We start from the raw sequence: 55,992 nt of genomic DNA on the forward strand, positions 1-55,992 counted from the left end.
TCGAGGAAGATAACCTTCTCGTCGGAGAAGTCGTGCAGTCCGTCGCGATCGAACACGACGACCTTGAGAAGCCCCGGCATCCGGTCCCTGACAGAAAGGTACTTGTCGAGCTGCTCGTCATTCTCGACGAAGAGGAAGCGGCTGTCGGAATCGTTGATCAGATAGCTGAGCTGGCTCGCCGAATCGGTGGTGTAGACGCCCGACGATATGCCGCCCACCGACTGGATGCCGAGATCGCAATAGATCCACTCCTTCTTGTCTTCCGAGAGGATCGAGACGACTTCGCCGCGCTTCAGTCCGAGCGAGAGGAGCCCGAGACCGATCAGCCGTGCATGGTCGTGGAAGTCGCTCCACGAATAGGACAGCCAGATGCCGTAATCCTTCTCGCGATGCGCGATCTTGGGGCCGAGTTCCATGCAGCGCTGGCGGAAAAGCTTCACGAGCGTGTCGCAGCCATCGAAATAGAACGGCCCTTTCGCCAGGTCCTGATTGAAGCTGAACCCCTTCACGGTCTGCTGCGGCGGCAGTTTTTCGACGAGAGTCATGTCGGTTTCCTCCCCTTGGGGACCTCGGCACGTTCATCGCCCCCTCCACCGCCTCCGGCGGTCCCCCTCCCCCGCTTCGCAGGGGAGGATCGGAGGTCGCGGACGGACTCGACGGAGGATCCTCCCCCGTTTACGGGAGACGTGGCCCGAAGGGCCGGAGAGCGCGCAAGATTCACTGCCATACCCTCCCTCATCGCCATGTCTTCTTCTGCTTCCAGCGCTTCTGGCCGCGCTGGATTTCCTCCTGCACGCCGAGATAGAATTCCTGCACGTCCTTCGACTGCAGCAGGCGATCCGCGGCGTCGGCCATGACGATGCGGCCGAGCTCCATCACATAGCCGTAGTCGGCGACCTCGAGCGCGACCTTGGCGTTCTGCTCGACCAGCATCATCGTCACGCCCTGCTCGCGGTTGAGCCGGCGGATGATCTGAAAGATTTCCTTCACGAGCAGCGGCGAGAGGCCGAGGCTCGGCTCGTCGAGCAGCATGAGCTTCGGCTTCGCCATCAGCCCCCGCCCGATCGCCAGCATCTGCTGCTGGCCGCCCGAAAGCGTACCCGCCGCCTGGCGCCGCCGTTCGGCGAGGATCGGAAAATAGGAGAAGACCATCTCCTCGTCGCGCCTGATCCCCTCGGCGTCGGAGCGGGTGAAGGCGCCCATCTTGAGGTTTTCCTCCACCGTAAGCAGCGGAAAGACCTCGCGCCCTTCCGGCACATGCACGATGCCGGCACGTACGACCTTGTCGGGATTGGCTCCGGCGATATTCTCCCCGCCATGGAGGATCTGCCCCTTTTCCGGATCCATGACGCCGGAGATCGTCTTCAGGAGCGTCGTCTTGCCGGCGCCGTTTGCGCCCAGAACACTGACGATCTGGCCCTCGCGCACCTCCAGGCTGACGCCCCGGATCGCCATGATCGGACCGTAGTAGCTCTCCAGGTTCCTGACCGCCAGGACGACCCTGGGCTGGGCCGGTGCCGCGCGCAAAGCCATGTCGATGACGCTCATGCCAGCACCTCCTCCTTCTCGTCGGCGACGCCGATATAGGCCTCCACCACCTTCGGATCGTTCTGCACCTCGTGCGGCGTGCCGAGCGACAGCATCTTGCCGTCGGCAAGCGCCAGCACGCGGTCGGAGACGGACGAGACGAGATGCATGTCGTGCTCGACCATCAGCACGGTGATGCCCATCTGTTTCTTGATGTCCTCGATCCAGTAGGCGACATCCTGCGTCTCTTCCACCGAAAGGCCGGAAGCTGGCTCGTCGAGCAGCAAAAGCCGCGGCTCTATCGCCAGCGCCCGGCCCATCTCGACCACCTTGCGCACGCCATAGGGCAGGCCGGCGATGTACTTGTCGCGATAGGCCTGCAGGTCGAGGAAATCGATCACCTTCTCGATCGCCTCGCGATGCCGCCGCTCCTGCGCGCGCACGAAGGGCGTGAAGGCGAGCTCGGACCACATGTTGCCCTTGCGGTGACGGTGCCGGCCGACCAGCAGGTTCTGCATCACGGTGGCCTGGTCGAACAGCTCGATGTTCTGGAAGGTACGCGCGATCCCGAGTCGGGCGATCTCGTGCGGCGCCTTGTCGAGAATGGACCTGCCGTCGAAGCGGATGTCGCCCTCGGCAGGGTCGTAGATGCGCGAGATCAGGTTGAACAAGGTCGACTTGCCGGCGCCGTTCGGCCCGACGAGCGCGAATACCTCGCCCTCCTCCACGTTGAACGACACCTTGTTGACCGCGACCACGCCGCCGAAACGAAGCGTCACATTGTCGATCTCCAGGAGGCTCATCGCATGCGCTCCGTCTTGAGATAGCTCTTCTGGCGGCGGAACATGTCGCGGCGATAGAACGGGAAGAGCTCGAAATAGGTGCGTATCTTGAGCCAGCGCCCGTAGATGCCCATCGGCTCGAACAGGATGAACAGGATCAGGATCAGGCCGAACACGGCCGATTCCAGCCCCGGTATCGCGATCGAGCCGCCGCCGACGAACTGCCCGAGGAAGTCGCGGGTGATGGAGATGCCTTGCGGCAGCAGCGCCACCACGGCGGCGCCGAAGAATGCGCCGTGGATGGAGCCGAGCCCTCCGATCACGATCGCCAGCAGGAGCTGGATCGAGATGATGATGTTGAAGGTCTCGTTGTTGAAGATGCCGGCGAAATGCCCCATCAGCGCGCCGGCAAGCCCGGTTATGCCCGCCGAGATGCCGAAGGCGGTCGCCTTGGTGCGAGCGACGTTGACGCCCATCGCCTGCGCCGAAACCTCGCTGTCCCGCACCGCCGCAAACGAGCGCCCGAGCGGCGTGCGCTGCATGTTGCGGTAGAGATAGATCACCGCCAGCGCCACCGCGAGCACCAGATAGTAGAGCCGGCCGGGCATACCGTAACGGTCGAAGCTCACGCCGAAGATTTCGATCGAGGGCGGCATCAGCCCGTTGACGCCATTGGTCAGCGGCTCGGCAAGCACGATGAAATCGTCGGTCAGGATCGAGATCGCCAGCGTGCCGATCGCCAGATAGATGCCGTGCAGCTTCGTCATCGGCATCGCGATCAGCGCGCCCGCTACCCCCGCGATCAACCCCGCGAGCGGGAAGGCGATGATGAATGGCAGGCCGAGATTGAGCTGCAGCAGCGCGTTGGCGTAGCAGCCGACGGCGAGGAAGGCCGCGTGGCCGAGGCTTGCCTGGCCGGTCTGGCCGACCAGCACCATCAGCCCCATGCAGGCGATCGCCCAGATCAGCAGGTTGGTCATCTCGCCGATCGCGAAGGTGCCCAGCAGGAACGGCAGGGCCAGCGCCACGACGAGAAGCAGCACGTACCATCCCGCCTGCACCCTGTGACGGAAGAGGTTGATGTCGGCGTCGTAGGAGGTCTTGAAGACTGTCCGCATCGCTTCCTCACACCTTCTTCTGATGGATCTGGGCAAGAATGCCGTGCGGTCGGAAAACCAGGATCAGGAAGAGCAGCAGATAGGGCATGATCTGCGAGTAGCCGGCGGCGATGTAGCGCGAGGCGAAGGGCTCGATCAGCCCGACGATCACTCCGCCCAGCAACGCGCCCGGCAGGCTGCCGAAGCCGCCGATCACGGCGGCCGCGAACGCCTTGATGCCCAGCAGGCCGATCGAAGGATCGATCGATCCCTTGGAGGCGAAGAGAATACCGGCCACCGCCGCCACCATGCCGGCCAGCGCCCAGATCAGCGAATGGATCCGCTTGACCGGGATGCCCATGTAATAGGCCGCGAGCTGGTTCTGCGAGGAGGCCTGCATCGCCACGCCTAGCTTGGTGCGGTTGAAGTAGAAATAGAGCACCACGGTGAGGATGACGGTGACGAGGATCACCACCACTTCGTCGAGCCCCAGCACCAGCCCGCCCAGGCGGATGTCGCGGCCGGCCATCGGCGATTGCAGCGAGATCGGCTGATGACCCCAGATCAGTCCGGCGACGAAGCGCAGGACGAAGCCGAGCGCGATGGTAAGGATGACGATGGCGACCTGCGACTGCCCGAACATGCGGCGCAGGACGACGAGATCGAGCGCATAGCCGAACGCTCCCATGATCGCGATGGCGATCGGCACCGATATCCAGAAGGGCAGGCCCATGAATTCGGGATTGGTCAGCCCCAGGCAGATGAATGCGCCGAGCATCATGAAATCGCCCTGCGCGAAATTCACCGCCTCGGTCGCCTTGTAGATGAGCACGAAGCCCATCGCGATCAGGCCGTAGACACAGCCATTCGCAAGGCCGCTGACGATCAGCTGCAATACGTCCAAGACGCGTTCCTCCTCCACTATGCGGCGCGTTTTTGCCGCGCCGTTCTTGTCTATCGCCGCGGCCTCCTCCTCAGGCCGCGTGCCCGCGCTAGTCGGGCGAGATGAATACCTTTCCGTTGAGCTTGGCGAGTTCTCCCGGTACCCGCGAAACGGCCTCGGAAAGCGGAACCACCGCCGTCACGTCGGTGGCCCAGCGGCCGTCGGCGAAACGCTTCTGTGCTTCCATGACGACGTGCATCCTGCGCTCTGCCGGCGCCGTACGCAGCCACTCGGTGAGCCAGAATCCTTCGATCCTTTTGTGCATGAAGATGAGCTGGCCGGGTTCGGGAATGACCGTCTCCGCCGGATCGAGCCTGCCATAGACGATCCAGCGCGAGCGCTTGGGCATCGCGGCGAAGATCGTCGCGGCGAGCGGGCCGGTGACCGCATCGAGGAATATCCTCGGCTTTTCGGCGCGCAGAACCTCGCCGAGCTTTTCCTCGAAACCCGGCGCGTCGGCGTTGAGCACGTGCGCCGCGCCGAGCTTCTCCAGCATGCCGACCTGCTCGTCGCGGCGAACGATGACGATCGGGCGGAAGCCCGCGTCACGCGCGACGCCGATGATCAGCTTGCTGAGCTGGCTCGCGCCGGCGGTCAGGATGAAGGCCTTCTCCCCCTCGTCCTCGACGAGGCCGAACATGGCGAGCGCCGTCAGCGGATTGACGATCATAGCGGCCGCGTCCTCGTCGCGCACGCTGTCGATGACGGGTATGCAGGCGGCCGCCTCGGCGACCGCGTATTCCGCCCAGCTTCCCCAACCGCTCAGGCCGGTCGGAAAGGCGACGCGCTTGCCGACGAGCTTCTGCGCCGCCTCGCTCGAGCCGGCCGTCACCACCTCGCCGACACCCTCGAAGCCGGCCGGCTGGCCCTGGCGGCGCGGCTGCCCGTAAAGACCCTTGATGAACATCACGTCGGACGGGTTGATCGAGGCAAGCCGAACCTTGACGAGAACCTGGCTCTCGCCGGGCTGCGGAACGCCGATGCGTCCGCGCTCGACATAGGGCTCCATCGCTTCCAGCACCGTGCCTGAATGCTGCGAGGCGTAGCCGTCGTTCTTGAGCAGAAGGGCGTTCATCTCGGCTGGAAGGGTCATCGTCGGCACTTTCAGGGTTTGAGGATGAGCTTGCCGGTCGCACCGCGACCGAGCACGCGCGTCAGGACGGCGGAAGCTTCGGCGAGCGGGTAGACGCCCTCGATCACCGGCTTCACCTTGTCTTCCAGATACCAGCCGATGAGCTCCTTCATGTTATCGGCATAGGCCTCGGGCTCGTTGCGGGTGAACGCGCCCCAGAACACGCCGACCACGCTGTAGCCCTTGACCAGCGCCAGGTTGACCGGGAACTTCGGGATGGTGCCGGAGGCGAAGCCGATCACCAGGAGCCGTCCGCCCCAGCCCATCGACCGCGACAGCGCATCGAAGGCCTCGCCGCCGACCGGATCGAAGGCGGCGTCGACGCCCTTGCCGTCGGTGGCTTCCTTGAGCGCGTCCTTGAGGTTGTCGTAGCCGAGCGTGACGTCGGCGCCGGCCTCGGCGGCGATGCGGCGCTTCTCCTCGCTGGAGGCGACGCCGATCACCCTGGCGCCCATTGCCTTGCCGATCTGCACGGCGGCGACTCCGGTCGCACCCGACGCGCCGAGCACGCAGAGCGTCTCGTCCGCCTTCAATTGGCCGCGTTGCTTCAGCGCATAGTGCGAGGTGCCGTAGCCGCAGAGGAGCGCGCACGCATCCTCGCCGGATATCGCGTCCGGCAGCTTCATCACGGAGGCTTCCGGCGCCGCGACCTTCTCGGCATAGGCGCCGAGGGAAGACAGCGAGGCGACGCGATCGCCGACCTTGAGCTTCGTCACCTTGTCGCCCACGGCAACGACCCGGCCGGCAACCTCCATGCCGGGAACGAACGGCACCGGCGGCTTCATCTGGTAGAGCCCCTGGACCAGCAGCCCATCCGGATAGTTCACGCCGATCACCTCGGCCTCGATGACGACATCGCCACCCTCGGCCGACGGCTCGGGCCAGTCGGCATAGTCGAGCTTGTCGAGTGGCCCGAACTCCCTGGCGACGATTGCCTTCATGTCAGACCTGCTGCTGCGTGTATTTGCGCAGCTCGGCGCGGGCGACCTGGCGGCGATGGACGGCATCCGGACCATCGGCGAAGCGAAGGGTGCGCAGATTGGTCCAGGCACGCGCCAGCGACGTGTCCTGGCTGATGCCCTGCGCGCCGAAGAGCTGCACCGCCTCGTCGGTCACCTTGAGCGCCATGCGCGGCGCGACGACCTTGATCTGGCTGATCCAGGGGGCGGCGGCCTTCTTGTCACCCTGGTCCATCATCCAGGCTGCCTTCAGGCACAGCAGCCGCGCCATTTCGATCTCCATGCGGCACTCGGCGATGATGTCGAAATTGGCGCCGAGCTCGGCCAGCGGCTTGCCGAAAGCCTCGCGGCGCAGTGCCCTGCGGCACATCATCTCCAGAGCAGCCTCGGCCTGGCCGATGGCGCGCATGCAATGGTGAATGCGGCCCGGGCCGAGCCGTCCCTGCGCGATCTCGAAGCCGCTTCCCTCCTCGAGCAGGAGATTGCGCGCCGGCACGCGAACGTTCTCCATGCGGATGTGAAGATGGCCGTGTGGCGCATCGTCATGGCCGTATATGGTCATGGCGCGCAGCTTTGTGATGCCGGGCGTGTCGGCGGGCACGAGGATCATCGAATGCTGCCGGTGCTTGGGCCGGTCGTTCGAGGGCGTGCGCACCATGACGATGTAGATGGCGCAGCGCGGATCGCCGGTGCCCGATGCCCACCATTTCTCGCCATTGAGCACATAGTGGTCGCCGTCGCGCTCGCAGCGCATCGAGATGTTGGTCGCGTCGGAAGAGGCGACGTCAGGCTCGGTCATCAGATAGGCGGAGCGGATCTTGCCGTCGAGCAGCGGCTTCAGCCAGCGTTCCTTGTCCTCCGGCGCGCTGTAGCGCTCCAGAACCTCCATGTTGCCGGTATCCGGCGCGGAGCAGTTGAAGGTCTCGGCGCCCAGATGCGCCTTGCCCATCTCCTCGGCGAGATAGGCGTATTCCACCGTGGTGAGCCCGTAACCCTTGTCGGATGCGGTCAGCCAGAAGTTCCACAGGCCGCGTTCGCGCGCCTTCGCCTTCAGGCCTTCGAGAATCTCGGTCTGCCGCGGCGTATAGCTCCAGCGGTCGCCGTTCTTGCCTATCTCGGCGAGGAATTCCTCGTCCAGCGGCACGATCTCTTCCCGCACCATCCGTGCGACCTTCTCGTGAAGCGGCTTCACGCGCTCGGTCATCCCCAGGTTCATCTCCGAATTTTCCTTCGAGCTCACGCCGTGTTTTCCTCCTTGCCGCCAAGTCCTCGATAGGCGCAGGTCACAACCTGCCGCACAACGTCTTCCAGGTCCGCCCTGGTCTCGCCGGTCCGCGCAGAGTACCAGAATATCGGCGAGTTGAGTGTCATGAACATGAGCTGATTGGCAATGCTCAGATTCTCGAAGTCGAAATCGCCTTCTTCCCTGCCCTTGCGCAGGACATCGCGAAAGATGTTGCCGTACTCGGTGCGATAATTGATCAGATCGTTGAACACGCTGCGCTGCTCGGGCGTGGTCGCGCCACGAAGATGCATCTCGACGCCGAGCCAGACGGCCCGCTGGAACGGCTTCGTCGTGATCATCTGAAGAACATGGGCGAACGCCATCTTCTTCCATTTCACCGCCGCGCGGCCCGGCACGGCCAGCAGCGGTTCGAGGGCGGCGTAGTTCATGTCCATGCCGAACCGGAACACTTCGGCAAAGAGATCGGCCTTCGAGTGAAAATGGTGATAGATCCGGCCCTTCGTCGCGCCGAGGCTGCGGGCGACGTCATCGATCGAGGTGGCCGAATAGCCGCGTTCCATGAAGCATTGGGCCGCGGCGCTCAAAATGTCAGCGCGCGAATTGTCCAGCATCTGCTCGCGGACGCCCAGCGTCGACAATGAACGCTTCCTCCCTTTCCGCTTCCCGACAGCGCCTGTTCGGCGTTTTTCCGCACGGGCCTTTACGCGTGCCGAAATGATGAACATACTACCCAGTATGTTGTCAACGCGGCATCTCGATTTCTTCGAGACGGGCGTGAAGGGAGGAAGGATGAGCTATCTGGAGGAACTGTTCTCGGTGAAGGGCAAGCTTGCGCTGGTGACCGGCGCGGCGACCGGCATCGGACGCATGGCGGCCACCGGCCTGGCGCAGGGCGGCGCGCATGTGCTCATCGCCTCGCGCAAGGGCGAGGATTGCGCCCGAACCGCCGAGGAACTCAACGCGTTGGGAGCGCCCGGCAGGGCCGAGGGCTTCGCCGGCGACGTGAGCACCGAGGAAGGGATTGCCGCCCTCGTGGCCGAGGTGGTCAAGCGCACGGACCGTCTGCACGTCCTGATCAACAATGCCGGCGTCTCGTGGGGAGCCGAGCTGGAATCCTTCCCCTACCATGCCTGGGCAAAGGTGCTGAACGTCAACGTCACCGGCCTCTTCCATCTCACCCGGGAACTGCTGCCGCTGCTGGACAAGGCGGCGAGCGACGATGACCCGGCCCGGGTCATCAATCTCGGTTCGGTGATGGGAAGTCAGCCGATGGCGGACGGCGCCTATTCCTACACCGCTTCGAAGGCGGCCGTTCATCATCTCACCCGCACGCTGGCGGGCGAGCTCGCCGACCGGCGGATTACCGTCAACGCATTCGCGCCCGGTCCCTTCCAGAGCCGGATGACGGCCTTCGCGACCGCCACCGAGGAACAGGCCCAGACCGTCGGCGATCGCGTTCCCATCGGGCGTATCGGCGCACCGGATGACATAGCGGGCGCAACGCTGTATCTGTGCAGCAAGGCTGGAAGCTACGTGACCGGGGCCATCCTGCCCCTGGACGGCGGCCAGTCGGTGCAGCACGGAATGAGACTTTTCAAATAAACGGTGTAGGCGAAGATGGACGGAAGCGCACTTGAGCCAGTATCTCTCGACACGGTGCTGGCCGCTGTCGGCAAGGAAATCGGTGTCTCTCCGTGGCGGGTCGTCACGCAGGAGATGATAGACAAGTTCGCGGATGCGACCGACGATCATCAGTACATCCATGTCGATCCCGTCCGCGCCGCCGAGACACCCTTCGGCGGCACCATCGCGCACGGCTTCCTGACCCTGTCGCTGCTTTCCACCCTCGCCTATGAAACGGTGCGGCCGCTGGAAGGCGCCAATATGGGCGTCAATTACGGTTTCGACACCGTACGTTTCGCCGCCCCGGTGAAATCGGGCGCGCGGGTGCGCGGCCGCTTCAAGCTCGCCGACGTCAATGTGCGGCCGTCCGGCTGGGTGCAGATCGCCTATGACGTGACGATCGAGGTGGAAGGCTCGAAGAAACCTGCCGTCAGCGCCCGCTGGCTTACCCTCGCCGTTCTGGAACCCAGGGAAGAGACTGCATGACGGATGCGAACGCGCTCGACGAGGCGGCACTCGCTCCTTATCTGGAAGAGCACGTTCCGGGCTTTCGCGGCCTGAAAGCCATCCGGAAATTCAATTCGGGGCAATCCAACCCGACCTATCTGCTCGAAGCAGCCAGCGGCCGCTATGTGCTGAGGGCGAAACCGCCGGGCGAGCTCCTCAAATCGGCCCATCAGGTCGATCGTGAATTCCGCGTCATGACGGCATTGAGGAAAACGGCGGTGCCGGTTCCCGAGATGCTGCACCTGGCATCGGAGGATTCGCCGATCGGCCGCATGTTCTACGTCATGGCCTTCGTCGACGGCCGTATCTTCTGGGATCCGGCCCTGCCTGAACTCGCCTCCAACGAGGAGCGCGCCGCCGTCAGCGACGCCATGAACCGGGTTCTGGCCGCACTCCACGACGTCAACGTCGAAGCCGCCGGCCTGTCGGATTTCGGCAAGCCCGGCAGCTATTTCGAGCGGCAGCTTTCGCGCTGGACCAGCCAGTACCGGGCTTCCGAAACCGAGAAGCTGCCGGACATGGATCGGCTGATCGAATGGCTGGAGAAGCACCTCGTCGCCGACGACGGCCTCGTCTCGCTGGTGCATGGCGACTACCGCCTGGACAACATGATCTTCGCGGCTGATCGCGCTGAAGTCGCCGCGGTGCTGGACTGGGAGCTCTCCACGCTCGGTCATCCTTATGCCGATATTGCCTATCAGTGCATGCAGTGGCGGCTGCCGCACAAATCGGGCTTCCGCGGCCTGGCGGGGATCGACCGCAAGGCGCTGGGCCTGCCGACCGAGGAGGAATATATCGTTACATATTGTCAGCGGCGCGGCATCGACGGGATAGACAATTGGGTGTTCTATCTCGCCTTCTCCTTCTTCCGCCTGGCGGCCATCTGCCAGGGCGTCTACAAGCGGGCGCTCGACGGCAATGCCTCCAATCCGGAGAAGGCCAGGACCTATGGAGAGGCGGTGAAGCTGCTTTCGGGACTGGCGGCGCGTTTGATCGATGAGGGAAGGTAAGGAATGAAACGTTTCGAGGGACGCACCGTGATTGTTACCGGCGCGACCGGCGGTTTCGGCCGCCGCACCGCCGAGAGATTCGCAGGGGAAGGTGCCCGCCTCGTCCTTTCGGACATCAACGCCGAAGCGCTGGAGGGCATGGCATCGACCCTCGATGCGGAAACCGCGACGCTCGCCGGCGACATTGCCGAGGAAAGCCTTTCCGAGAGCCTCGTCGCCCTCGCCCTCGACCGCTTCAAGTCCCTCGATATCGCCGTCAACAATGCCGGCATCGCCCAGAATTTCGTGAAGCTGCACCTTATCCCCTCCGACGAGGCGCGTCGCATCGTAGACGTCGATCTGATGGGCATGTTCTATGCGCTGAAGCATCAATTGCCGGCGATGGAGAAGCGGTTCCGCGAGAAGGGCGCGCGCGGCGCGATCGTCAACATCGCCTCTGTCGCCGGGCTCGCCGGAGCGCCGAGGCTGTCGATCTACTCTGCCGCGAAGCACGGCGTCGTCGGCCTCACGCGTTCCGCCGCCGCCGAATACGCGACCAAGGGCATCCGCGTGAACGCGATCTGCCCCTCCTTCGCACGCACGCCGATGGTCACCGACATGCTGGAAATGTCGCTGGCGGACAGCGCCGCGGTCGAAGCCGACCTGACCCGGGGCGTGCCGATGAAGCGGCTGGCGGAGGTCGACGAGATCGTCGAGGTCGTGCTGTTCGCGGCCGACCCGAAGAACTCCTTCATGACCGGCCAGACGCTCGCCGCCGACGGCGGCATCATGGCGATCTGACCGGCTTCAGCCGATCTCCGAAATCAGATTCGAAAGCTCGGCCAGTCCGGAGAGCTTGCGGAAGCGTGGATGCGCCTCCGGCTCGTCGACATGCTCGAAAACCCATGTGAGGTCGTGGGGAATATAGACGCCCCAGCTTCCCGCCTCGATTGCCGGAACGACATCCGACTTCAGCGAATTGCCGACCATCATGCTCGCTGCGGGACCGTCGCCGTGACGGCTGAATATCCGCTCGTAGGTCGCGCGGTTTTTGTCGCTGACGATCTCGACGGCATCGAAGAAATCACCAAGGCCCGATTGCGCCAGCTTGCGCTCCTGGTCGAACAGGTCGCCCTTGGTGATCACCACCAGCCGGTAGGAGCCGGCCAGCGCCTCCAGCGTCTCCTGCACCTGCGGCAGTGTCTCGACGGGATGGCGCAGCATCTCGCGCCCGGCATCCAGGATTTGCGCGATCGTCTCCGCGGGGACGCGGCCTTCGGTCACCTCGATCGCGGTTTCGATCATCGAAAGCGTGAAGCCCTTTATGCCGAAGCCGTAATGGGCGAGATTCCGCTTCTCGGCCTCGAGAAGGCGCTCGCGGAGGTGATCGGCCTCGGCATGCTCGCTCAGCATTTCGGCGAACCTGGCCTCGGTCCAGCGAAAGAACTGCTCGTTCTGCCACAGCGTGTCGTCGGCATCGAGGCCGATCGTGGTGATTGTGCCCGGCATCGTCCTTGACCTTTGGTCGTGCTCGGATGTCTCGCTAGGACGGTTCGGGCGCGGGCGCAAGTCCCGCCGCATGCCGCCGATCCGTGAGAAAGCCGCCCGCGCTGCCGGTCTCCCAGCTCCTGTCAGGGCTGACCCGCGTCGCGCGTCGCTTCCGTCAGGAAGGCAAAGGCATAGTCGGAGAAGGAGCGCCAGCACTCTACGTGGAACTCGTGCTCCGCCTTGCGCCATAGCACGATCTCGATCTTGCCGAGCACCGTGCGCGAACAGGCCCCAACCGGAAACGCCGCCAGCGAAAGATCCCCCGGGCATCCGGCGTTGAGCGCCGCCTCCGCGCCCTCTCCCGCAACGACGATGCCGACATTGCGATGCGAGACGTCGACGGCGGAATGGAACTGCTTGACGCCTTGCAGCGCCGAAGCGAGGTTGCCGGCGCCGTCGAGGACGAGCCATTCGTCCGGGCCGAGCCAAAGCACCGCGCGGCCCGCTTTTTCCGCCGAACTCTTCGGTTTTCCCGGCAGGGTGACGCCGAGCGCCTTCGACAGCGCGGAAACGCTCGCCTCCGGCGCACGCAGCGAAAGCCGCGAGAGCGGTCCGGAGGGCCGGACCGTAACCCAGGGCATGACCGTTTCACTGCCCTCGAGCGCCGGGCGCCGCGATAGGTTGATCTGCTCGGAAAGTCTGCGCGCCGCCCTAGCCATTCAAGCGCTCCCCCTTCTCGTCGAAGAACACCGTGCCGGTGACCTCGACCTCTATCGTTGCATCGGGCATCGGCACCCACAGCGTCTCGCCGATGCGCTCGCGGCCGCGCTCGACCAGGGCGAGCGCGATCGAGTGCCCGCAATTCTCCGACCAGTAGGACGAGGTGACGTGGCCGATCATCTTCATCGGGATCGGCTGCCTGGGATCTGCAACGATCTGCGCGCCTTCCTCCAGCACGAGCTTCGGGTCGCGCGTCCTCAATCCCACCAGTTGCTTTCGGTCGGGCATCCCCAGATCCGGCCGCGCAAGACCTCGAATGCCGACGAAATCGGCCTTCTTCTTGCCCACGGCCCAGTCGAGCCCGGCGTCGTTCGGCGTCACCGTGCCGTCCGTGTCCTGCCCGACGATGATGTAGCCCTTCTCAGCGCGCAGCACATGCATGGCCTCCGTGCCGTAGGCGCAGGCGCCGTGCTTTTCGCCCTCCGCCCAGACGGCTTCCCAGACGGCCTGCCCGTAATCCGCCGGTACGTTGATCTCGAAGCCACGCTCTCCCGTGAACGACATGCGGAAGAGCCGCGTCGGCACGCCGCAGATCCGGCCTTCGCGCACCGACATGTGCGGCATCGCCTCGTTGGAAAGGTCGATGCCTTCCACCAGCGGCGCGATGATGTCGCGAGACTTCGGCCCCTGTACGGCGATCACCGCCCACTGCTCGGAAATCGAGGTCAGATAGACCTTCAGATGCGGAAACTCGGTCTGGAGATAGTCCTCCATGTGGTTCATGACGCGGGCCGCGCCGCCCGTCGTCGTGGTGACGTGGAAGCGATCCTCGGCGAGGCGGCCGACGACGCCGTCGTCGTAGATGAAGCCGTCCTCGCGCAGCATGATGCCATAGCGGCAGCGGCCGGTGTCCAGCCGCTTCCACGGGTTGGTGTAGAGCAGTTCCATGAAGGCGGCAGCATCCGGCCCGACCACCTCGATCTTGCCGAGCGTGGAGGCATCGAAGATACCGGCGGCGTTGCGCACCGTGCGGCACTCGCGATCGACCGCGGCGTGCATGTCTTCGCCTGGACGCGGAAAATACCAGGCGCGCTTCCATTGGCCGACATCCTCGAAGACGGCGCCGTGCGTCTCGGCCCAGGGATGGATGGCGGTCCGTCGCGTCGGATCGAACAGCTCGCCCCGCGCATGATTGACGATCGCGCCGAAGGTGACCGGTGTGTAGGGCGCGCGGAACGTCGTCAGCCCGACCTCCGGGATCGGTTTGTCGAGCGTCTCGGCGGCGATCGCCAGCCCGTGGATGTTCGATGTCTTGCCCTGGTCCGTGGCCATGCCGTTGGTGGTGAAGCGCTTGACGTGCTCGATCGAGCGCATGCCCTCGCGCACGGCCTGCCTGATGTCCTTGGCGGTCACGTCGTTCTGGAAATCCACGAACGCCTTGACCTTGGCATCCAGGCCGGCTCCGGGTGCCGCGCCGATCATGCCGCCGGCCCAGCCTTCCGGCGTCTCGGCCTTCAGCTTGAAACCCTTCGAAACCTTGGCGCCGGCTTCCTTCGCCGCCTTCTCGCCGGCCGCGATCGCCTCGGCGATGGTATCGGCGAGATTGTCGGTGCCGTTGCAGGCCCCGACCGAGACGCAGTCCTGCGCATAATCCCCGGGCAGGAAACGCCGGGTCGCCTCGTCGAAGGCGACCTTGCCGCGCGACTGCGAGAAGAGATGCACCGACGGCGTCCAGCCCGCCGATGTCAGCAGCGCGTCCACCGGAATGGCGCGCGAGGCGCCGCCGTTCTTCGGCCGCACCACCATGGCGTTTATCCGCTGCCTGCCAGTCGCCGCGATCACCGCGCGCCCGGCATTGATCTCGATGCCGAGCGCCCTCGCCTCGTCGACCGCCGCGCCTTGCGGATTGTCGCGCAAGTCGACGATGGCGGCGATGTTCACGCCGGCCTTCTTGAAGTCGATCGCCGCGTGATAGGCGGAATCGTTCGCCGTGTAGACGCCGACATTGCGGCCGACGGCGACGCCGTAATGGTTGAAATAGGTCCGCGCCGCCGAGGCGAGCATGATCCCCGGCCGGTCGTTGTCCGCGAACACCATGTGCCGCTCGATCGCGCCGGTGGCGAGAACGACGCGTTTGGCGCGCACCTGCCAGAGCCGCTCGCGCGGCAGATCGGGCATGGGCTGCGGCAGGTGATCGCTGACCCGCTCGACGAGGCCGACGAAATTCTGCGCATAGTAGCCGAATGCCGTCGCGCGGGTGAGCACGCGCACGTTGTCCATCGCGGCAAGTCTCGCAGCGCTCGCCTGCGCCCAATCCCAGCCGGCCGCACCGCCGATCCGCGCACCCGTCTCGAAGCGCAGGGAACCGCCCAATTGCGCCTGCTCGTCGGCAATGATGACGCGCGCGCCGGCCTCGGCGGCCGCGAGTGCCGCCGCGATGCCGGCCGCGCCGCCGCCGAGCACGAGCACGTCGCAATGCGCGAAGCGCGCCGAATAGCGATCGGGATCGGGCAGGTCCGGCGCGACGCCCAGGCCGGCCGCGGCGCGGATGTTCGGTTCGTAGAACTGCTTCCACGCCGCCTTCGGCCACATGAACGTCTTGTAGTAGAAACCGGCGGAGAGGAAAGGCGAGGCAAGGTCGTTGACCGCGCCGACGTCGAATTTCAGCGACGGCCAGCGGTTCTGCGAAACGGCGTTGAGACCGTCATAGAGCTCCTGCACGGTGGCACGCACATTGGGCGTCCTGCGGGCGGCGTCGCGATGGATGCCGACCAGCGCGTTCGGCTCCTCCGCCCCTGCCGACAGGATGCCGCGCGGTCGGTGATATTTGAACGAGCGGCCGACGAGATGGATGCCGTTGGCAAGAAGGGCCGAGGCCAGCGTGTCGCCCTCGAGACCTGCAAGCCCTTCCCCGTCGAAGGAGAAGCGTGCGAGGCGAGCCTGCCCAAGACGGCCCTGGCCGGGGATGCGGAAAGATTCGTTCGTCATGCCGTTTCCACAAATATCGTCATCGCGGCTCTGCCCTCCCTTTCGCCGGCTTCCCCTTCCCGACGTTCTCCCGCGCGGATTTGCGCGGCAATCTGGCTTTCGGCTTCCCTAAATCCGGCTTCGGCTCGCCCGCTTTGTATGTCGTCACGAACTTGTCGGTGACGGTGTCGCGCACCGCGTTGAAGAAGCGGGCACAGCCATGAATATGGCGCCAGCGCTCGTAGACGAGCCCTTTCGGGTTCGAGCGGATGAAGAAATATCCCTCGAAATCCTCGTCGCTCATCGCCGTGATGTTCGACGGCCGGACGAGATGCGCCTCGCCCGCATGCCGGAATTCGAGTTCGGGACGCTCTTCCTCGCAATAGGGGCAACGTATCAGAAGCATGGCTAGATCTTCGTCTTGATGGCCGCGGTGGCCGGATCGCCGGTGTTGGGTGTGCCGGCCGGCTCGATGAGGAGGAGATGCGTTTCTTCCTCCGCATACGGACAGTGCTCGACGCCTTTCGGCACCACGTAGAGCTCGCCGGGACCCAGGACGACGTCGCCGTCGCGCATTCGGATCGTCAGCCTGCCCTTCAGCACCAGGAAGAAATCGTCCGTATCGGGATGCAAATGCCAGACGAACTCGCCCTTCACCTTGACGACGAGCAAATCGTTGCCGTTGTAGCCGCCGACGACCTTCGGCGACCAGAGCTCCGAGAAAAGCGCGAGCTTTTCCTCGAGATTGACGGGATTGGCGGTCAAAGCGGCCTCCTCAATGCGCGACCGCCGCGGCGGCGGCCTCGTCGATGAGCCGGCCGGTGCGGAAGCGCTCCAGCGTGAACGGCGCATTGATCGGATGCGGCTCGTCGCGCGCGATCGTGTGGGCGAAGACATGGCCCGAACCCGGCGTCGCCTTGAAACCGCCGGTACCCCAACCGCAATTCACGTAGAGGCCCTTCACCGGCGTCTTGGCGAGGATCGGCGAGCGGTCCGGCGTTACGTCGACGATCCCGCCCCAGCTTCGCAGCATCTTCATGCGGGTGAACATGGGGAACATCTCGCAGATCGCGTCGAGCGTGTGGTTGATGATGTGCAGCCCGCCGGTCTGCGAATAGGAGGTGTACTGGTCGGTACCGGCGCCGATGACGAGCTCGCCCTTGTCGGACTGCGAGATGTAGGCGTGCACCGTGTTCGACATGACCACGCAGGGAAAGGTCGGCTTGACCGGCTCGGAAACCAGCGCCTGGAGCGGATAGGATTCCAGCGGCATGCGCACGCCCGCCATATCCATGATCACCGAGGAATGACCGGCCGCCACGACACCGACCTTCCGCGCACCGATGAAGCCCCGCGTCGTCTCCACGCCGGTCACATGGCCTTCCGGCGCGCGGCGTATGCCTGTGACCTCGCAATTCTGGATGATGTGGACGCCGCGCGCCGAGGCGCCGCGCGCATAGCCCCAGGCGACCGCGTCATGACGCGCGGTGCCGCCGCGCCTCTGCAGCGCGGCCCCCATGATCGGATAGCGCGCGTTCGGCGAGATGTTGAGGGGCGGGCAGTAATCCTTCGCCTCCTCCGGCGTCAGCCACTCATTGTCGACGCCATTCAGCCGGTTGGCGTGGATGTGACGCTTGAAGACCTGCACGTCGTGGACGTTATGGGCGAGCATCATCACGCCGCGGGGCGAATACATGACGTTGTAGTTGAGATCCTGGCTCAGGCCGTCCCACAGCTTGACGGCGTGGTCGTAGATCCCCGCACTCTCGTCGTAGAGATAATTGGAGCGGATGATCGTCGTGTTGCGGCCGGTATTGCCGCCGCCGAGCCAGCCCTTCTCCAGCACCGCGACATTGGTGATGCCGTGTTCCTTCGCCAGATAGTAGGCCGTGGCAAGCCCGTGGCCGCCGGCGCCGATGATGATGACGTCATATTCCCGTCTCGGCTCGGGCGAAGCCCATTGTTCCTCCCAACCCTTGTGGCCGCGCATGGCCTCTCGGGCGATTGCGAAGACGGAATATTTGCGCATGCGTTGCCTCGGGATTCGGATGGCGCGGTCTGAAGCCTGTCAAACCCGAGTACCACTATCGAAAAGGCGCTTCCATCCTTGCGCTGTTTGCGACGGCGACTGCCGTTTTGCGCCAAGCCGGCAGTCCGGTTTCGGGTGGCTCACCGCCTCTCTTTCCTGCGAGATGCAGCGAACACCGCGAATGCGCGGCGAACCGCTGGAAAGAAGGAACCTCCCCATGGGCATGCTTGAAAACAAGATCGCGATCGTCACCGGCGCCAGCTCGGGTATAGGCCGCGCAACCGCTCTGCTGTTCGCCGAGGAAGGCGCGAGCGTCGTCGTCACCGCGAGGCGCGGCGGCGAGCTTCAGCAGCTCGTCGAGGAAATCGAGGATATTGGCGGACGTGCCGAGGCGCTGCCGGGCGACGTCCGCGACGAACGTCACGCCATCGATCTGGTCGAGCTCGCGGTGCGCCAGTTCGGCGGGCTCGATATAGCCTTCAACAATGCCGGCGCGGTCGGCACGATGGCTCCGCTGGAGGCTCTCGAAAGCGACGACTGGAAGGAGACGCTCGACGTCAACCTCACCAGCGCCTTCCTGCTCGCCAAGCATCAGATCCCGGCGATGCTCGAGCGCGGACGCGGCTCTCTGATCTTCACCTCCTCCTTCGTCGGCCACACGGTCGGCATGCCCGGCATGGCGGCCTATGCCGCGGCCAAGGCGGGTCTCGTCGGCCTGACCCAGGTGCTCGCCGCGGAATACGGACCGCGCGGCATAAGAGCGAACGCGCTTCTTCCCGGCGGGACCGAGACGCCGGCGGCAACGTTCAAGACGCCCGAGGAGCGCAGTTTCGTTGCCGGCCTGCACGCCCTGAAGCGCATCGCGGCGCCGGAGGAAATCGCCGCCTCGGCGCTTTATCTCGCCTCCGATGCATCGAGCTTCACCACGGGCCTGGCGCTGCTCGCCGACGGCGGTGTCTCCGTCAATCGTCTGTGAGCAGGAAGAACAGCGGAAGTCCGAGTATTGCCGGACGAATATTTGCGTCGGCCGTCTCGCGCTTTCCGCTCGACAAGTTATACTGGGTCTGCTATGAGCCGCCGCAATTCGTGGTGGGATCATCGCGGGGACGCGTGGGTATTGCGTCCAGGCTCTAGACAACAACCGGAAGACAGGAACGCACGTGCAGGTACTCGTCCGCGACAACAATGTTGACCAGGCGCTCCGCGCGCTCAAGAAGAAGATGCAGCGCGAAGGCATTTTCCGCGAAATGAAGATGCGCGGTCATTACGAGAAGCCGTCCGAGAAGCGTGCCCGCGAAAAGGCCGAGGCCGTTCGCCGCGCCCGCAAGCTGGCCCGCAAGCGCGCCCAGCGCGAAGGCCTCGTTGCCGGCGGCCGGGCAGCGCCTGCACGCTGACCGCCCATATTTCGTCCTTTTCCGGCGATACCGATTAAGGTGGGGCGATGAGAATCGCTGCCACCTTTTTTGCATTGATCCGTCGCGCAAAGGGGAGCCAGATCGGGGCACGCGACTTACCTGTAGCGCATGAGGGGAATTGACCCGATGAATGTAGTTTTGGGTGGCCGCGTTCTCGCAGCGAGGAACATCGTCGCGGCCTTTGCTTTGCTCGGACTGGCTGTACTCGCGGGATGCCAGACCGCCAGCGACCCGATTGCCGGCATCTCTACCGTCGACGCGGCGCAGGGCTCGCGCGAGAACATATCCTCCCTCACGGCGGTCATCGAACGCAGCCCCAACGATCCGGAAGCATACAATGTTCGTGGCTCCGCCTATGGCCGCGCCGGCAGGTACCAGGAAGCGTTGAAGGATTTCGAGGCGGCCATCCGGCTCAATCCGGGCTTCTATCAGGCCTATGCGAACCGCGCTCTCGTCTACCGCCAGATGGGCGATCAGCAGAACTCGCTGAACGACTACAGCCGCGCCATCCAGCTCAACCCCTCCTATGACGCCGCCTATATCGGTCGCGGAAATCTCTATCGCCTGGCCGGGCGCACCAACGAGGCCTTCAGCGATTTCGAGCGGGCGATCCAGCTCGATACCACCGATCCGCGCGCCTACTACAATCGCGGCCTGCTCTATCAGACGCGTGGGCAGCACGATTTCGCCATCGAGGATTTCGCCACGTCGATCTCGCTCGCGCCCAGCTCGGCGGAACCATATGCCGGTCGCGGCCTCTCCTATCTGGCGAAGAACGACGAGGAGAACGCGCTGACGGATTTCAACACGGCGCTCAAGCTCGACAAGAACAATGCCGAGGCATGGTCCTACCAGGCGCTCGTCTTCGAACGACGCGGCGACAATTCGCGCGCTTCCCGTTCCTATGCGGAGGCGGTCCGCCTCAACCCGAACTTGAAATCGGCGCAGGAAGGCCTGACACGCACGCGCGGCGCGTGAAATTCTCGGAACATTCCTCCCGGGGCTGGTGTTTGACCGCCAGATACCAAGGAGGACGAGATGAGAAGGATCATTTTCGCCGCCGCCGCGCTTGCCGCGGCTCTCACCACCGTGCCGGCCGCCGCGCAGGATCGCGTCGAGCTCGGCATGCTCAACTGCCTCGTTCAGGGTGGCGCCGGCTTCGTCGTCGGATCGTCGAAGGAACTGAGCTGCACTTTCACCTCGGCCGACCGCGCAAAGCCGCCTGAGCCCTATTTCGGCGTCGTCAACAAATTCGGCCTCGACGTGGGCGCGACCAACGACGCGGTCATGCAATGGGCGGTGCTCGCGCCCACTTCCAACGCCTACCAGCTAGGCGCGCTGACCGGCGACTATGTCGGCGCGAGCGCCGAAGCAACGGCCGCCGTCGGCGTCGGCGCCAATGTTCTCGTCGGCGGATCGGATCGCACATTCTCGCTGCAGCCGGTCAGCGTGCAAGCGCAGACGGGACTTAACCTCGCTCTCGGCGTGACCGAGTTCCAACTGCGTTCCGGAGTGAATTGAGGATCCGCCGTCAGGCGCGGAAAGCGCGTGCTCCTGGCGCATATGATCCGCGGCGATGGCACATTTTGCCGCGACGCCCGCCAGCAGATAGTCCGGTCATTCAACAGGCGTGTTCGGAAGCTGCCGGCGGACGGGTTGCGGCGTGCGGCGAACCGCGCAACCTCGCCGCAGGAACGCCATGCCGGACACGACAAGCCTCATCGCATTCGCCCTGATCGCGCTCGGCATGGTGCTCACGCCGGGGCCGAACATGATCTATCTGGTCTCCCGCTCGATCAGCCAGGGGCCGAAGGCGGGGCTGATTTCGCTGGGCGGCGTCGCGCTCGGCTTCGTCTTCTACATGCTTTGCGCCGCCTTCGGCATAACCGCGCTGGTCCTCGCCGTGCCCTACGCTTATGACGCGCTGCGCCTGGCCGGCGCGGCCTATCTCATGTGGCTTGCCTGGCAGGCGGTGAAGCCCGGCGGGCGTTCGCCCTTCCAGGTCAGGGAACTGCCCAGGGACCGGCCGCGAAAGCTCTTCATGATGGGCTTTCTCACCAACCTTCTGAATCCCAAGATAGCGATGGTCTATCTGTCGCTGCTGCCGCAATTCATCGATCCGGCGCATGGCAGCGTGCTGACGCAATCGCTCGCGCTCGGCATGACGCAGATCGTCATCAGCGTGACGGTCAACGCGATGATCGCGGTCACCGCCGGCTCGATCTCGCTGTTCCTCGCCCGCAACCCGGTCTGGCTGAGCCTTCAGCGCTGGCTCATGGGCACGGTTCTGGCAGGTCTGGCGATCCGGATGGCGACCGAGGCGCAGCGGTAGGAGACGATCTCTCAGGAAGCGAAAGGATTGACGATCCGAAGCTTCTCCTCGACGATCATTCCGTTCTGCATATCCTCGGACCACAATGTATCGCAGCCGGCAAGCAGCGCCGCGGCAACGATCATCGCATCGTATGTCGAGAAGCCGTGTCGTTGCGCCAGAAACATACCGCGGTCGTGAGTTTCGACGGTTAACGGTTGCACATTCAGCACCGCCTTCAATGTCTCCAGAAGCACGCGGATCTCTTCCCATGACAATCGCAGCTTCAGCCGACTGGCATTGGCGACTTCATTCAAGACCTGCACGCTGATCGTGCCGCCAGTCACCAGCAGCTTTTCGGCCCGGTTCGCGCGCCATGCATCTCCCGAGGCGAGGTAGAGCAGGACATTGCCGTCGAAAAAGCTAGCGCTCATTCAGTTCGTCGCGATCGAACTTGAAATCGGCCGGCAAGCGTCCTCGGAAAGCGCGCAATCGCTTTATCAATTCCTCGCGGCTCGGCTTTGTCGAGACTTCAAGCTCATGCCTGTCTCTCACCGACAGCTCGATTTCATCCCCTTCCTTTAGCTCCAGCGCATCCACGACCGCGGCCGGCAAGCGCACCGCCAGACTGTTGCCCCATTTCGAAACCCGCATATCGAGCCTCCATGATATACATTCTTTGAATGTATATCATCATAACGTCATCCGCCAAGAAAAAGGCCCGGCGCGATGGCCGGGCTGATTTCATTTGACGATGGAACGGCGTCGGATCAGTGGTCCATCGCCTTGACGATTTCCTCGGTCATCTTCTTGGCATCGCCGAGCAGCATCATGGTGCCGTCCTTGTAGAACAGCGTGTTGTCGATGCCGGCGTAGCCGGAGCCGAGCGAGCGTTTGACGAACAGGCAGGTGCGCGCCTTGTCGACGTCGAGGATCGGCATGCCGTAGATCGGCGACGACTTGTCGTCGCGCGCGGACGGGTTGGTGACGTCGTTGGCGCCGATGACATAGGCGACGTCGGCCTGGGCGAATTCCGAGTTGATGTCCTCGAGCTCGAACACCTCGTCATAAGGCACGTTCGCCTCGGCGAGCAGCACGTTCATGTGGCCGGGCATGCGGCCGGCGACGGGATGGATCGCGTATTTGACCTCCACGCCGGCGGCCTTGAGCTTGTCGGCCATCTCGCGGACCGCGTGCTGCGCCTGTGCGACCGCCATGCCGTAGCCCGGCACGATGATGACCTTCTGCGCGTTCATCATCAGATAGGCGGCATCGTCGGCCGAGCCCTGCTTGACCGTGCGCTCGATGCCGTCGTCGGAAGCAGCCGCCGTCTCTCCGCCGAAGCCGCCGAGAATGACGGACAGGAAGGAGCGGTTCATGCCCTTGCACATGATGTAGGACAGGATCGCACCCGACGAGCCGACCAGCGCGCCGGTGATGATCAGCGCCAGATTGCCGAGTGTGAAGCCCAGCGCGGCGGCCGCCCATCCCGAATAGGAATTGAGCATCGAGACGACCACCGGCATGTCGGCGCCACCGATCGGCACGATCAGCAGCACGCCGAGCACCAGCGAGGCAATGACGATCAGCCAGAACAGCGTGTAGCTCTGCGTCGTCACCAGAAGGATGATCAGCACGACCAGCGCGATGCCGAGCGCGGCGTTGATGAAATGGCGGGCCGGCAGCATGATCGGCTTGCCCGACATGCGGCCGTCGAGCTTGAGGAAGGCGATGACCGAGCCGGTGAAGGTGATGGCACCGATGGCGACGCCGAGGCTCATCTCGACCAGCGCCTGGCCGTGAATGGCGCCGACCGTGCCGATGCCGAAGCTTTCCGGCGCGTACATCGCCGCGGCCGCCACCATGACGGCCGCCATGCCGACAAGGCTGTGGAAGGCCGCCACGAGCTGCGGCATCGAGGTCATCGCGATGCGCCGCGCGATGACGGCGCCAATGCCGCCGCCGATCGCAAGACCGAGGACGATCAATCCGAAGCCGCCGAGCGACGGGGTCGCCAGCGCCAGCGTGGTCAGGATGGCAATACCCATGCCGACCATGCCGTAGATGTTGCCCTGACGGCTCGTCGTCGGGTGCGACAGACCGCGCAGCGCCAGGATGAACAGGATGCCGGAGACGAGATAGAGGAAGGAAGCGAGATTCGCGTTCATGACCGGCTCACTTGTCCTTCTTCTTGTACATGGCCAGCATGCGCTGGGTGACGAGGAAGCCGCCGAAGATGTTGACCGAGGCGAGCACCAGCGCGACGAAGCCGAAGCCGGTCGCCAGACCCGACGCCGAGATGCCCACGGCCAGCAGCGCGCCGACCACGATCACCGAGGAGATCGCGTTGGTGACGGCCATCAGCGGCGTGTGGAGCGCCGGCGTCACCGACCAGACCACGTAGTAGCCGACGAAGATCGCCAGCACGAAGATCGCGAAGCGGAAGACGAAGGGGTCGATCGCCCCGCCGGAAGCGGCGGTGGCCACGGCGCCCGCGGCCTCAGCCGCCTGGTCGGCCTTGAAATCCGTGAATGCGAGGCGAAGCGCGGCCGTCGCCTGTTCGAGCTGGTCGAGCGCCTGTTCCAATGCCGTCGGTTCCATCACGCACCTCCCTTGGATTTGCCGGGCTTGGTTGCCGCCGAGGCCGACTTCTTGCGCGCCGGCTTCTTCGGCGCGACGTCGAGGCCCGGCTCGGTGCCCTTGGCGGCCTTCGCGACTTCGGGCTCGGCGAGGGCGGCCGCGGCGCTCGCCGCGAAATTCGGATGCACCACCTTCCCGTCATGGGTCAGAAGCGTCGCCTTGACCAGCTCGTCCTCGGGATTGACGACAACGAGCTTCTTTTCCTTGTCGACCATGGTCTCGAGGAAGGCGAAGAGGTTCTTGGCGTAGAGCAGCGATGCCGAAGCGGCGACGCGGCCCGGCATGTTGAGATGACCGACGATCTTCACGTCGTTGGCGGTGGTGACAACCTTTCCGGCAACCGCGCCCTCGACATTGCCGCCGCGCTCCACGGCGAGATCGACGATGACCGAGCCGGGTTTCATCGCGGCCACCATCGCCGCCGAAATAAGCTTCGGGGCCGGACGACCGGGAATCAGCGCCGTGGTGATCACGATGTCCTGCTTGGCTATGTGCTCGGCCGTGAGCGCCGCCTGCTTGGCCTGGTATTCCTTGGACATCTCCTTGGCGTAACCGCCGGCGGTTTCAGCCGCCTTGAACTCCTCGTCCTCCACCGCGACGAACTTGGCGCCGAGCGAGGCGACCTGTTCCTTGGCGGCCGGGCGGACGTCGGTCGCCGTGACGACGGCGCCGAGCCTGCGCGCGGTCGCGATCGCCTGCAGGCCGGCAACGCCCGCGCCCATGACGAAGACCTTGGCGGCGGGCACCGTACCGGCGGCCGTCATCATCATCGGCAATGCCCGGTCGTATTCGGCGGCCGCGTCGATCACCGCCTGGTAGCCGGCGAGGTTCGCCTGGGACGACAGCACGTCCATCGACTGCGCACGGGTGATGCGCGGCATCAGCTCCATGGCGAAGGCGGAAACGCCGGCCTTCGCCATCGCCGCCACGGCGCCGTCGTTGCCGTAGGGGTCCATCGTCGCGATGACGGCAGCGCCCTTCCTGTAGGATTTGAGTTCCGCGTCGCCGGGGCGTCGCACCTTCAGGACGACATCGGCTTTCGATGCGTCGGCCCCCTTGCCGATGGTGGCGCCCATGGCGGCGAAATCGCCGTCGGGGATGCGCGACAGCGTGCCCGCGCCCTTCTCCACCACGACATCGAAGCCCAGGCCGACCAGCCTTTTGACCGTTTCCGGCGAAACCGCCACCCTGGTTTCCGTTACGTCAACCTCTTTAGGTACGAATACTGTCTGTCCCACCGGCAAAATCCCTTTCGGTTGGAACGTCCCCCGACATGAACGCAGCCCGCCAGGCGGGCCGGTCTAAAAAAAAATGCTTGACCTGCCCCGAGCCTAGCGGAGCAGAAACGCGCCGAGCGCGCAGATCAGGATAAACAGGATGGTGGCCGAGAAAAAGCCGGCGGCGGTGAAGAAGCCGAATGCCATCGCGATGAGCAAGGCCACGCAGAAGAGCGAGACGTATTTGGTCATCGAAAGGAACATCGAATAGGTCTTTTCGTGTTCCTTGTAGTCCATGTTGGCGCCGAGTTCGACGGGACCGGTCGGTGTATTGTCTGCCATCGTCATGTGCCCTCCGGGATTGCACTTGAGCGCCTGATAGCGAAAACGGCGCCCAAGGGCAATGGGAGGATTGTCGCGCCGGGGGCTTATTCCGCAGGCACGGGCCGCGGCGCGGACGCCCGAATGACGAGAACCGCAGCCACAAATCCTGCAAGCGCCGCCGTCAGGATAAACGTCGTCTCGTAGCCGTATCGCGCGATCACCGGCTGGCTGACCACCGGGGACAGGAACTGTCCGAGAAAGATGCAGGACACAAGCCCGCCCGACAGCCGGCCGCGCAATCGGGGCGGAGCCGCCGAGAGCAGCGTCGCGCTTAGATTGGGCATGATCAGGCCGAAACCCATTCCCGAAAGCACCATCGCGCCGGCCAGCAACATGAAGCTCGGCGCCATCCCCTGAAGGAAATATCCGCCTGCCATGATGGCGAAGCCGGCCGCGAAGACCGCCCATGCGGAAAACCGCGCGCGCAGACGGCCGTAGAGCATGGAAGCTGGAAAGACACCGACGATCGACGCGCTGAGCGCGACGGCGATCATCGTCGGCGTTCCGTGATGCGCCTGCGCGATGAAGAAGGGAGACTGCGTATGCATCACCAGTTGGATCAGCGGGCAGAGGACCGCCAGAGCGTAGACGGCGAGGACGGTGTCCCAGGCCGGCGCTTCGCTTCCGTCATCTCCGGTCGACGTCCGTACGTTTGCCGTGCGGGGCGCCCGAGGCAGGAACAGCCATAGCATCGGAATCAGCGGCGCGGCGATCAGATAGATCAGGAACGTACCGCGCCAGCTCATTTCGGCGAGCAGGCCGCCCGCGATCATCATCGACAGTGCGACGACCGAATTCGCGCTGACCTGTCTTCCCATCAACGCAGCGCGCTTCTTCGGCTCGAAATAATCGCCGACGAGCGAGGTGAACCCCGCCATCAGGAACGCCACCGAAAGCCCGAGCCCGGCACGTGTCAGAAGCAGCATGTCGAGACTGTTCGCGGCGAGGCCGAGGGAGCCGAACAGCACGAAGCCGACAAGGGCTGCAAAGACGATGGGCTTTCGCGCGAAACGATCCAGGAAATAGCCGGCGAACGGCGCGACGAGAGCGATGACCAGCGCCGGCATGGTCACGACCAGCCGCACCAGATGCTCGGCCCTGGGATCATCCGAGAAATAGGCCTGGATGGCCGGGAGAGCCGGCGCGACCACCGCGGTGGCGAAGACCACCAACGAGCCTGTCAGCACGAGCGTCGCCTCGGCGGCGCGCCCCGGGCCTCCCCGTTCGGCCGGGGCGGCGCGAGCCGCGGCAAGGTCATCGCGGACCTCGCCTCTCGAAGCATCGGTCATGCGGCCACACCGTATGTGCCTTCCGCTCGCGCCGGGCGCAGCACACCCGCCCACCAGTGGAGGTTGGCGATCAATCGTCCCATGGATTTGTGCGCTTCCTCCGGCTCGCGCAACTCGCCGTCCTTGGAGAAGCGCCCCCAGGCGTGAGCGAAACTGACGGTGTCGCGGATCGCCACCGCATGCAGCTCGGCGAAGACGAGCCGCAGCTGTTCCACCGCGCGCAGGCCGCCCGATATGCCGCCATAGGACACGAAGGCGAGCGGCTTCACCTGCCACTCGGCGCTGAAAGCGTCGATGAACGCCTTGAGCGGGGCGGGAAAGCTGTGATTGTATTCCGGCGTCGTGATGATGAAGGCATCGGCCTCGTCGAGCCGGGCACCTGCGGCGGCCAGCGACGGCTTGCCTTCCTTGCCGGTGCCGTGGAGGTCGAATTCGCCGGGATCGATGAGATCCAGCTCGAATTGTTCCCGTGTCCACACCTCGTTCGCGATCCAATCCACCACCCTGTCGCACAGGCGGCCTTCGCGCGTGCTGCCGTAGATGACGGCCAGTCTGAGCTTCTTTTCCATGCCTCAAGCTCCCTCGGGGCTGGCGACGAGCGTGTTCTGGCCCGCCACGATCTTCCAGCCGTCATATTCGCGCGCGATCACATAGCTGGGCGCGGCGGTGATTTCCTCGATTTCGTTGCCGTCGCGGTCCGTCGGCACCTGGAGCAGATTGACGACGCAGACATCCGGTCGGACCGCGATAACGTCGACGATGTCGTATCGGGCAAAGCTGCGCGCGTTGCGGATCATCATCGTTCGTGCAAGCCGCTCGATCTCCCGGCGACCGCGGGCGCGCAGGCCGATCGCGTTGGTCCAGGTCGCGTCCTCGCCGAGATTGCGCGCGAGCGCCGCCGCATCCTTCGCATTGAAGGCATCCTGCATCGCCTTGACCAGCGCGCGAACCGCCGCCTGTTGCTCGAAACTGGGATCCTGAACGAATCTCTGAACCGCCGTCGCCATCTTTCTCTCCTTGGTTTGCAATGGAACGGCACCCTTGCTACAACCTCAACTAAAGTTGAGGTCAATAGCGAAATGACGGAAAATTCAGGCTTTCGGCAAAAGCGCCCGATCCAGCGTGACCTGAGCGTCGGCGAGGTGGCGATGCGCAGCGGCGTCGCCGTTTCGGCGCTTCATTTCTACGAGCGGCAGGGGCTGATCCGAAGCTGGCGCAACAACGGCAACCAGCGCAGATATCCCCGCGAGGTGCTGCGTCGGGTGGCGGTTATCAAGATCGCCCAGCGAACCGGCATTCCGCTCGCGTCGATCAAGGAGGCGCTTTCGACGCTGCCCAACCAGCGCACGCCGACCGTCGAGGACTGGCGCAGGCTCTCCGCGCAATGGCGCGCCGAACTCGACGAGCGGATCGAGAAGCTCACGCAGCTTCGCGACAACCTGACGGGCTGTATCGGCTGCGGATGCCTCTCGATCAGGGATTGCCCGTTGCGCAACCCTCACGACGAGCTCGCCAGCGAGGGGCCCGGCGCGCGGCTCCTGGAACGGCACGAGTGACCAGACACCCCGTTCACGTGTGGACGACGAGCAACACCAAAACGTGAAATCCGACTGTTTCGGGAATTGTGATTTGCACTGCGGGGAATGGTTTATAATTATGGTTACGATCTGTAACCTTTCGTGAATGCGCTCCGCTTCGCGTTACTCCCCCGGAGCTCCATCAAATGACGGGACATATCAGGCGCTCGCTCGCCTATCTTTGCGCTTTTCTCTTTCTGCTGCGCGCATCGGCGGCAATGGCCGGAGACGGTCTGATCTGGGAATTCAACAAAGGCTCGGAAACGGCCTATACCGCCCGCCTCGGCAGCAAGGTGCAGGGCAGAATGGATCTGAGCGCCGGAACCGAGGTCGCCTTGGCGAATCCGGAACGCTCCGGCATGACCGGCAAGGTCGCCTTTTGGGGCGCTATCGATATACCGCCGCCGAGCAAGGACACCGGCGCGAAGATGCGGATAAGCTCGAGGTTCGACGGAATGGAGGGGCGGCGCTCGGTAACCGTCACACGCTCGCGCAGCAACGCCCTCCCCTCCGGACTGAAGTGCGATTTCGACCAGCTCTATGTCCTCGAATACGATCCCCTGGGCGACCGGCAGGTTCACGGCCGCACGACGCAAAGCGTCAAGCTCTCCTCGGCCAGGACGAATACGTCCGTCTTTGCCCGCGGCTCGGTTTCCGATCGTGACCCCGAATGGAAGGCCAGCCTCGGCGTCGAGCAGACGGTGCGCAAGAACATCAAGCTCCGCGCGACCGTGAGCGACCTGAACAGGGACGACCGCAAGGGCCGCCTCGAGGCCGGCTATACCTTCAAATGGTGACCGGCCTCCCGGCGGGGACGCATCCCGCGGGCAGTGACGCGGCTTCTATCCGGCCAGTTGCGGAAACAATCCCAGAAGCCCGACGATGATCAGGTAGATCGCGACGATGTAGTTGAGCAGGCGCGGCATGATGAGGATCACGATGCCGGCAATCAGCGAAATGAGGGGTGTCAGCGGCAAGTCGCCCATTCTGTTTCCTTTCGGCCAAGACTGGCTGCGGGGCCTGCTTGCGCTTCCTTCAATCCCTCACGCTCGATCGAACACAGGTTCGCTCGCAAGACCCGCATCGGCAAACTGTTTGCCGATGTCCTAAACGGCGCCGGCGCCGGAAGGCTCCATCGCGGCGCCGAAAAAACGCCGCCTGGGACGACCGCGGCGCTTCTGTTGCAAGCCGCCCTCAAGCGGCGGCGTTCATGTATTTCGCCGTCGGCAGGATCGTCAGCGGCGCGAGTTCACCTTCGCGCGGGCGCTCGAACATCAGACGCTGCTCCACTTTGGAGGACCAGAAGAAGGGAAAGCGCTGGAAGGAGCGTTCGCGGATCGCCGATACGTCCGCGCGATAGAGCTCCACTTTCGAATAGACGCCCGGATATGGGCGTGCCTCGCCGATCTTCTCGGAAAAATAGATGCGCTTGTAGAAAGCCGCATGATCGTCCCGCACGGTCGAGAGGCAGTAGGGCGCGTCAAAGAAGAAGCATGCCATGCCGGCAAGCCGCAAGGTGATGTAGGGAATTTGCGGATAGGCGCGCGACCACTCGGGATCCGCCGCGAATCGGCTCGGATCTATCAAGGTGTGGCCGGCATCGATCATCGGGTGCACGAGGTCGCCGAACGCCTGCGTCGACGGACCGGGACGGTTGCTGCGGTCGAGCACATGAATGCGTAGCGTGCTTACCAGATGCTGGTCGATATAGACGCCGAACCGGTAGACATTGTCCACTTCGTCCAGATCGTCATATATCGACCCGGCCCCGATCTCGGGAACTATGCCGTGCGTTCGGTAGGACTTGTAGCGCAGCTTGTAGATGTCTTCGAGATCTTCGCCGCTGTCCGTGCGCCGGTACTCGGTCCGCTCCAATATCGAAAAGATATTGTTCACGAAGCCCGAACGCTGCCCCGCCTCTTCACGAGACCGTCCGCGCGCAGCACCGGACAGTCCAATCACCCGCCCATCCATACAAGACCCCCGTTCAATCCGCCTGCACGAGGGTATCGGAGGCCCTTCTTTAGTAAAGTTGAAAATGCTCGGAACGACGTTTACCACACGTTAAGGTTAACGCGCCCGACATGGCTGTCTGGGCATGTTGCCAAGCGCCGAAGCGTATCAGGCGTTCGCCAGCGTTCCGTGGATTTCCGCGGCGAAGGGCCACGTGGTGTTGGACATCGTGGCAATTCCGGAAGCCGTCAGGGCCGAGCCGAACAGGAAGCCCTGGACGAGATCCGGCTTGACCTCGCGGGCAAGGGTCTTGAGTTGCTCGAAGGTTTCGACGCCTTCGATCGTCACGGCCAGGCCAAGCGGGCGGGACAGGTTCACGATTCCCTTGAGAAGTTCGAGGGACCTGCTGTCCTTGGTGACATCCAGAAGGAATGACCGGTCGATCTTCACCTTGTCCAGCGGCAGGGAATGAAGATAGCTCAGGCTGGAATAGCCCGTTCCGAAATCGTCCAGCGCGATCCGCACGCCCAGCGACTTGAGTTCCTGGATATATTGCCGCGTCGAGGATTTGTCGTTGAGAAGTGCGGTCTCGGTGATCTCGATTTCGAGCCGCTCCGGCGCGAGCTCGGCTTTGTCCAGCGCGGCCTTCACCTTGCGGACGATGTCATGGCTGTGAAAATCCTTGGCCGAGAGATTCACGGAAACCCCCAGCGATGCCGGCCATTTCGCACATTCGGCGGTTGCCGCTGAAAGCATGAACGAGCTGATTTCGGAGATGATTCCCATCTCTTCCGCCAGGGGAATGAACACCGACGGCGAAATTGGGCCGATTTCCGGGTGATCCCACCGGCACAAGGCCTCGCAGCGGACGATGCGCATCGTCTCCATCGAGACGATCGGCTGATAGACGACCCGGAGATTGCCGGTTTCAACCGCCTGCCGCAGGTCCGCCTTCATCACCTGGCGGTTGCGGAAGGCCTGATCCATGGCGGCCTCGAACAGGCGCCAGCCGTTCTTCCCGTTCTCCTTGGCCTTGTAGAGCGCGAGATCGGCCTTCACGACCATTGCATCCACGTCGCTCGACCTGGCTTTCGACAGAACCGCGCCCGCACTCAGCTGGATGCGAATGGCGTGCCCGGCAACGTCGACGTCTCCATGAAGGCTGGCGAAAATTCCATCGAGCAGCGCGGCGAACTCCTGCTCCTCTTTCACGTCGTTGAAGAAAATCATGAATTCGTCGCCGCCGAACCGGCTGACTTCGATGTTGCCGTCGGCGAAGGCACCCAGGCGCTCGGCCACGAGATAGATCAGGCCGTCGCCCACCGGATGCCCGAGCGTATCGTTGATGCTCTTGAAATCATCGAGATCGAAGACCGCCAGACCGACCGTTCTTTCCTGATCGCCCCCGGCGATGCGTTCGGACAGCAATTCATGAAAGTAAGCCCGGTTGGGCAAGCCGGTGAGGCTGTCGAAGCGGGCCATGAAGCGGATGCGTTCCTCCGCCTCGACCCGAGCGGTCACCTCGTCGAAGGTGATGACGCCGAGCTCGTCCTTGCTTTCGCGTGCCGAAAACTCGAAGTGCCGTCCATTCAGAAGGCGCAGGAGCACCTTGCGATCCTTGCCTTCGCGCAGAGCCCTTGTCAGTTGCGCTTCGGCGTATCGGGAATCCTTCTGGCTGAGCATGCCTCCCGCGGCCCCCCTCGTGAGAAGCCCGCGAAGGGTGCGGCCGAGAAGCCGGTCCGGGCCGCTCACCTGCATCAGGTTCGCGGCTTCGGCATTGGCGACGACCACCCTTCCTTCCTGGCTCAGCATCACCAGGCCCGACGACATCGTGTTGAGCGCCCGGTCGAAACGGGCGGCAAGCTGGTTTGCCTTCTTCTGTTCCCAGAGGGCCGCGAACAGCACATCGCGGACGTTGTCGGCAAATTTGCGGATGGCGAAGAAGAAGGGGATCGAAAGCAGTCCCAACGTCACGTGGAAGACGTCCCCGCGCAACAGGAAGCCCGCGGAGATCGGCATGGTAAGCGTGATGATGAGCAGCATGACCATCCGGGGGGACCCGTAATTGCGGCCGGCGATGGATGTCGCGGTGGCCAACGTCACGCAGATCGCGGCAATCTCGGCAAACTGGTCATGCGCGAGATATATGCCGGCAAAGCAGAACAAACCCAGCGCGCTCGCGTGCAGAGTTCCCCAGAAAATATAGATGTTTTCGAGCCGCCGCGCTTCACTGCGGTCGGATATCGGGTTGTTCAGAACCTCGCGGGTGCTTCGAAGCCGCATGTAGCCGATGGCAACAATGCTGAAGGCGACGACGAAGTAGATCGTGTCGGAGGTTTTGAAATAGACCAGCAGCGCGAGCAGCGATTGCGCCGCGATACCCACCGCCAGCGTTACGCTGTCACGGAACAGGCTCTGGACAAACGGTATGTAGATGTCGAGCGGAAGCTCTTCGTTGCGTCTCTTCGGCATACCGAAATCCCGTTACGGGATGGGAAAGCTGCCACATGCCGATTAAGAAAGCCTTATAAAGACTTACCGCTGTTCAAAAACCTTTGACCCAACCGCGGCATTCACTCGGCGGCGAGCGCGGGCGAAGCCTCCGTCGACCTGAGCCGCTCCAACAGCCGCTTGCGCTCGGCTTCCGCCTTGGCGGCGTTCGCATGCTTCACATGGCCGAAGCCGCGAACGATCGAGGGGACGGAAGCGAGCGCCGCGGAGGCCTCGATCCTGGCGGGCGACAGGAGCGCGCCGATGACGTCGAGATCCTGCTCGTACTCGGCGAGCAGACGGCGCTCCATGCGGCGTTCGGCGGTGTAGCCGAACAGGTCGAACATCGAACCGCGCAGCCCCCGCAGCCGCGCCAGCACCCCGAAAGCCTTCATCATCCACGGGCCGAAAGAGGATTTCCTGGCCTTGCCGTCGCTGCCCTTGCGGCCGAGGATCGGCGGAGCGAGATGGAACTCCAGCCGGTCGAAGGACTGGAACTGGCTTGCGAGCTGCTTCCTGAACGAGCCATCGGTGTAGAGGCGGGCGACCTCATATTCGTCCTTGATCGCCATCAGCTTGAAGAGGTTCCGCGCCACTGCCTCGCTGACGGTGCTGGAACCGGGAAGGGCCTTTTCCTCCGCCGCGCGGACGGCATTCACCCGCTCGCGATAACGCCGCGCATAGGCGGCATCCTGATAGGCTTGCAGGAACTCCGCGCGACGCTCGATCACCTCGTCCAGCGTCTGCGAAAGCTCGCCGCCCACGGCGGCCCCTTGCGACTTCGCGACCAGCGCATGGACGAATTCGGGGTCGTGGGCTGCACGGCGACCCCACCGGAAGGCGTCGATGTTCATTTTGACCGCCTGGCCGTTGAGCTCGATCGCCTTTTCGATGGCTTCCTCGGAAAGCGGCAGGCCGCCATGCTGGAACGCGAAGCCCAGCATGAACATGTTGGCGCCGAGCGAATTCCCGAAAAGCGCGCTCGCGGTTTTCGTCGCGTCGAAGAAATGCGCCTTGTCGTCGCCCGCGGCCTTGCGGATCGCGCGCTTGAGACGTTCGGTCGGCAGCGAGAAATCGGCCGAGCGTGCAAAGTCGCCCGGCATGACCTCCGCCGTGTTGGCGACGAACACCGTATGCCCCTCGCGCACGGAGGCGAGCACCTTCTTGCCGCCCGAAACGACCAGGTCGCAGCCGAGCACCAGGTCGGCCTTGCCGGCCGAAACCCGGATCGCATGGATTTCCTCGGCCGAACGCGCGATGCGCACATGGCTGAAGACGGCGCCGCCCTTCTGGGCGAGTCCGGCCATGTCGATCATCCCGCAGCCCTTGCCTTCCAGATGCGCGGCCATGCCGAGCACCGCGCCAACGGTGACGACGCCGGTACCGCCGATGCCGTCGATGATGGCGGACCAGCCGGCGCGTTCGAGTGCGAATGGTGTCGGTGTGGGGACTCCGTCGAGCGGGCTCGCATTGCCGGCGATGCCTTCAGCCTTTCGCAGCTTGGCGCCGTGCACGGTGACGAAGGACGGGCAAAAGCCGTTGACGCAGGAAAAATCCTTGTTGCAGCTCGACTGGTCGATGCGCCGCTTGCGGCCGAACTCGGTCTCGACCGGCTGCACGGAAACGCAGTTCGACTGTACGCCGCAATCGCCGCAGCCTTCGCAGACGAGCTCGTTGATGATGACCCGCTTGTCGGGATCGGGGAACGTGCCGCGCTTGCGCCGGCGACGCTTTTCCGCGGCGCAGGTCTGGTCGTAGAGGAGCACGGAGACGCCCTTGATCTCGCGCAGCTCGCGCTGGACGCTGTCCAGCTCGTCGCGATGGTGGATCGTCGCGCCATCGGGAAATTTCGCCACGCCGGCATATTTGCCGGGCTCGTCGGTGACGACCGCGATGCGCTGCACGCCTTCGGCGCGCACCTGCTGGGCGATCATGTCGACGGTGAGGTTGCCCTCGTGCGGCTGCCCGCCGGTCATCGCCACGGCGTCGTTGTAGAGGATCTTGTAGGTGACGTTGACGCCGGAGGCGAGCGCGAAGCGCAGCGCCAGCGAACCGGAATGGTTGTAGGTGCCGTCGCCGAGATTCTGGAACATGTGCTCGCGCTTGGAGAACGGCGCCTGGCCGATCCATTGCGCGCCCTCCCCGCCCATCGCGGTGAAGCCCACGGTCGAGCGGTCCATCCACAGCGCCATGAAATGGCAGCCGATGCCGCCGCCGGCGATCGAGCCCTCGGGCACCTTGGTCGAGGAATTGTGCGGGCACCCGGAGCAGAAATAGGGCGTGCGCGATCCGACGTCCTTGGTGTCGGCCAGCATCGCCTGGAACTGCCGCAGCTGGCTGACCTTGGCCGCGACCTCCTCCGAATGGCCGATCACCTTGAGCACGCGCTCGCCGAGCGCGATCGCGATGTCGTTGGGGTCGAGCGCGCCCTTGGCCGGGAAAAGCCACTCGCCGCGTTCGTTTTTCTTGCCGACGACCAGCGGCTGCATCGACGTGCCGTAGAGGTCCTCCCTCACCTGCACCTCGATCAGCGAGCGCTTCTCCTCGACGACGATGATCATCTCGAGGCCCTGCGCGAAATCGCGGATATGCTCGATGTCGAGCGGCCACGGGCAGGCGACCTTGAAGAGGCGCACGCCGAGCTGGTTGGCGCGCTTTTCGTCGATGCCGATGTCGTCGAGCGCCTGGCGCACGTCGAGATAGCTCTTGCCGACGGTGATGATGCCGATCCTGGCGTTGCGGCCGCCCGAATAGACGATGCGGTTGAGCCGGTTGGCGCGGATGAAGGCGGCGGCGGCGGCGCGCTTGTATTCATGCAGCCGCGCTTCCTGACCGAACTGGTCGAGCTCGTGGCGGATGCCGAGCCCGCCGGGGGGCATGTCGAACTCCGGCAGCACGATGTTCAGCCGGTCGAGCGACACGTCCACCGAGGCGGTCGATTCGATGTTGTCCTTCACGCATTTGATCGCCGACCAGGTGCCAGCGAAACGCGAGAGCGCGAAGCCGTAGAGCCCGTAGTCGACGAGCTCCTGCACGCCCGCCGGGTTGAAGATCGGGATCATCGTGTCGACGAAGAGGAATTCCGTCGCATGGGCGTTGGTGGAGGATTCGGCGGTATGGTCGTCGCCCATCAGCGCCAGCACGCCACCCTTGGGCGAGGTGCCGGCGAGATTGGCGTGTCTGAACACGTCGCCGGAGCGATCGACCCCCGGGCCCTTGCCGTACCAGACCGAGAAGACGCCGTCATGTTTTCCCTCGCCCAGCAGTTCGGTCTGCTGCGTGCCCCAGCACGCCGTCGCCGCAAGCTCCTCGTTGAGCCCGGGCTGAAAGACGATATCCGAATCGGCGAGCTGCTTCTTCGCCTTCCAGAGCTGGAGGTCGAGGCCGCCGAGCGGCGACCCGCGATAACCGGAGACGAAGCCCGCGGTGTTGAGCCCGGCCGCGCGGTCGCGCTCGCGCTGCATCATCAGCATGCGAATGACGGCCTGCGCGCCCGAGACGAAGATGCGCTCCTTGCTCAGATCGAATTTGTCGTCGAGCGCAACATCGTGCAGCGTCATCAACGTCCTCCCCGCTCGGTAGCCGCGACGATCGCGGCATGCCTTGATTGTAGTCTTTCCTGTGGAAATGTTCGGCGTCAAACATTTTCACGGCGCGTGCAAAATGAGCAAGACAAAACCGCGCCGGTCACGCTTTCGCGACATATTATGATCAGCCATAACGCCGTCGCGCATCAATGTTGCGGAAAACTTTTCCCCGCATCGTCGTGCCGGCAGAATCGCGCTGGCGTCTCCGCTTCCCTTTCGTGAAGACGAAAGGCACTCTTATTGCTTCCTGATCATCTGCAAAGCTGTTAATGAGCGTCCTCCCGTCGACCAAGACGTCTGCGGGCAAAAGAAGAATGGGGAAACTGCCTTCAGGCCTGTTCGGCTCTCCCGGCCGGAGCGTGCCCGGCGGCAACAAGCTGGGAGGACTGTCATGGCGCGATCTCTCGATCCGTCCGCGGCCACTATCATTGGGACAAATTCATCTTATCGGAGACAGCACGGCGCGCTTCATTCGCGAAGGAAAGAAAGCCTTGTCCGCTGCTTCGTATCTGGAGGACTGGAACATTGAATGCCGTTGCTTTCCTTGTCCGCTTGATAAGCGGGCTTAACTGGCTGATCGGATCGATCTTTTCCTGGCTGTCGCTGGGCATCGTCCTGGTCTGCTTCACCGTCGTGGTGCAGCGCTACGCCTTCGCCACCAGCTTCGTGTGGATGCAGGACCTCTATGTCTGGCTGAATGGCGCGCTGTTCACCGCGGTTGCCGGCTTCGCCCTGCTGCGCAACGATCACGTCCGGGTCGACATCTTCTATCGACCGGCATCGATCCCCACGAAGGCGCTGATCGACCTCATCGGCGTGGTGTTCTTCCTGCTGCCGTTCTGCTGGATCGTCTATCGCTACGGCTATCCCTTCGTCGCCCGCTCGTGGCGCATCAGCGAGGGCTCGCCCAACCCGGGCGGCATGCCGGGCCTCTACATCCTCAAGAGCTTCATCCTCGTCTTCGCCGCGCTCGTCGCGCTGCAGGGCATTGCCATGGCGCTCCGTTCCATACTCGTGCTGACGCGCAACGAGCATCTCCTGCCGGCGCATCTGCGCTATGAAAACGACGGGAGCGCCCACTGATGGATCCCAAACTGATTGGAGAAATCCTCTCCGGGCTGATGTTCTTCGGCATCATCGGCTTCCTGATGCTGGGCTTCCCGGTTGCGTTCTCGCTGGCTGGCGTCTCGCTGCTCTTCGGCGCGGTGGGCATGTGGTTCGGTGTGTTCGATCCGTCGAACTTCGGCAGCCTCGCCGGCCGCTATATCGGCTTCATGACCAACGAGGTCCTCGTCGCCGTTCCGCTCTTCATCTTCATGGGCGTCATGCTGGAGCGGTCGAAGATCGCTGAGCAGCTTCTGCTCACGATGGGCAAGCTCTTCGGCAACGTCCGAGGCGGCCTCGCGATGTCGGTGATCATCGTCGGTGCGCTGCTTGCCGCCTCCACCGGCGTCGTCGGCGCCACCGTGGTCACGATGGGTCTCATTTCGCTGCCGGCGATGCTCAGGGCAGGCTACGACCCCAAGCTCGCGACGGGCGTCATCTGCGCCTCCGGCACGCTCGGCCAGATCATTCCGCCCTCGACGGTCCTGATCTTCATGGGCGACATGCTGTCGGGCATCAACGCCCAGGTACAGATGGCGAAGGGCAATTTCGCGCCGGTGCCGGTGTCGGTCGGCGACCTCTTCGCCGGCGCCATCCTGCCTGGCCTGCTGCTGGTGGTTCTTTATCTGGCCTGGACGATCTTCAAATCGATCGTCTCACCTGAATCCTGCCCCGCCACGCCCGTGCCTCCGGAAGGGAAGAAGGATCTCTTCAAGGAGGTGATCGTCGCCCTGGTGCCTCCGCTGGTGCTCATCCTGGCGGTCCTCGGCTCGATCCTCGGCGGCATCGCCACGCCGACCGAAGCGGCCTCCGTGGGCGCGGTCGGTGCGATGATCCTCGCCGCGCTGCGCTGGCGACTGTCGTTCCGCGTGCTCCGCGAGGCGGCTGTCTCGACGGCGAGCATCACCTCGATGGTGTTCATCATCCTCTTCGGTGCCTCGGTGTTCTCGATCGTCTTCCGCCTCATGGGTGGCGAGAACCTGGTGCATGAGTTCCTGTCCGGCCTTCCCGGCGGAACGCTCGCCGCCGTGGCGGTGGTGATGTTCATCATGTTCCTGCTTGGCTTCATCCTGGACACGTTCGAGATCATCTTCATCGTGATCCCGATCACCGCGCCGATCCTGCTCAATCTGGGCGTCGACCCGGTCTGGCTGGGCGTCCTTGTCGGCGTGAACCTGCAGACGTCGTTCCTGACGCCGCCTTTCGGCTTCTCGCTGTTCTACCTGCGGGGCGTGGCGCCTCCGAGCGTGACGACGGGCATGATCTACAAGGGCATCATCCCCTTCGTCTGCCTTCAGCTCGTGGCGCTCGCCATCATGTTCGCCTTCCCCGAGATCGCGACATGGCTGCCTCGCTGGATCTATAGCTGACGCTGCCGCCGATACAGAAAAGGGCGCCCGGTCCGGGCGCCCTTTTTCTTGTCCACTCGACAAAAAGCCCGGGATTGCTCCCGGGCTTTTTGCGTTCGGGGAACGATCAGAGGTGGAAGTACTTCTCGCGAGCGATGATGAACGGCGAGTCGGTTCCTTCCGTCTTCTGGCGCACGATATTGAGCGCCGAGATGAAGCTTTCCGTCGTCTTCTTGGTGAGCGGGTCGCTGGAATCGCGAAGCTCCTGGATGATCTCGAGCGACGCCTTGGCGCCGGCTTCGAGGATCTCCTCGGGGAACGGCAGAACCTTCACGCCGTGATCGTTGACCAGCGTCTGCAGAGCGCGCGGATCGTTCGCGGCGAAGTCGGCGGCCACCGCGTCATACTCGGCCTGGCAGACGTCCTTGATGATCGCCTGGAGGTCGGCCGGCAGGTTCTGGAACTTCTCCTTGGAGACGACCAGCTCGGTGGCGAGACCCGGCTCCACGAAACTCGGGAAATAATAGTTCTTGCAGATCTGGTAAAAGCCGAGCGCGAGATCGTTGTAGGGGCCGACGAACTCGGCCGCGTCGAGCGTTCCGGACTGCAGCGCCTGGAAGATTTCGCCTGCCGCCATGTTGGTCACCGTGGCGCCGAGCTTTTCCCAGACGCGGCCGCCGAGGCCCGGCGTGCGGAAGCGGATGCCTTTCACCGAATCGAGGCCCGTCAGCTCGTTGCGGAACCAACCGCCGGCTTGCGTGCCGGTGTCGCCCGACAGGAAGCCCTGGACGCCGAACTGATCGTAGATCTCGTCCCAGATTTCCTGGCCGCCGAGATAGCGTACCCAGGCCGTCAGCTCGCGGGAGGTCATGCCGTAGGGCACGCCGGTGAAGAAGGAGAGACCGGTGTTCTTGTTCTGCCAGTAATAGGCGGCGCCGTGGCTCATCTCGGCCGAGCCGTCGATCACCGCATCGAGCGACTGCAGCGGCGGCACCAGCTCGCCCGCCGAATAGACCTGAACGGTGATGCGACCGCCGGTTGCCGCCGTGATGCGGTCGCCGAGACGCTGCGCGCCGACGCCGAGGCCCGGAAAATTCTTCGGCCAGGTCGTGACCATGCGCCAGGTCTGGTTGCCCTGCGCGATCGCCGGTGCGGCCAGCGTCGAGGCGGCAACCGCGCCAGCACCGGCAAAACCGGCCTTCTTGATGAATGAACGACGATCCATTGAGTAACCTCCCATGCTTGGATCCGATGGTTCGGATACCGGACGCAAACGCGCGTTATCGCGTCGTCTCCCCCGATGCCGGCGGCTATAAATACACGCGACGATAGCCAAGTCCAGCTTGAACGAACGGCACGCGATGAGACCTTAGACGGGGCTGAAGCAGCAGGTTGAATCCATGATTTGATTTCGTCGGACCGTCATTCTCCGCACGCGAATGCGGTTGGAATAATGCCGGTTTGCTATTAAATGACAGGAAAGCAGCGAGACGTTGCTCGCCTCCTTCGAAGCAGGAAAAACATGCGCAAACCGCTAGTCGCCGTATCGACCGACGTTCGCCATTTCGAGAACTACAAATGGCATGCCGCCCCCCACCAATATCTGGAGGCGGCACTTTCCGGTGCCGGCGTGACGCCCGTCCTCGTGCCGTCCTTCGGCGACCGCCTGGATATGGACGCCCTGCTCGCCTCCGTCGACGGCGTCATGGTCACCGGCTCGAAATCGAACGTGCACCCGTCGCTCTACGGCGGCAACGCCAGCGAGGCCAACGGCCCCTATGACGAGGAGCGCGACGCGACGACCCTGCCCTTGATCCGCCTCGCGATCGAACGCGGCGTGCCGCTGCTTGCCATCTGCCGCGGCATCCAAGAGTTGAACGTCGCGCTCGGCGGCACGCTCGCCACCGAGATCCAGGAGCAGGAAGGCATCATGGACCACCGCGCTCCCGATTCCCCCAGCCAGGACGAGCGTTTCGCCATACGCCAGCCCGTCCGGATCCAGGCGGGAACCTGTCTGGCCGGCGTGTTCGGCGCAGGCGAGATCAAGGTCAATTCGGTGCATCGCCAGGCGGTCGGCCGCCTCGGCAACCGGCTCCAGGTCGAAGCCGTCGCGCCAGACGGCACCGTCGAGGCGGTTTCGGTCATCGATGCGCCGGCATTCGCAGTCGGCGTTCAGTGGCATCCGGAATATTGGGTGAGCACGGACGACGCCTCCGGCCGCATATTCCGTGCCTTCGGCGACGCCGTGCGCGGCCATGCGGACGTCAGGACCAGAGGCCTCGCCGCCGCCGAGTAGGCGGTGACGATGCCTCGGGAAGGCTGATCAGTCGCGCGCCTTCACATGCGCGGTTTCGAACACGGGCGTAATCGGCCTGCGCTTCTCGAACCATTCGACCAGATTGTCGACCGCCAGATCGCCCATGGCGTCGCGCGTATGCTGCGATGCCGAGCCGACATGCGGCAGCAGGACGGCGTTTTCCAGTTTGAGCAGGGCTTCGGGGACCTTGGGCTCGTCGGCGAAGACGTCGAGGCCCGCCGCCCTTATCGTGCCGTCGGCGAGCGCCGAAGCGAGCGCGTCCTCGTCGACGGTGCTGCCGCGGCCGATATTGATGAAGACGCCGTCGGGGCCGAGCGCCTCGAGGATTTCGGCATTCACGATCTTGGCGGTCGCCGCGCCGCCCGGAGCGACCGAGATCAGCGTATCGACATTTTCGGCGAGCTCGCGAAGCGTCGGGAAATAGCGGTAGCCGATCCCCTCGACCTCGCGGCGGTTGTGGTAGCTGATCGGGACGCCGAAACCTTCCAGCCTGCGCGCGATCGCCAAGCCGATCCGGCCCATGCCGAGGACGCCCACCGAGCGGCCGCGCAACGTGCTCACGGTGAGCGGATAAGGCCCTTTGCCGACCCAGTTGCCCGCCCGCAGCCACGCTTCCGCCCGAGGCAGTTCGCGCACCGCGTTGAGGAGCAGGCCGATCGCCGTGTCCGCCACCTCCTCGGTCAGGACGTCCGGCGTATTGGTGACCATGATCCCCTTCTTGGCGGCGTGGGCCGCATCGACGGCATCGTAGCCGACGCCGAAATTGGCGATGATCTCGAGATTGGGGAAGGCATCTATGAAAGCCGCATTGACGAGACCCGACGAGGCGATGCCTCGGACCGTTTCGGCCGCCTCGCGATCGACCAGCGCCGGGTCGCCGCTATCGATCCTGCGGACCTTGAAGGTCTTCTCGAGACGCTCCACCGTTTGTGGGTGCAACTTGCCGGGGATCAGGACGGTGATCTCTCTCGCGGATGCCAATGAACTTTCCCTCCTCGTTCTTGCGGTTGGCTGCCGGCTGCCGCCGGTTCATCTTTCCACCGGCTTGCCGGTGGACTGCCGGATGTGAAGCTCCGGCCGGATCAGTTTCTGCCCGCCATGGACCTCGATTCCGTTGAGCCGGTCGATCAGGGCGCGGGCGGCGAGCCGGCCGACCTCGCGCTGGCCGTTCCAGACGGTGGTCAGCGCCGGCGTGGCGATGGCGGCTTCCTCCAGATCGTCGTAGCCCGTCACCGAGATGTCGACGCCGGGAACCAGACCCGCCCGGGCGATCCCGTTCATCAGGCCGATGGCGACGAGATCGTTCCAGCAGACCGCGGCCGTCGGCTTGTCCTTGAGGGCGAGGAAGGTCGCGGACGCCTCGAAGCCCGCCTGCTTGGTGCGTGGTCCCGGCAGCCGCCATGACGGCAGCGGCTCCAGCCCGGCGCTCTCCATCGCCACGACATAGCCGCGGAAACGGTCGCGCCCCGTCGAGGTCTGGTCGGTGCCGCCGATCATGGCTATGCGCCGGTGCCCGAGCGATATCAGATGGTTGGTCGCAAGCCCGATGCCGTAGGCGTCATCGCCGCGGAAGGCCGGCACGTCGGCCCCTTCCACCGAGCGCGCGATCAGCACGGCCGGCAAACCGTTCTCCTCGGCCATCATGATGTCCTGCGGCGGCGTTCCGATCGCCGGCGACATGATGACGCCGTCGGCGCCGAGCTGGAGCAGCGTGTCGATGAAGGTCCGCTGCTTTTCGAGCTGATCGTAATGGTTCGACAGAAGAAATGTCTGACGGCTGCGGTCCAGCTCGCTCTCGATCGAGCGCAGAATCTCGGCGAAGAACGGGTTCATGATGTCGTGAACGACCACGCCGACGATGCCCGAGCGCGAGGTCCGCAGGCTTGCCGCGCGGCGGTTGTAGATATAGCCGATCGCGCGCGCATGCTCCTTGATGCGATCGCGCGTCGCATCCGCGACGAGCGGGCTGTCCCTGAGCGCCAGTGATACGGTCGCGGTGGACACGCCAAGCGCATCCGCGATCGTGGAGAGCTTAATCTTTTGCGCCAGCCTTCCCTCCCGGGACTCGCAACCGACCCGATCTTTAAACCGTTTAGGGCTTATGCCATCCGGCATCGCCAATTCAAAGCTTTTTCGCCATTTCCTGGTCTTCCGCGCGGGGCGCCGCGCTGCTTTGAAGCCGCAGCCGATGCTCGCGATAAACGATAAAGAGACCGCTCGCAACGATGATGGCCGCGCCCGTGAAGGTCCAGGCGTCCGGCAGGTCGGAAAACACGAAATAGCCGAAGCCGATCATCCACAGCATCTGGGTGTAGGGATAAGGCGCAAGAGCGGTGGTGGTCGCGAGCTTGTAGGCCCGTATCAGCATGTAATGCCCGGCCGCGCCGAAGATGCCGAGGCCGATCAGCAGCACCCATTGCAGGGTGCCGTCGGGCATCGAAGCATAGGTAGGCACGACCGGCGCCATCAGTACCACCGGCGCGAGCGCCGAATAGAAGATCAGGCTCTCCCCGGTCTCCCGCGCGCCCATGTGGCGGGTCATGATGACGTAGAGACAGTAGGACGCCATCGAGGCAAAGGCGAAGACGTGGCCGACACCGAAGGTTCCGAACCCCGGCCGCGTGATGACGAGCACGCCGACGAGGCCGACCAGCACGGCAAGCCAGCGCCGCCAGCCGGCCCATTCGCCGAGCAGCGGCCCGGCGATCGCGGTGATCACCATAGGCGCGAAGAAATAGATAGATACCGTCTCGGCAAGCTGCAGCGTCCTCAACGCGAAGAAGTTGAAGATCGTCGAGCCGAACAGGAAAACGCCGCGCAGGATCTGGGCCGGAAGGTTCTGCACCTTGAACATGGCCGGGTTGTTCCAGGCATGGAACAGCACGAGCACGATGACCAGATGTACGGCAAACCGCATCCACGACACGAACGGCGCGGACATGCCGTTGAGCACCAGATATTTGGCGCTCGTGTCGAGGCAGGAAAAGAGCACGCAGGCAACGACGACCAGCAGAATCGCCGCGCGCGGCGTGGCGGAATCGGCACTGTTCTGCTTGGTGGACAAATCGCTGTTCGGAAGCTTGTCGTGAGGATTGATGTTCTGTTTCGACCAATAGCCGCCGGGGCGCAAGCGAAAATAGCACCGCCGGCGAAATCAGGATGCCGGGAAGCGCCCGCGCCTATTCCGCCGCTTCGGCCTCCATCTCGATCTCGTCCTCGGCTTCCACGATCATGCCGGAAAGATTGGCCTCCACGCGGGCGAGCAGTTTGAGAAGGGCCTTCTGGTCCTTCTTGTCCAGGCCCTTGAGCGCCTGCTTCTCGGTCTTGCGCAACGATTTCTCGATGGAGCGAATCGCCCCCCTGCCCGTCTCCGTCAGATAGACATGGGCTTGGCGGGCATCAGAATCCGAAGCGCGCTTTTCGACGAAACCCTGCGTCTGCAGCCGGTTGATCGTCTTGGTGACCGTCGGCGGGCGAACGCCGATGCGCGCGGCGAGCTGGCCGGGCGTCTGGCCGTCCTCCTGGTCGAGCGAGATCATGATCTGATCCTGACCCGCGTAGAAACCATGCGCGAGAAGCTTGGAGGCAAGGGCCGTGCGGGTAAGCCGCGCCGTTCCCTGAAGCCTCGTTAGAACAGCACCCTTGTCTGCCTTTGCCATGATCGGTAACCCCTAACATTTCTATGTTGGCGGTTTGAGTGGAACGCATTCGCATGCGGTTCCGTCTTGCCGGTCGGTCACGTCACACGATACCCTCGCGCAACCGCAACGATGCTATGACAGAGCCACATATCAGAAACATGACAGCCAGCGAAGTAAATCGCGTGTCGGCAAATGGGATAGCGGTCCTGCCCCTGGGAGCGACCGAGCAGCACGGGCCGCATCTGCCCTTTGAAACGGACTGGATCATCGCCGAGGCGGTCGCGCGGCGCGCCGTCGGAAACGTCGCCGACGAATTTTCCGTCGAAGTGCTCCCGGTGGAGAAAGTCGGCTACTCGATCGAGCATATGGACGTCGCCGGAACGCAGACGCTGACTTACGGCGAAGCCGTCGACCGCTGGATCGGGATCGGCGAGGAGGTTTCGCGCCGCGGCCTGCGGAAATTCGTCATGCTGAACGCGCATGGCGGCAACGCGCCTTTGATGACGATCGTCGCGACCGAACTGCGCGTCCGCTTCGGTATGCTGGCGGTCGCCACGAGCTGGACCCGGTTCGGCTATCCGCCCGCAATCGTCTCGCCGCATGAAAAGGCGATCGGCATTCATGGCGGACTGATCGAGACATCCGTCATGCTCGCCCTGCGCCCCGATCTCGTCGACATGTCGAAGGCGCGCGACTTCGCCTCCGCCCAGAGCGGCTTCGAACGGGACTTCAAGCATCTGCGCGCCTACGGCCCGCATGCCTTCGGCTGGAAGATGCGGGACCTCAATCCCGAAGGCGTAGCAGGCAACGCCGCCGCGGCGACCCGTGAAGCCGGCGAGGCGATCATCGATCATGCGACATTAGGTTTTGTCGAGTTGCTCCGCGACATGGAGCGTTTCGACCTCGCTTTGCTCAAATGAATGGCAATCGCATCGTGTAGCTGGGCGAATGCAGCGTTCGGAATTTTTGAATCTCACCCACCGCCATTGGCAGGTGCAAAGCCGGTCGTTCGGTCCTATATGAGGGCCACGATCATTCCCTTTCGCCAAAGAGGTCATTCATGCCCGAGGCACAGACGCAAATTCCGGTGACCGTGCTCACCGGCTATCTCGGTTCCGGCAAGACGACGCTGCTCAACCGCATCCTCAGCGAGGACCACGGCAAGCGTTACGCCGTCATCGTCAACGAATTCGGCGAGATCGGCATCGACAACGACCTGATCGTGGAATCCGACGAGGAAATCTACGAGATGAACAATGGCTGCATCTGCTGCACGGTGCGCGGCGACCTGATTCGCACCGTGGAAGGGCTGATGCGCCGCCCTGGTCGCTTCGATGCCATCCTCGTCGAGACCACCGGCCTCGCCGACCCCGCGCCCGTCGCGCAGACCTTCTTCATGGATGACGACGTCCGCTCGAAGACCAAGCTCGACGCGGTCGTCGCGCTGGTCGACGCCAAGCACCTGCCGCTGCGCCTGAAGGATTCGAAGGAAGCCGAGGATCAGATCGCGTTTGCCGACGTCGTCGTCCTCAACAAGACCGATCTGGTCAGCGAGGAGGAGCTGCGCGACGTCGAGGCGGCCGTTCGCGCGATCAATCCCGCCGCGAAGATACACAAGACCGAGCGCTCCGGCGTGCCGCTCGCCGAAGTCCTCGACCGCGGCGCGTTCGACCTCGCTCGCGCGATCGACAACGATCCGCATTTCCTGGACGCGCATGATCACGACCACGATCATGTCTGCGGCCCGGACTGCGATCACGATCACCATCATCACCACGATCACGACCACCATCATCATGGCGAGGCCTCGCCGATCCACGATGTGAGCGTGCAGTCGATATCGCTGCGCGGCGGTGAGATGGACCCGAAGAAGTTCTTCCCCTGGCTGGAGAAGACGACCCAGATGGACGGACCGAACATCCTTCGGCTCAAGGGCATCATCGCGCTCAAGGACGATCCCGACCGATATGTGGTGCAGGGCGTGCACATGATCCTCGAAGGCGACCACCAGCGCGCCTGGAAGGATGGCGAGGCGCATGAGAGCCGGCTGGTCTTCATCGGCCGCGACCTCGACACGGAGCGCCTCAAGCGCACCTTCGAGGCATGTCAGGCGGCCTGATCGTTCACCTGAATGGCTGGCCGGGGGTCGGAAAACAGACCGTCGGCCGCATTCTGGCGGAAAAGCTCGGCGCACGCTTCATCCACAATCACCTGCTCCACGATGTGGCAATCGCATGCGCGGGGATCGAGGATGCGGCCAGATGGCCTCTGTATGAGGCGGTCTGCAAGGCGGCTTACGATACGCTCGCGGACCGCCCCAGGCTCGAGACGTTCGTCATGACCAATGCGCTGTGCGCAGGCTCGCGACGTGAACGGCAGGCGTGGGACCATGTCGTTGACCTCGCGGCGAGACGAAACGTTCCTCTGGTGCCGGTGGTGATGGAGGCGAGCTTCGAGGAAAACGCCCGTCGCCTCGGCAGCCCGCGGCGCGTCGGCCGCAAGCTCGGCGATCCCGCCCTGCTTTCCGAGTTCATGAAGTCCGACCGTATCCAGGAGCCGGACGTACCGGAACTGTTGAAGCTTGACGTGACGCGGCTTTCCGCCGATCAAGCCGCCGAGAAGATTTGCGATCACCTGTCCGCGCTGTCCCGGTCACGGCTGGAGCCTGCGTCGGCGAAGCATCGCAGGTTCAAACAGTAATCGCTTGCAGCAAAGAACCTGACCATGCCCACCGTTGCCCCGCTTGATCTCGATGGCCATTGCGTCGCCGTCGCCTGGCTGAACGACATTCCTCATTTCGCTCTCGCTGACGGCACCGTTCACCGCCTCGACAACGGCCACAAATCGGTGGAGGCGCATGACGGGCTGCTTGCCGCCGCCCCGGCCCTGGATGGCGCGGCGCTGATCACCGGCGGCGAGGACGGCAAGATCGTTGCCGTCTCTTCCTCTGGAAATGTCGAGACGCTCGCCGAGATCGGCCGCAAATGGGTTTCCTGCGTCGCCGCCGGCCCACGCGGCGCGGTCGCCTTCGGCAGCGGCAGGACCGCCTATGTGCGCCTTCCCGACGGCACGATGAAGGAATTCCAGCACCCGCGCAGCGTGGAAGGCGTCGCTTTCGCGCCTAAGGGAATGCGCATCGGCGTCGCGCGTTACAATGGCGCGACGCTGCATTTCCCCGCAGCCGAGGGCAAGCCCGCCGAGCTCGAATGGGCCGGTGCGCATATGGGCATCACCTTCTCGCCCGACGGCAATTTCCTGGTCACCGCCATGCAGGAAAACGCCCTGCACGGCTGGAAGCTCGCCGACGGCAAGCACATGCGCATGTCCGGCTACCCCGCCAAGGTGAAGAGCATGTCGTGGAGCGCCAAGGGTCGCTGGCTGGCAAGCTCCGGCGCGCCGGCGGCGATCGTCTGGCCCTTTCTCACCAAGGACGGACCGATCGGCAAGGCGCCGCAGGAGCTCGGCACCCGCGGCGACGCGATGGTGACCTCGGTGGCGTTCCACACCACCGACGAGATCCTGGCGGTCGGCTACGCCGACGGCATGGTGCTCGCCGCCCGCGTCGCCGACGCCAAGGAAGTGCTGCTTCGACGCCCGGGCAAGAGCGCCGTGACCTCCATGGCATGGGACGGCAAGGGCGCGCGGCTGGCCTTCGGCACCGAAGCCGGTGATTGCGGTGTCATCGACATCGCCGGCTGAGCAGGCGCGACAGCCGTCCTTCCCGCCTCCATTGCCTGTACGCGGCCGCAACGCTACAAATCCTGCTCCACGAAGAAGGACAGGAAATAATTGCACGCACCCGCGAACACGGCCGCCTCGCAAGGCGGCATCAGCCTTGCGCGCATAGAAGCTCTGCGCACCGCCGAGGCGAAGCTTTTTCGCAAGGCACGCCCGAAATCGAAAAAGGCGATGGCCGAGGGGGCTGAAGCCTATCTTGCCGGCGTGCCGATGCACTGGATGCGCGACTGGCCGATGCCCTTCCCCTTCGTGGTCGAAAAGGCTTCCGGGGCCACGATCACCGACATGGACGGCCACGAGCTCGATGATTTCTGCCTGGGCGACACCGGCTCGATGTTCGGTCATTCCCCGGCTCCGGTAGCGAGCGCCATCCGCCGTCAGGCAAGGCGCGGCCTGACCTACATGCTGCCGAGCGAGGACGCGCTCCATCTCGGGCGGCTGTTGGCGGAAAAATTCGGCCTCGCCCGCTGGCAGATCGCCACCACCGCGACCGACGCGAACCGCTTCGCGCTGCGCGTCGCGCGCGCGGTCACCGGGCGGCCGAAGATACTCGTCTTCAACGGCTGCTATCACGGCTCGGTCGACGAAACGATGGTACGCATCGCCAATGGGCGACCGGCCAACCGGCCGGGACTGGCCGGCGAGTTCCGCGACCTCACGCAAGCCACGCGCATCGTCGAGTTCAACGACATCGAGGCGCTCGAGGCGGCGCTTGCGGAAGGTGACGTCGCCTGCGTCATCGCCGAGCCGGTGCTGACCAATTCCTGCATGGTCCTGCCCGTTCCCGGCTTTCATGCCGCGCTGCGCGAGGCGACCCGCCGCCACGGCACGCTGCTGCTGATCGACGAGACGCACACCATCTCCACCGGCCCTGGCGGCTACACGCGCGCCCACGGCCTCGAACCCGACCTCTTCGTGCTCGGCAAACCGGTCGCCGGCGGCGTTCCGGCCAGCGTCTGGGGCATGAGTGAGGAAGTGGCCGCGCGCTATGCCGCCTACGAACAGCGGAAGGAACCCGGCTATTCCGGCATGGGCACCACGCTTTCGGCCAATCCGCTCCAGTTCGCCGCCATGCGCGCAACGCTGGAGAAGGTGATGACGCCGGAAAATTACGCGCATATGGAAAGGCTGGCGGCGCGGTTGGAGAAAGGCCTCTCACGGGCGATCGACCGCCACGGCCTGCCTTGGCACGTCGCGCGGGTGGGCGCGCGCGTCGAATTCATCTGTGCGCCCGGACCGTTGGCCAACGGCGCGGAGGCCGAAGCGGCCCATGCGCCGGCGCTCGAAGCGGCGATCCACGTCGCGCTCGTCAATCGCGGCTGCCTGATCGCGCCGTTCCACAACATGATGCTGGTTTCTCCCGCCACAAGGAAGAAGCAGGTCGACCGGCTGACGTCGGCGTTCGATGAGATTGCAGGGGACTTGGCCGGCAGGCCAGAAGGGGGTGCGAAATGAGCTTTTGCCCCTCCGGGTCCACTCCGGACGAAGCCGACGCCTTTCTCGCCGCCCATCCGGAAATCGAGGCGTTCGACATCGTTCTGACCGATGCGAACGGCGTCGGCCGCGGCAAGATCATCCGCCGCCACGAACTGAAGAGCCTCTACGAGAGCGGCCGGCATCTGCCGATCTCGATCCTCGGCCTCGACATAACCGGCGAGGATGTTCACGAGACCGGCCTGATCTGGGATTCCGGCGACGGCGACCTTCGTGCCTGGCCGATCCCGGGCACGCTGAAGCCGCTTCACGGCACCAATCCGCCCCGCGGGCAGGTGCTGATGTCGATGCATCATCTCGACGGCGCGCCGATGACGAGCGATCCCCGGCATGCCCTAAGGCGTCAGGTCGAGGCGATGAACGCCAAGGGCCTCAATCCGGCGGGCGCGTTCGAACTGGAGTTCTTCCTGCTCGCCAACGAGCGCGACGCGGAAGGCCGCGTGCAGCCTGCCCGCGCGGTGCTCGACGGGCGCGCGAGCGGCAAGACCGAGGTCTACTCGGTCGACCATCTTCACGGCATGGAGCCGCTGTTCTCCGACATCTACGCGGCGGCGAAAGCGCAAGGCATTCCGGCCGAAACGGTGATCTCGGAATACGCGCCCGGCCAGTACGAATTGACCCTCCACTACCGCAAGGACGTGCTTCGGGCCGCCGACGACCTCGTCATGCTCAAGCGGCTGGTGCGCGCCCAGGCCCGCCGCCACGGCGTCGCCGCCTGCTTCATGGCCAAGCCCATAGAGCGCTATGCGGGCTCCGGCATGCATCTCCACGTCTCGCTGCAGGACGGCAAGGGCGGGAACGTCTTCTCGGAGGAGAAGGAAGGAGCATGGAACCCTGCCCTCCTCCATGCGCTCGGCGGGCTTGCCGAGACGATGGCTGAATCGATGCTGGTCTTCGCACCGCATGCGAATTCCTGGCGGCGCTTCGTCTCGCAATCCTATGCGCCCGTGGCGCCGACCTGGGGCGTCAACAACCGCTCGGTGGCGCTGCGGGTGCCCGCCGGCGACGTCAGGAGCAGACGTATCGAGCATCGCCCCTCGGGCGTCGACGCCAATCCCTATCTGGTCGCGGCGACCGTGCTTGCGGGAATTTCGAAGGGGCTGGACGAGGAACTCGATCCCGGCCCGGAGACCACCGGCAACGGGTACGAGGCGGTTGCCACGAGCGAGCGAGCGATGCCCGGCCATTGGCTTGCCGCGATCGATGCGGCGGAAGGCTCCGCCTTCCTGAAGGCAGCGCTCGGCGAGGACATGCACCGTACCTTCTGCGCCATCAAGCGGGCGGAATATCTCCGTGTCGCCCGCACCATCGGCGAGCTCGACTACCAGCTCTATCTCCACGAAGTGTGATGGGCGGCGGCGGAACCTTCCCGCCGCCTTCGCCATTCCTGATCTGACCCAGCGCCGACGCAACGGCAAAGGAGACGATCGGCAAGATGCCCTCACCGCATCCCCACGCCCGCGGCGAGATCCCGGAACGGCATTGGCCGAAGCCGGAGGGCGAGGTCGGGCCGCCGCAGGCTGCCTCGCTCGACGAACTGCGCGCGCAGGCGGAAGTCTGCCGGCGCTGTCCCCTCTGGCGCGACGCCACCCGGACCGTATTCGGAGAAGGCCCGCGGGACGCCGGTGCCGTCTTCGTCGGCGAGCAGCCGGGGGATCAGGAAGACCTTGCCGGCAAGCCCTTCGTGGGTCCCGCCGGGCGCGTGTTCGATCAGATATTGGAAACGGCGGGCATCGAGCGCGACAAGGTCTACGTCACCAACGCGGTCAAGCACTTCAAGTTCGAGCCACGCGGCAAGCGCCGCATCCATTCCAAGCCGAACGCCGGCGAAATACAAGCATGCCGGTGGTGGATGGGCCAGGAACTGGACCTCATCGGACCGGACATCGTGGTTGCGCTCGGGGCGACCGCCGCCCAGTCGCTTCTCGGCAAGGCCGTGCCGGTGACGAAGATGCGCGGCAGGACCTTCGAGCGGGAGGACGGCGTGCGCGTCTTCGTTACCATCCATCCCTCCTTCATCCTGCGTATCCGCGACAGCGCCGACAAGGAAGCCGAGCGCGAGCGCTTCCTCGACGACATGAAAGCCGTGAAAAAGCTGATGGCCTGAGGCCACCTCTCTCAGCGCACGAGGATTGCCCTGAGGTCGTTGACGTTGGTGCCCGTCGGGCCCGGCACGAAAAGGTCGCCGATGGCGTCGAAGGCGGTCCAGGCATCGTTGCGCGCGAGCGCGGCCTTGGGGTCGATCCCCGCCGCGCGCATGCGTGCGGCAGTGGCAAAGTCGGCGAAAGCCCCGGCATTGTCCTGCGAGCCGTCTATGCCGTCCGTGTCGGCGGCGAAGCCGTGGATGCCTTCCACGCCCTCGATCGCATTGGCGAAGGCGAGCAGGAATTCGGAATTGCGTCCGCCCCTGCCGCCCTTTCCCCTGATCGTGACCGTGGTCTCGCCGCCGGAAAGCAGCAGCACAGGCTTCGCGAAGGGCCGATCGCGCATCGCGACCTCACGCGCGATCGCCGCGTGCACGCCCGCCACCTCGCGCGCCTCGCCTTCGATCGCGTCCGACAGGATCACCGCCGCGATGCCCTGGCGTTTCGCCTCCGCCGCCGCTGCCTCCAGCGAGACCGCCGCCGAGGCGATGACGTGGACTTCGTTGCCGGCGAAACGCGGGTCGCCGGGCAACGGCGCGGCCGCCTCCTCGGTCTCCAGATGGCGCAGGGCTGCTTCGGGAAGCCGCAAGCCGTAATTGCGCACGATCTCCAGCGCATCCGTGCGGCTTCCCGCGTCCGGCACGGTCGGCCCGGAGGCGACATAGGCCGGATTGTCGCCCGGAATGTCTGAAACGACGAGCGACACGACCTTCGCCGGATGCGCCGCCAGCGCGAGCCGCCCGCCCTTGATGGTGGAAAGGTGCTTGCGGATCGTGTTCATCGCCGAGATCGGCGCGCCGGAAGCAAGCAGCGCCTCGTTGACGGCGATTTCGTCCGCGAGCGCCATGCCCTCGGGCGGCGCCGGCAGGAGGGCCGATCCGCCTCCGGAGATCAGCGCGACGACGAGGTCGTCGGCGGTGAGGCCTTTCACGGCGTCGAACAGCCGGCGCGAGGCCGAAAGACCCGCCTCGTCCGGAACGGGATGCGCCGCCTCGATTATTTCGATGCGCTCGCAAGGCGTGCCGTAGCCGTAGCGGGTGACGACCACCCCTTCCAGGGGACCCTCCCAGGCCTGTTCCAAGGCGCGCGCCATCTGCGCCGAGCCCTTGCCGGCACCGATGACGATGGTCCGTCCCTTCGGCCTTTTCGGCAGGAAACGGCGGATGGTTTTCTCGGGATCGGCCGCGGCGACGGCAGCCTCGAAAAGCGATACGAAAAACGCCTTCGGCTCCAACGGCCCTCTCCGTCTCACCGGTCCGCGGGCGGCGAAAGCGCGATGCCTTCGGCGTCGGCCCCGAGATGCGACGCCAGCGCGGCGACGACGAGATTGTGATCCTCGCGCTGCGGCAGGCCGGAAACGGCGAGCGCGCCGATCGCGCCGACGCCCTGGACCCTGATCGGGAACGCGCCGCCCGCGATGGCAAAATCCTGAGCAACGTGGCCATAGTCGGCCGGGAAGATACGTTCCTTCGCGCCCTGCTCGAGGAACATCCGGTAGCTGCACTTGTGATAGAGCATGACGGAATTGATCTTGCGACGCGCCCATTCGGCATTGGCACCGGCCGATCCCGGCAATGCCGCGAAGAAGAGCGGCCTGTCCCAGAGGCGGATGTCGATGACGATCGGCAGCTTCCGATCCAGCGCCATATCGCGCAAATGCGTTCCCAGCTTGAACGCCTCTTCCTCGTCGAAGGCGGGAAAGACGAGCTTCTTTTCCTGCTCGATCAGCCTTTTCAGATCGTCCTCTACCACCCGTTCATCCTCCCTTTGCGCGACTGCCTCATTCAAGACCGCGCCGCCGGTCAGGCCGGGGGAGCGGTGTCGATCGCGCTCTTCGCCGCCCTGCCGGCGACGTAGACCTCGCGCACGGCGCGATCGTCGCCAAGGGTTTGCAACAGGAAAAGCTCCTCCGTCAACGTCTCGACCGTTTCCATCCGCAACGCCATGTTGGGCGTCGCCCTGGAATCGAGCACGACGAGGTCCGCATCGGTTCCCGTGTCGAGCGTGCCGACCTTGTCCTCGATCGACAGCGCCTTGGCGTTGCCGAGCGTGATCTGCCAGAACGAGGCGAGCGGATTGAGCTTCTCGCCGTTGAGCGCGATCACCTTGTAGCCCTCGTCCATGGTGCGCAGCATGGAATAGTTGGTGCCGCCGCCGACATCGGTGGCCGCCGCTATCCGCAGAGGTTTCCTGCGCTTGCGGTAGCGCTGATAGTCGAAGAGGCCCGATCCGAGGAAAAGGTTCGAGGTCGGGCAGAAGACCGCGACCGAGCCCGAATCCGACAGCGCGTCCGCCTCGCGCTCCGACAGGTGAACGCAATGGCCGAAGAGCGCCTTCGGCCCGAGCAGGCCGTAATGCTCGTAGACGTCTGTGTAATCCTTCGACCAGGGATAGAGCTCCCGGGTGAAGGCGATCTCGGCATGGTTTTCCGAAAGATGCGTCTGCATGTGGAGGTCGGGATGCTCGCGGCAGAGCGCGCCGGCCATCTCGAGCTGCTCCGGCGACGAGGTGATCGCGAAGCGCGGCGTGATCGCGTAGAGCTGCCGACCCTTGCCGTGCCATTCGGCGATCAGCGCCTTGCTGTCGTCATAGCCAGTCTGCGGCGTGTCGAGCACCGCCTGCGGCGCGTTGCGGTCCATCATCACCTTGCCGGCGATGGTCATTATGTTCCGCTCATGCGCCTCCGAGAAGAACGCCTCGACGCTCTCCTTGTGCACCGAGCAATAGGCCGCGACGGTGGTGGTGCCGTGTCGCACCGTCTCGTCGAGGAAGAGCCGCGCGATGCGCCGCCCGTGCTGTGTGTCGCGGAACTTGCTTTCCTCGGGAAAGGTGTAGGTGTTGAGCCAGTCGAGCAGCTCCGCGCCGTAGGAAGCGATGATCTGCATCTGCGGCATGTGCACATGCGCGTCGATGAAACCGGGCATGATCAGATGCGGCCGGTGATCCACGACCCGCACCTCCTTGCCGGCTCGGCCGGACACGAGGCTGAAATCGCCGATGTCGGCGATCCTGCCGTCCACGATCAGCACGCCGCCGTCCTCCTCGTAGCGGTACGAGGCGCGATCCTCGGGGCTCTCGGGCTCGGTGAGGAAGGAAAGGACACGCCCGCGCAGGAGAAAAGTGGTCATGTAAAGTCTCCGCCGGCGTGAAAGGCTCCCGGACGCGCTTGCGGCGTGTACGTGTTCGCAATGAGTGAAAAAATCACTTCCTCGCCTCCTCGAACCACGTCACCAGCAGCGCGCGTTCGGCCGCGGTCATGGACGAAACGTTGCCGGGCGGCATGGCGTGACTGCGTCCGGCCTGCAGGTAGATTTCGCGCGCATGGTCGGCGAT

58 protein-coding genes (2 of these 58 only partly in view) are annotated in these 55,992 nt (G+C 64.5%); 21 read left to right on the forward strand and 37 right to left on the reverse strand.

The annotated features are described in order from the left end of the window. The 9 genes from XW59_RS13950 to XW59_RS13990 all read right to left on the reverse strand — a co-directional run. Positions 1-545, reverse strand: partial view of a long-chain fatty acid--CoA ligase gene (locus tag XW59_RS13950; RefSeq protein ID WP_047145928.1) — the start only. The gene continues 1,345 nt to the left of window position 1, outside the view; only the first 545 of its 1,890 coding nucleotides appear in the window; the start codon lies at positions 543-545; its stop codon lies beyond the left edge, outside the window. A 190-nt stretch (positions 546-735) separates the two neighbouring features. After that, entirely contained in the window at positions 736-1,548 is an 813-nt protein-coding gene (locus XW59_RS13955) for an ABC transporter ATP-binding protein (RefSeq protein ID WP_082137593.1), read from the reverse strand. Continuing rightward, positions 1,545-2,330 (reverse strand): ABC transporter ATP-binding protein, encoded by a 786-nt coding sequence (locus tag XW59_RS13960; RefSeq protein ID WP_047145929.1) that lies wholly within the window; start codon positions 2,328-2,330, stop codon positions 1,545-1,547. Before XW59_RS13960 ends, XW59_RS13955 begins: the two co-directional genes overlap by 4 nt. Then, the gene (locus XW59_RS13965; protein WP_047145930.1) at positions 2,327-3,427 is read right to left on the reverse strand and encodes a branched-chain amino acid ABC transporter permease; all 1,101 of its coding nucleotides are present in this window, start codon (positions 3,425-3,427) and stop codon (positions 2,327-2,329) included. Before XW59_RS13965 ends, XW59_RS13960 begins: the two co-directional genes overlap by 4 nt. Positions 3,428-3,434: 7 nt before the next feature. After that, a complete protein-coding gene (locus XW59_RS13970) occupies positions 3,435-4,310 on the reverse strand; it encodes a branched-chain amino acid ABC transporter permease (RefSeq protein ID WP_047146061.1) in 876 nt (291 codons plus the stop codon). Between the two features lie 88 nt (positions 4,311-4,398). After that, positions 4,399-5,442, reverse strand: coding sequence for a zinc-binding dehydrogenase (locus XW59_RS13975; RefSeq protein ID WP_047145931.1), 1,044 nt, complete (start codon positions 5,440-5,442; stop codon positions 4,399-4,401). Positions 5,443-5,453: 11 nt separating this feature from the next. Beyond that, a complete protein-coding gene (locus XW59_RS13980) occupies positions 5,454-6,422 on the reverse strand; it encodes an NADPH:quinone oxidoreductase family protein (RefSeq protein ID WP_047145932.1) in 969 nt (322 codons plus the stop codon). A gap of 1 nt (position 6,423) precedes the next feature. After that, positions 6,424-7,656 (reverse strand): acyl-CoA dehydrogenase family protein, encoded by a 1,233-nt coding sequence (locus tag XW59_RS13985; RefSeq protein ID WP_047146062.1) that lies wholly within the window; start codon positions 7,654-7,656, stop codon positions 6,424-6,426. A 20-nt stretch (positions 7,657-7,676) separates the two neighbouring features. Then, the gene (locus XW59_RS13990; RefSeq protein WP_052958167.1) at positions 7,677-8,324 is read right to left on the reverse strand and encodes a TetR/AcrR family transcriptional regulator; all 648 of its coding nucleotides are present in this window, start codon (positions 8,322-8,324) and stop codon (positions 7,677-7,679) included. Between the two features lie 151 nt (positions 8,325-8,475). Here XW59_RS13990 and XW59_RS13995 point away from each other — a divergent pair, with 151 nt between their 5' ends. The 4 genes from XW59_RS13995 to XW59_RS14010 are packed head-to-tail and all read left to right on the forward strand — an operon-like array spanning position 8,476 to position 11,606. Further along, complete coding sequence (locus XW59_RS13995) at positions 8,476-9,288, forward strand: SDR family oxidoreductase (RefSeq protein ID WP_047146064.1); 813 nt, start codon at positions 8,476-8,478, stop codon at positions 9,286-9,288. A gap of 15 nt (positions 9,289-9,303) precedes the next feature. Then, a complete protein-coding gene (locus XW59_RS14000) occupies positions 9,304-9,795 on the forward strand; it encodes a MaoC family dehydratase (RefSeq protein WP_047145933.1) in 492 nt (163 codons plus the stop codon). Beyond that, positions 9,792-10,826, forward strand: coding sequence for a phosphotransferase (locus XW59_RS14005; protein WP_137327026.1), 1,035 nt, complete (start codon positions 9,792-9,794; stop codon positions 10,824-10,826). Before XW59_RS14000 ends, XW59_RS14005 begins: the two co-directional genes overlap by 4 nt. Before the next feature lie 3 nt (positions 10,827-10,829). Then, complete coding sequence (locus XW59_RS14010) at positions 10,830-11,606, forward strand: SDR family NAD(P)-dependent oxidoreductase (RefSeq protein ID WP_137327027.1); 777 nt, start codon at positions 10,830-10,832, stop codon at positions 11,604-11,606. 6 nt (positions 11,607-11,612) lie between these two features. Here the strand turns inward: XW59_RS14010 and XW59_RS14015 are convergent, their stop codons facing one another. The 6 genes from XW59_RS14015 to XW59_RS14040 form a co-directional block, all read right to left on the reverse strand. Next, the gene (locus XW59_RS14015) at positions 11,613-12,314 is read right to left on the reverse strand and encodes an HAD family hydrolase (RefSeq protein WP_047145935.1); all 702 of its coding nucleotides are present in this window, start codon (positions 12,312-12,314) and stop codon (positions 11,613-11,615) included. A 122-nt stretch (positions 12,315-12,436) separates the two neighbouring features. Then, entirely contained in the window at positions 12,437-13,012 is a 576-nt protein-coding gene (locus XW59_RS14020) for a sarcosine oxidase subunit gamma (protein WP_047145936.1), read from the reverse strand. Continuing rightward, a complete protein-coding gene (locus tag XW59_RS14025) occupies positions 13,005-16,001 on the reverse strand; it encodes a sarcosine oxidase subunit alpha (RefSeq protein ID WP_047145937.1) in 2,997 nt (998 codons plus the stop codon). Before XW59_RS14025 ends, XW59_RS14020 begins: the two co-directional genes overlap by 8 nt. Before the next feature lie 19 nt (positions 16,002-16,020). Next, positions 16,021-16,386 carry a sarcosine oxidase subunit delta gene (locus XW59_RS14030; RefSeq protein ID WP_047145938.1) on the reverse strand — a complete coding sequence of 122 codons (366 nt, stop codon included), beginning with the start codon at positions 16,384-16,386 and terminating at the stop codon, positions 16,021-16,023. A 2-nt stretch (positions 16,387-16,388) separates the two neighbouring features. Further along, positions 16,389-16,745 (reverse strand): cupin domain-containing protein, encoded by a 357-nt coding sequence (locus tag XW59_RS14035; RefSeq protein WP_047145939.1) that lies wholly within the window; start codon positions 16,743-16,745, stop codon positions 16,389-16,391. 10 nt (positions 16,746-16,755) lie between these two features. Beyond that, positions 16,756-18,009, reverse strand: a complete 1,254-nt coding sequence (locus tag XW59_RS14040) for a sarcosine oxidase subunit beta (protein WP_137327028.1) — start codon at positions 18,007-18,009, stop codon at positions 16,756-16,758. 217 nt (positions 18,010-18,226) lie between these two features. Here XW59_RS14040 and XW59_RS14045 point away from each other — a divergent pair, with 217 nt between their 5' ends. From XW59_RS14045 to XW59_RS14065, 5 genes are all read left to right on the forward strand, one after another. Next, positions 18,227-18,985 (forward strand): SDR family oxidoreductase, encoded by a 759-nt coding sequence (locus tag XW59_RS14045; protein WP_047146066.1) that lies wholly within the window; start codon positions 18,227-18,229, stop codon positions 18,983-18,985. A 118-nt stretch (positions 18,986-19,103) separates the two neighbouring features. Next, positions 19,104-19,403: a 30S ribosomal protein S21 gene (gene rpsU, locus XW59_RS14050; RefSeq protein WP_246666096.1), complete on the forward strand. Its 300-nt coding sequence runs from the start codon at positions 19,104-19,106 to the stop codon at positions 19,401-19,403. Between the two features lie 147 nt (positions 19,404-19,550). Then, positions 19,551-20,402 carry a tetratricopeptide repeat protein gene (locus tag XW59_RS14055; RefSeq protein ID WP_047145942.1) on the forward strand — a complete coding sequence of 284 codons (852 nt, stop codon included), beginning with the start codon at positions 19,551-19,553 and terminating at the stop codon, positions 20,400-20,402. 60 nt (positions 20,403-20,462) lie between these two features. Next, positions 20,463-20,945, forward strand: coding sequence for a DUF992 domain-containing protein (locus XW59_RS14060; RefSeq protein ID WP_047145943.1), 483 nt, complete (start codon positions 20,463-20,465; stop codon positions 20,943-20,945). Between the two features lie 178 nt (positions 20,946-21,123). Continuing rightward, positions 21,124-21,756, forward strand: a complete 633-nt coding sequence (locus XW59_RS14065; RefSeq protein ID WP_047145944.1) for a LysE family translocator — start codon at positions 21,124-21,126, stop codon at positions 21,754-21,756. 11 nt (positions 21,757-21,767) lie between these two features. Here the strand turns inward: XW59_RS14065 and XW59_RS14070 are convergent, their stop codons facing one another. From XW59_RS14070 to XW59_RS14110, 9 genes are all read right to left on the reverse strand, one after another. Next, positions 21,768-22,169, reverse strand: a complete 402-nt coding sequence (locus XW59_RS14070) for a PIN domain-containing protein (RefSeq protein ID WP_047145945.1) — start codon at positions 22,167-22,169, stop codon at positions 21,768-21,770. Then, positions 22,159-22,389, reverse strand: a complete 231-nt coding sequence (locus XW59_RS14075) for an AbrB/MazE/SpoVT family DNA-binding domain-containing protein (protein WP_047145946.1) — start codon at positions 22,387-22,389, stop codon at positions 22,159-22,161. Before XW59_RS14075 ends, XW59_RS14070 begins: the two co-directional genes overlap by 11 nt. Before the next feature lie 116 nt (positions 22,390-22,505). After that, a complete protein-coding gene (locus XW59_RS14080) occupies positions 22,506-23,903 on the reverse strand; it encodes an NAD(P)(+) transhydrogenase (Re/Si-specific) subunit beta (protein WP_047145947.1) in 1,398 nt (465 codons plus the stop codon). Between the two features lie 7 nt (positions 23,904-23,910). Continuing rightward, positions 23,911-24,336, reverse strand: a complete 426-nt coding sequence (locus tag XW59_RS14085) for a proton-translocating transhydrogenase family protein (RefSeq protein ID WP_047145948.1) — start codon at positions 24,334-24,336, stop codon at positions 23,911-23,913. Next, positions 24,336-25,613 (reverse strand): Re/Si-specific NAD(P)(+) transhydrogenase subunit alpha, encoded by a 1,278-nt coding sequence (locus XW59_RS14090; RefSeq protein ID WP_047146067.1) that lies wholly within the window; start codon positions 25,611-25,613, stop codon positions 24,336-24,338. The genes XW59_RS14085 and XW59_RS14090 overlap by 1 nt, the downstream gene beginning before the upstream one ends. Positions 25,614-25,706: 93 nt before the next feature. After that, the gene (locus XW59_RS14095) at positions 25,707-25,934 is read right to left on the reverse strand and encodes an aa3-type cytochrome c oxidase subunit IV (RefSeq protein ID WP_047146068.1); all 228 of its coding nucleotides are present in this window, start codon (positions 25,932-25,934) and stop codon (positions 25,707-25,709) included. An 86-nt stretch (positions 25,935-26,020) separates the two neighbouring features. Continuing rightward, entirely contained in the window at positions 26,021-27,265 is a 1,245-nt protein-coding gene (locus XW59_RS14100; RefSeq protein WP_052958168.1) for an MFS transporter, read from the reverse strand. Further along, positions 27,262-27,834, reverse strand: coding sequence for an NAD(P)H-dependent oxidoreductase (locus XW59_RS14105; protein ID WP_047145949.1), 573 nt, complete (start codon positions 27,832-27,834; stop codon positions 27,262-27,264). The genes XW59_RS14100 and XW59_RS14105 overlap by 4 nt, the downstream gene beginning before the upstream one ends. A 3-nt stretch (positions 27,835-27,837) precedes the next feature. Continuing rightward, on the reverse strand, positions 27,838-28,272 hold the full coding sequence (locus tag XW59_RS14110) for an SgcJ/EcaC family oxidoreductase (RefSeq protein WP_047145950.1): 435 nt from the start codon (positions 28,270-28,272) through the stop codon (positions 27,838-27,840). Positions 28,273-28,344: 72 nt separating this feature from the next. Between XW59_RS14110 and soxR the strand changes: the two genes are divergently transcribed. Beyond that, the gene (gene soxR, locus XW59_RS14115) at positions 28,345-28,821 is read left to right on the forward strand and encodes a redox-sensitive transcriptional activator SoxR (RefSeq protein ID WP_047145951.1); all 477 of its coding nucleotides are present in this window, start codon (positions 28,345-28,347) and stop codon (positions 28,819-28,821) included. Positions 28,822-28,988: 167 nt separating this feature from the next. Beyond that, positions 28,989-29,639, forward strand: a complete 651-nt coding sequence (locus XW59_RS14120) for a hypothetical protein (RefSeq protein ID WP_047145952.1) — start codon at positions 28,989-28,991, stop codon at positions 29,637-29,639. A 45-nt stretch (positions 29,640-29,684) separates the two neighbouring features. On the opposite strand, the gene XW59_RS14125 is transcribed toward XW59_RS14120, so the two are convergent. The 4 genes from XW59_RS14125 to XW59_RS14140 form a co-directional block, all read right to left on the reverse strand. Then, positions 29,685-29,828, reverse strand: a complete 144-nt coding sequence (locus tag XW59_RS14125) for a DUF3096 domain-containing protein (RefSeq protein WP_082137596.1) — start codon at positions 29,826-29,828, stop codon at positions 29,685-29,687. 208 nt (positions 29,829-30,036) lie between these two features. Then, the gene (locus XW59_RS14130; RefSeq protein ID WP_246666089.1) at positions 30,037-30,804 is read right to left on the reverse strand and encodes a hypothetical protein; all 768 of its coding nucleotides are present in this window, start codon (positions 30,802-30,804) and stop codon (positions 30,037-30,039) included. A 159-nt stretch (positions 30,805-30,963) separates the two neighbouring features. Beyond that, positions 30,964-33,267 (reverse strand): EAL domain-containing protein, encoded by a 2,304-nt coding sequence (locus XW59_RS14135; RefSeq protein ID WP_047145954.1) that lies wholly within the window; start codon positions 33,265-33,267, stop codon positions 30,964-30,966. A 101-nt stretch (positions 33,268-33,368) separates the two neighbouring features. Beyond that, positions 33,369-36,845 (reverse strand): indolepyruvate ferredoxin oxidoreductase family protein, encoded by a 3,477-nt coding sequence (locus XW59_RS14140; protein WP_047145955.1) that lies wholly within the window; start codon positions 36,843-36,845, stop codon positions 33,369-33,371. A 552-nt stretch (positions 36,846-37,397) separates the two neighbouring features. Between XW59_RS14140 and XW59_RS14145 the strand changes: the two genes are divergently transcribed. Continuing rightward, complete coding sequence (locus tag XW59_RS14145) at positions 37,398-37,955, forward strand: TRAP transporter small permease subunit (protein ID WP_047145956.1); 558 nt, start codon at positions 37,398-37,400, stop codon at positions 37,953-37,955. Then, the gene (locus XW59_RS14150; protein ID WP_047145957.1) at positions 37,955-39,346 is read left to right on the forward strand and encodes a TRAP transporter large permease subunit; all 1,392 of its coding nucleotides are present in this window, start codon (positions 37,955-37,957) and stop codon (positions 39,344-39,346) included. The genes XW59_RS14145 and XW59_RS14150 overlap by 1 nt, the downstream gene beginning before the upstream one ends. Before the next feature lie 106 nt (positions 39,347-39,452). On the opposite strand, the gene XW59_RS14155 is transcribed toward XW59_RS14150, so the two are convergent. Then, positions 39,453-40,550 (reverse strand): TRAP transporter substrate-binding protein, encoded by a 1,098-nt coding sequence (locus tag XW59_RS14155; RefSeq protein ID WP_047145958.1) that lies wholly within the window; start codon positions 40,548-40,550, stop codon positions 39,453-39,455. 297 nt (positions 40,551-40,847) lie between these two features. Here XW59_RS14155 and XW59_RS14160 point away from each other — a divergent pair, with 297 nt between their 5' ends. After that, positions 40,848-41,621 (forward strand): gamma-glutamyl-gamma-aminobutyrate hydrolase family protein, encoded by a 774-nt coding sequence (locus XW59_RS14160; protein ID WP_047145959.1) that lies wholly within the window; start codon positions 40,848-40,850, stop codon positions 41,619-41,621. A gap of 27 nt (positions 41,622-41,648) precedes the next feature. Here the strand turns inward: XW59_RS14160 and XW59_RS14165 are convergent, their stop codons facing one another. The 4 genes from XW59_RS14165 to XW59_RS14180 all read right to left on the reverse strand — a co-directional run bounded on the left by XW59_RS14165 (position 41,649) and on the right by XW59_RS14180 (position 45,301). Then, positions 41,649-42,623, reverse strand: a complete 975-nt coding sequence (locus XW59_RS14165; protein WP_047145960.1) for a 2-hydroxyacid dehydrogenase — start codon at positions 42,621-42,623, stop codon at positions 41,649-41,651. Positions 42,624-42,671: 48 nt separating this feature from the next. Next, the gene (locus XW59_RS14170; RefSeq protein WP_082137607.1) at positions 42,672-43,691 is read right to left on the reverse strand and encodes a LacI family DNA-binding transcriptional regulator; all 1,020 of its coding nucleotides are present in this window, start codon (positions 43,689-43,691) and stop codon (positions 42,672-42,674) included. Between the two features lie 73 nt (positions 43,692-43,764). Continuing rightward, the gene (locus tag XW59_RS14175) at positions 43,765-44,706 is read right to left on the reverse strand and encodes a DMT family transporter (RefSeq protein ID WP_082137608.1); all 942 of its coding nucleotides are present in this window, start codon (positions 44,704-44,706) and stop codon (positions 43,765-43,767) included. A 115-nt stretch (positions 44,707-44,821) separates the two neighbouring features. Continuing rightward, positions 44,822-45,301, reverse strand: coding sequence for a MarR family transcriptional regulator (locus tag XW59_RS14180; protein WP_047145962.1), 480 nt, complete (start codon positions 45,299-45,301; stop codon positions 44,822-44,824). A 140-nt stretch (positions 45,302-45,441) separates the two neighbouring features. Between XW59_RS14180 and XW59_RS14185 the strand changes: the two genes are divergently transcribed. From XW59_RS14185 to XW59_RS14215, 7 genes are all read left to right on the forward strand, one after another. Further along, positions 45,442-46,203, forward strand: a complete 762-nt coding sequence (locus tag XW59_RS14185) for a creatininase family protein (protein WP_246666090.1) — start codon at positions 45,442-45,444, stop codon at positions 46,201-46,203. A 140-nt stretch (positions 46,204-46,343) separates the two neighbouring features. After that, positions 46,344-47,402 carry a GTP-binding protein gene (locus XW59_RS14190; protein WP_047145963.1) on the forward strand — a complete coding sequence of 353 codons (1,059 nt, stop codon included), beginning with the start codon at positions 46,344-46,346 and terminating at the stop codon, positions 47,400-47,402. Beyond that, the gene (locus tag XW59_RS14195; protein ID WP_052958169.1) at positions 47,387-47,983 is read left to right on the forward strand and encodes a hypothetical protein; all 597 of its coding nucleotides are present in this window, start codon (positions 47,387-47,389) and stop codon (positions 47,981-47,983) included. Before XW59_RS14190 ends, XW59_RS14195 begins: the two co-directional genes overlap by 16 nt. 24 nt (positions 47,984-48,007) lie before the next feature. Then, positions 48,008-48,982 carry a WD40 repeat domain-containing protein gene (locus XW59_RS14200; RefSeq protein ID WP_047145964.1) on the forward strand — a complete coding sequence of 325 codons (975 nt, stop codon included), beginning with the start codon at positions 48,008-48,010 and terminating at the stop codon, positions 48,980-48,982. Between the two features lie 90 nt (positions 48,983-49,072). Beyond that, positions 49,073-50,476 carry an aspartate aminotransferase family protein gene (locus tag XW59_RS14205; RefSeq protein ID WP_047145965.1) on the forward strand — a complete coding sequence of 468 codons (1,404 nt, stop codon included), beginning with the start codon at positions 49,073-49,075 and terminating at the stop codon, positions 50,474-50,476. Further along, entirely contained in the window at positions 50,473-51,864 is a 1,392-nt protein-coding gene (locus tag XW59_RS14210) for a glutamine synthetase family protein (RefSeq protein WP_047145966.1), read from the forward strand. The genes XW59_RS14205 and XW59_RS14210 overlap by 4 nt, the downstream gene beginning before the upstream one ends. Before the next feature lie 86 nt (positions 51,865-51,950). Continuing rightward, positions 51,951-52,622, forward strand: a complete 672-nt coding sequence (locus tag XW59_RS14215; RefSeq protein ID WP_137327029.1) for a UdgX family uracil-DNA binding protein — start codon at positions 51,951-51,953, stop codon at positions 52,620-52,622. Positions 52,623-52,633: 11 nt separating this feature from the next. On the opposite strand, the gene XW59_RS14220 is transcribed toward XW59_RS14215, so the two are convergent. From XW59_RS14220 to XW59_RS14235, 4 genes are all read right to left on the reverse strand, one after another. Continuing rightward, entirely contained in the window at positions 52,634-53,893 is a 1,260-nt protein-coding gene (locus tag XW59_RS14220; RefSeq protein ID WP_047145967.1) for a glycerate kinase, read from the reverse strand. A gap of 14 nt (positions 53,894-53,907) precedes the next feature. Further along, positions 53,908-54,411 (reverse strand): heme-degrading domain-containing protein, encoded by a 504-nt coding sequence (locus XW59_RS14225; protein WP_047145968.1) that lies wholly within the window; start codon positions 54,409-54,411, stop codon positions 53,908-53,910. Positions 54,412-54,461: 50 nt separating this feature from the next. Then, positions 54,462-55,787 carry a guanine deaminase gene (guaD, locus tag XW59_RS14230; RefSeq protein ID WP_047145969.1) on the reverse strand — a complete coding sequence of 442 codons (1,326 nt, stop codon included), beginning with the start codon at positions 55,785-55,787 and terminating at the stop codon, positions 54,462-54,464. 73 nt (positions 55,788-55,860) lie between these two features. After that, positions 55,861-55,992 carry the end of a urate hydroxylase PuuD gene (locus tag XW59_RS14235; RefSeq protein WP_047145970.1) on the reverse strand. 1,086 nt of this gene lie beyond the right edge of the window, so 132 of the gene's 1,218 nt are visible here — the last part of the coding sequence; the start codon falls outside the window, past its right edge; its stop codon occupies positions 55,861-55,863.

It is taken from the genome of Aquamicrobium sp. LC103, from assembly GCF_001014615.2.
Taxonomy (GTDB): domain Bacteria; phylum Pseudomonadota; class Alphaproteobacteria; order Rhizobiales; family Rhizobiaceae; genus LBCQ02.

Excerpts from the sequence above, each read along its gene's own strand:
- XW59_RS14110 (WP_047145950.1), bottom strand. The coding sequence starts at position 28,272 with ATGGCGACGGCGGTTCAGAGATTCGTTCAGGATCCCAGTTTCGAGCAA.
- XW59_RS14195 (WP_052958169.1), top strand. The coding sequence starts at position 47,387 with ATGTCAGGCGGCCTGATCGTTCACCTGAATGGCTGGCCGGGGGTCGGA.
- XW59_RS13980 (WP_047145932.1), bottom strand. The coding sequence starts at position 6,422 with ATGAAGGCAATCGTCGCCAGGGAGTTCGGGCCACTCGACAAGCTCGAC.
- XW59_RS14025 (WP_047145937.1), bottom strand. The coding sequence starts at position 16,001 with ATGACGAACGAATCTTTCCGCATCCCCGGCCAGGGCCGTCTTGGGCAG.
- XW59_RS14210 (WP_047145966.1), top strand. The coding sequence starts at position 50,473 with ATGAGCTTTTGCCCCTCCGGGTCCACTCCGGACGAAGCCGACGCCTTT.
- XW59_RS13965 (WP_047145930.1), bottom strand. The coding sequence starts at position 3,427 with ATGCGGACAGTCTTCAAGACCTCCTACGACGCCGACATCAACCTCTTC.
- guaD (WP_047145969.1), bottom strand. The coding sequence starts at position 55,787 with ATGACCACTTTTCTCCTGCGCGGGCGTGTCCTTTCCTTCCTCACCGAG.
- XW59_RS14065 (WP_047145944.1), top strand. The coding sequence starts at position 21,124 with ATGCCGGACACGACAAGCCTCATCGCATTCGCCCTGATCGCGCTCGGC.
- XW59_RS14150 (WP_047145957.1), top strand. The coding sequence starts at position 37,955 with ATGGATCCCAAACTGATTGGAGAAATCCTCTCCGGGCTGATGTTCTTC.
- XW59_RS14180 (WP_047145962.1), bottom strand. The coding sequence starts at position 45,301 with ATGGCAAAGGCAGACAAGGGTGCTGTTCTAACGAGGCTTCAGGGAACG.
- XW59_RS14190 (WP_047145963.1), top strand. The coding sequence starts at position 46,344 with ATGCCCGAGGCACAGACGCAAATTCCGGTGACCGTGCTCACCGGCTAT.
- XW59_RS13985 (WP_047146062.1), bottom strand. The coding sequence starts at position 7,656 with ATGAACCTGGGGATGACCGAGCGCGTGAAGCCGCTTCACGAGAAGGTC.
- XW59_RS14215 (WP_137327029.1), top strand. The coding sequence starts at position 51,951 with ATGCCCTCACCGCATCCCCACGCCCGCGGCGAGATCCCGGAACGGCAT.
- XW59_RS14030 (WP_047145938.1), bottom strand. The coding sequence starts at position 16,386 with ATGCTTCTGATACGTTGCCCCTATTGCGAGGAAGAGCGTCCCGAACTC.
- XW59_RS13960 (WP_047145929.1), bottom strand. The coding sequence starts at position 2,330 with ATGAGCCTCCTGGAGATCGACAATGTGACGCTTCGTTTCGGCGGCGTG.
- XW59_RS14060 (WP_047145943.1), top strand. The coding sequence starts at position 20,463 with ATGAGAAGGATCATTTTCGCCGCCGCCGCGCTTGCCGCGGCTCTCACC.
- XW59_RS14105 (WP_047145949.1), bottom strand. The coding sequence starts at position 27,834 with ATGGAAAAGAAGCTCAGACTGGCCGTCATCTACGGCAGCACGCGCGAA.
- XW59_RS14000 (WP_047145933.1), top strand. The coding sequence starts at position 9,304 with ATGGACGGAAGCGCACTTGAGCCAGTATCTCTCGACACGGTGCTGGCC.
- XW59_RS14020 (WP_047145936.1), bottom strand. The coding sequence starts at position 13,012 with ATGGCTAGGGCGGCGCGCAGACTTTCCGAGCAGATCAACCTATCGCGG.
- XW59_RS14155 (WP_047145958.1), bottom strand. The coding sequence starts at position 40,550 with ATGGATCGTCGTTCATTCATCAAGAAGGCCGGTTTTGCCGGTGCTGGC.
- XW59_RS14140 (WP_047145955.1), bottom strand. The coding sequence starts at position 36,845 with ATGACGCTGCACGATGTTGCGCTCGACGACAAATTCGATCTGAGCAAG.
- XW59_RS14010 (WP_137327027.1), top strand. The coding sequence starts at position 10,830 with ATGAAACGTTTCGAGGGACGCACCGTGATTGTTACCGGCGCGACCGGC.
- XW59_RS14085 (WP_047145948.1), bottom strand. The coding sequence starts at position 24,336 with ATGGAACCGACGGCATTGGAACAGGCGCTCGACCAGCTCGAACAGGCG.
- XW59_RS14125 (WP_082137596.1), bottom strand. The coding sequence starts at position 29,828 with ATGGGCGACTTGCCGCTGACACCCCTCATTTCGCTGATTGCCGGCATC.
- soxR (WP_047145951.1), top strand. The coding sequence starts at position 28,345 with ATGACGGAAAATTCAGGCTTTCGGCAAAAGCGCCCGATCCAGCGTGAC.
- XW59_RS14135 (WP_047145954.1), bottom strand. The coding sequence starts at position 33,267 with ATGCCGAAGAGACGCAACGAAGAGCTTCCGCTCGACATCTACATACCG.
- XW59_RS13955 (WP_082137593.1), bottom strand. The coding sequence starts at position 1,548 with ATGAGCGTCATCGACATGGCTTTGCGCGCGGCACCGGCCCAGCCCAGG.
- XW59_RS13995 (WP_047146064.1), top strand. The coding sequence starts at position 8,476 with ATGAGCTATCTGGAGGAACTGTTCTCGGTGAAGGGCAAGCTTGCGCTG.
- XW59_RS14040 (WP_137327028.1), bottom strand. The coding sequence starts at position 18,009 with ATGCGCAAATATTCCGTCTTCGCAATCGCCCGAGAGGCCATGCGCGGC.
- XW59_RS14185 (WP_246666090.1), top strand. The coding sequence starts at position 45,442 with ATGACAGCCAGCGAAGTAAATCGCGTGTCGGCAAATGGGATAGCGGTC.
- XW59_RS14120 (WP_047145952.1), top strand. The coding sequence starts at position 28,989 with ATGACGGGACATATCAGGCGCTCGCTCGCCTATCTTTGCGCTTTTCTC.
- XW59_RS13975 (WP_047145931.1), bottom strand. The coding sequence starts at position 5,442 with ATGACCCTTCCAGCCGAGATGAACGCCCTTCTGCTCAAGAACGACGGC.
- XW59_RS14160 (WP_047145959.1), top strand. The coding sequence starts at position 40,848 with ATGCGCAAACCGCTAGTCGCCGTATCGACCGACGTTCGCCATTTCGAG.
- XW59_RS14045 (WP_047146066.1), top strand. The coding sequence starts at position 18,227 with ATGGGCATGCTTGAAAACAAGATCGCGATCGTCACCGGCGCCAGCTCG.
- XW59_RS14100 (WP_052958168.1), bottom strand. The coding sequence starts at position 27,265 with ATGACCGATGCTTCGAGAGGCGAGGTCCGCGATGACCTTGCCGCGGCT.
- XW59_RS14005 (WP_137327026.1), top strand. The coding sequence starts at position 9,792 with ATGACGGATGCGAACGCGCTCGACGAGGCGGCACTCGCTCCTTATCTG.
- XW59_RS14075 (WP_047145946.1), bottom strand. The coding sequence starts at position 22,389 with ATGCGGGTTTCGAAATGGGGCAACAGTCTGGCGGTGCGCTTGCCGGCC.
- XW59_RS14200 (WP_047145964.1), top strand. The coding sequence starts at position 48,008 with ATGCCCACCGTTGCCCCGCTTGATCTCGATGGCCATTGCGTCGCCGTC.
- XW59_RS14095 (WP_047146068.1), bottom strand. The coding sequence starts at position 25,934 with ATGGCAGACAATACACCGACCGGTCCCGTCGAACTCGGCGCCAACATG.
- XW59_RS14015 (WP_047145935.1), bottom strand. The coding sequence starts at position 12,314 with ATGCCGGGCACAATCACCACGATCGGCCTCGATGCCGACGACACGCTG.
- XW59_RS14070 (WP_047145945.1), bottom strand. The coding sequence starts at position 22,169 with ATGAGCGCTAGCTTTTTCGACGGCAATGTCCTGCTCTACCTCGCCTCG.
- XW59_RS14055 (WP_047145942.1), top strand. The coding sequence starts at position 19,551 with ATGAATGTAGTTTTGGGTGGCCGCGTTCTCGCAGCGAGGAACATCGTC.
- XW59_RS14080 (WP_047145947.1), bottom strand. The coding sequence starts at position 23,903 with ATGAACGCGAATCTCGCTTCCTTCCTCTATCTCGTCTCCGGCATCCTG.